51 protein-coding genes and 2 pseudogenes (2 of these 53 cut by a window edge) are annotated in these 56,063 nt (G+C 70.4%); 19 read left to right on the forward strand and 34 right to left on the reverse strand.

Features of this window, described 5'->3' with window-relative positions; genetic code table 11:
• On the forward strand, positions 1-14 hold the 3' end of the coding sequence (locus RPX00_RS29865; RefSeq protein ID WP_406630348.1) for a TetR/AcrR family transcriptional regulator. Its footprint begins 622 nt before the window's first position; the window shows 14 of its 636 coding nt (coding positions 623-636); its start codon lies off the left edge, out of view; the stop codon is at positions 12-14.
• Positions 11-1,138 carry a mandelate racemase/muconate lactonizing enzyme family protein gene (locus tag RPX00_RS29870; RefSeq protein ID WP_406630349.1) on the forward strand — a complete coding sequence of 376 codons (1,128 nt, stop codon included), beginning with the start codon at positions 11-13 and terminating at the stop codon, positions 1,136-1,138. The genes RPX00_RS29865 and RPX00_RS29870 overlap by 4 nt, the downstream gene beginning before the upstream one ends.
• A gap of 42 nt (positions 1,139-1,180) precedes the next feature.
• Here the strand turns inward: RPX00_RS29870 and RPX00_RS29875 are convergent, their stop codons facing one another.
• The 3 genes from RPX00_RS29875 to RPX00_RS29885 form a co-directional block, all read right to left on the reverse strand.
• Positions 1,181-2,353, reverse strand: a complete 1,173-nt coding sequence (locus RPX00_RS29875; protein WP_406630350.1) for a glycoside hydrolase family 64 protein — start codon at positions 2,351-2,353, stop codon at positions 1,181-1,183.
• A gap of 197 nt (positions 2,354-2,550) precedes the next feature.
• Entirely contained in the window at positions 2,551-3,069 is a 519-nt protein-coding gene (locus tag RPX00_RS29880; protein ID WP_406630351.1) for a lytic polysaccharide monooxygenase auxiliary activity family 9 protein, read from the reverse strand.
• A gap of 765 nt (positions 3,070-3,834) precedes the next feature.
• Positions 3,835-4,026: a hypothetical protein gene (locus tag RPX00_RS29885; protein WP_406630352.1), complete on the reverse strand. Its 192-nt coding sequence runs from the start codon at positions 4,024-4,026 to the stop codon at positions 3,835-3,837.
• Between the two features lie 217 nt (positions 4,027-4,243).
• Here RPX00_RS29885 and RPX00_RS29890 point away from each other — a divergent pair, with 217 nt between their 5' ends.
• Positions 4,244-4,477: a hypothetical protein gene (locus RPX00_RS29890; protein ID WP_406630353.1), complete on the forward strand. Its 234-nt coding sequence runs from the start codon at positions 4,244-4,246 to the stop codon at positions 4,475-4,477.
• On the opposite strand, the gene RPX00_RS29895 is transcribed toward RPX00_RS29890, so the two are convergent.
• A complete protein-coding gene (locus RPX00_RS29895) occupies positions 4,455-5,024 on the reverse strand; it encodes a CGNR zinc finger domain-containing protein (RefSeq protein ID WP_406630354.1) in 570 nt (189 codons plus the stop codon). The two genes, RPX00_RS29890 and RPX00_RS29895, sit on opposite strands and share 23 nt — an antisense overlap.
• Positions 5,025-5,193: 169 nt before the next feature.
• Between RPX00_RS29895 and RPX00_RS29900 the strand changes: the two genes are divergently transcribed.
• Entirely contained in the window at positions 5,194-5,619 is a 426-nt protein-coding gene (locus RPX00_RS29900) for an Ohr family peroxiredoxin (protein ID WP_406630355.1), read from the forward strand.
• A gap of 22 nt (positions 5,620-5,641) precedes the next feature.
• On the opposite strand, the gene RPX00_RS29905 is transcribed toward RPX00_RS29900, so the two are convergent.
• Positions 5,642-6,049, reverse strand: coding sequence for a LysR family transcriptional regulator substrate-binding protein (locus RPX00_RS29905; protein WP_406630356.1), 408 nt, complete (start codon positions 6,047-6,049; stop codon positions 5,642-5,644).
• Positions 6,050-6,126: 77 nt separating this feature from the next.
• Positions 6,127-6,579: pseudogene (locus RPX00_RS29910) on the reverse strand (LysR family transcriptional regulator); the annotation flags it as partial.
• An 82-nt stretch (positions 6,580-6,661) separates the two neighbouring features.
• Between RPX00_RS29910 and RPX00_RS29915 the strand changes: the two are divergent.
• On the forward strand, positions 6,662-7,846 hold the full coding sequence (locus RPX00_RS29915) for an MFS transporter (RefSeq protein ID WP_406630357.1): 1,185 nt from the start codon (positions 6,662-6,664) through the stop codon (positions 7,844-7,846).
• A gap of 21 nt (positions 7,847-7,867) precedes the next feature.
• The gene (locus RPX00_RS29920) at positions 7,868-8,290 is read left to right on the forward strand and encodes a PPOX class F420-dependent oxidoreductase (protein ID WP_406630358.1); all 423 of its coding nucleotides are present in this window, start codon (positions 7,868-7,870) and stop codon (positions 8,288-8,290) included.
• Between the two features lie 11 nt (positions 8,291-8,301).
• On the opposite strand, the gene RPX00_RS29925 is transcribed toward RPX00_RS29920, so the two are convergent.
• From RPX00_RS29925 to hpnC, 9 genes are all read right to left on the reverse strand, one after another.
• Positions 8,302-10,080 (reverse strand): hypothetical protein, encoded by a 1,779-nt coding sequence (locus RPX00_RS29925; RefSeq protein ID WP_406630359.1) that lies wholly within the window; start codon positions 10,078-10,080, stop codon positions 8,302-8,304.
• Between the two features lie 13 nt (positions 10,081-10,093).
• The gene (locus tag RPX00_RS29930) at positions 10,094-11,119 is read right to left on the reverse strand and encodes a phenylalanine--tRNA ligase subunit alpha (protein WP_406630360.1); all 1,026 of its coding nucleotides are present in this window, start codon (positions 11,117-11,119) and stop codon (positions 10,094-10,096) included.
• 234 nt (positions 11,120-11,353) lie between these two features.
• On the reverse strand, positions 11,354-12,355 hold the full coding sequence (gene hpnH / locus RPX00_RS29935) for an adenosyl-hopene transferase HpnH (RefSeq protein WP_406630361.1): 1,002 nt from the start codon (positions 12,353-12,355) through the stop codon (positions 11,354-11,356).
• A 3-nt stretch (positions 12,356-12,358) separates the two neighbouring features.
• Positions 12,359-13,822, reverse strand: coding sequence for a 4-hydroxy-3-methylbut-2-enyl diphosphate reductase (gene ispH, locus RPX00_RS29940; RefSeq protein WP_406630362.1), 1,464 nt, complete (start codon positions 13,820-13,822; stop codon positions 12,359-12,361).
• Positions 13,819-15,726: a squalene--hopene cyclase gene (shc, locus tag RPX00_RS29945; RefSeq protein WP_406630363.1), complete on the reverse strand. Its 1,908-nt coding sequence runs from the start codon at positions 15,724-15,726 to the stop codon at positions 13,819-13,821. The genes ispH and shc overlap by 4 nt, the downstream gene beginning before the upstream one ends.
• Positions 15,726-16,766 carry a polyprenyl synthetase family protein gene (locus tag RPX00_RS29950; RefSeq protein ID WP_406630364.1) on the reverse strand — a complete coding sequence of 347 codons (1,041 nt, stop codon included), beginning with the start codon at positions 16,764-16,766 and terminating at the stop codon, positions 15,726-15,728. Before RPX00_RS29950 ends, shc begins: the two co-directional genes overlap by 1 nt.
• Positions 16,763-18,100, reverse strand: coding sequence for a hydroxysqualene dehydroxylase HpnE (gene hpnE / locus RPX00_RS29955; RefSeq protein WP_406630365.1), 1,338 nt, complete (start codon positions 18,098-18,100; stop codon positions 16,763-16,765). Before hpnE ends, RPX00_RS29950 begins: the two co-directional genes overlap by 4 nt.
• Positions 18,097-18,957, reverse strand: coding sequence for a presqualene diphosphate synthase HpnD (gene hpnD, locus RPX00_RS29960; protein ID WP_406643140.1), 861 nt, complete (start codon positions 18,955-18,957; stop codon positions 18,097-18,099). The genes hpnE and hpnD overlap by 4 nt, the downstream gene beginning before the upstream one ends.
• A gap of 5 nt (positions 18,958-18,962) precedes the next feature.
• Positions 18,963-19,829, reverse strand: a complete 867-nt coding sequence (gene hpnC / locus RPX00_RS29965) for a squalene synthase HpnC (RefSeq protein ID WP_406630366.1) — start codon at positions 19,827-19,829, stop codon at positions 18,963-18,965.
• 151 nt (positions 19,830-19,980) lie between these two features.
• Here hpnC and RPX00_RS29970 point away from each other — a divergent pair, with 151 nt between their 5' ends.
• Complete coding sequence (locus RPX00_RS29970; protein WP_406630367.1) at positions 19,981-21,177, forward strand: PucR family transcriptional regulator; 1,197 nt, start codon at positions 19,981-19,983, stop codon at positions 21,175-21,177.
• A gap of 96 nt (positions 21,178-21,273) precedes the next feature.
• Here the strand turns inward: RPX00_RS29970 and RPX00_RS29975 are convergent, their stop codons facing one another.
• On the reverse strand, positions 21,274-22,023 hold the full coding sequence (locus tag RPX00_RS29975; protein ID WP_406630368.1) for an SDR family NAD(P)-dependent oxidoreductase: 750 nt from the start codon (positions 22,021-22,023) through the stop codon (positions 21,274-21,276).
• The gene (locus RPX00_RS29980; RefSeq protein WP_406630369.1) at positions 22,023-22,688 is read right to left on the reverse strand and encodes a VC0807 family protein; all 666 of its coding nucleotides are present in this window, start codon (positions 22,686-22,688) and stop codon (positions 22,023-22,025) included. The genes RPX00_RS29975 and RPX00_RS29980 overlap by 1 nt, the downstream gene beginning before the upstream one ends.
• 98 nt (positions 22,689-22,786) lie before the next feature.
• Between RPX00_RS29980 and RPX00_RS29985 the strand changes: the two genes are divergently transcribed.
• Positions 22,787-23,761, forward strand: coding sequence for a DMT family transporter (locus RPX00_RS29985; RefSeq protein WP_406630370.1), 975 nt, complete (start codon positions 22,787-22,789; stop codon positions 23,759-23,761).
• Between the two features lie 19 nt (positions 23,762-23,780).
• Positions 23,781-26,609: an MGDG synthase family glycosyltransferase gene (locus RPX00_RS29990; protein WP_406630371.1), complete on the forward strand. Its 2,829-nt coding sequence runs from the start codon at positions 23,781-23,783 to the stop codon at positions 26,607-26,609.
• A gap of 123 nt (positions 26,610-26,732) precedes the next feature.
• On the opposite strand, the pseudogene RPX00_RS29995 reads toward RPX00_RS29990, so the two are convergent.
• The 3 genes and pseudogenes from RPX00_RS29995 to RPX00_RS30005 form a co-directional block, all read right to left on the reverse strand.
• Positions 26,733-27,341: pseudogene (locus RPX00_RS29995) on the reverse strand (DUF427 domain-containing protein); the annotation flags it as partial.
• A gap of 3 nt (positions 27,342-27,344) precedes the next feature.
• Positions 27,345-27,842 (reverse strand): peptide-methionine (S)-S-oxide reductase MsrA, encoded by a 498-nt coding sequence (gene msrA / locus RPX00_RS30000; protein ID WP_406643141.1) that lies wholly within the window; start codon positions 27,840-27,842, stop codon positions 27,345-27,347.
• 79 nt (positions 27,843-27,921) lie between these two features.
• Positions 27,922-28,827, reverse strand: a complete 906-nt coding sequence (locus RPX00_RS30005; RefSeq protein WP_406630372.1) for a LysR family transcriptional regulator — start codon at positions 28,825-28,827, stop codon at positions 27,922-27,924.
• Between the two features lie 108 nt (positions 28,828-28,935).
• Between RPX00_RS30005 and RPX00_RS30010 the strand changes: the two genes are divergently transcribed.
• Positions 28,936-30,159: an MFS transporter gene (locus RPX00_RS30010; protein WP_406630373.1), complete on the forward strand. Its 1,224-nt coding sequence runs from the start codon at positions 28,936-28,938 to the stop codon at positions 30,157-30,159.
• A gap of 122 nt (positions 30,160-30,281) precedes the next feature.
• On the opposite strand, the gene RPX00_RS30015 is transcribed toward RPX00_RS30010, so the two are convergent.
• Both RPX00_RS30015 and RPX00_RS30020 read right to left on the reverse strand, forming a co-directional pair.
• Positions 30,282-31,088 carry an ABC transporter ATP-binding protein gene (locus tag RPX00_RS30015; RefSeq protein ID WP_406630374.1) on the reverse strand — a complete coding sequence of 269 codons (807 nt, stop codon included), beginning with the start codon at positions 31,086-31,088 and terminating at the stop codon, positions 30,282-30,284.
• A complete protein-coding gene (locus tag RPX00_RS30020; protein ID WP_406630375.1) occupies positions 31,085-31,756 on the reverse strand; it encodes a FadR/GntR family transcriptional regulator in 672 nt (223 codons plus the stop codon). The genes RPX00_RS30015 and RPX00_RS30020 overlap by 4 nt, the downstream gene beginning before the upstream one ends.
• Positions 31,757-31,940: 184 nt before the next feature.
• Here RPX00_RS30020 and RPX00_RS30025 point away from each other — a divergent pair, with 184 nt between their 5' ends.
• The gene (locus RPX00_RS30025) at positions 31,941-33,527 is read left to right on the forward strand and encodes a choice-of-anchor A family protein (protein WP_406630376.1); all 1,587 of its coding nucleotides are present in this window, start codon (positions 31,941-31,943) and stop codon (positions 33,525-33,527) included.
• A 61-nt stretch (positions 33,528-33,588) separates the two neighbouring features.
• Here the strand turns inward: RPX00_RS30025 and RPX00_RS30030 are convergent, their stop codons facing one another.
• On the reverse strand, positions 33,589-34,785 hold the full coding sequence (locus RPX00_RS30030) for an FAD-dependent oxidoreductase (protein ID WP_406630377.1): 1,197 nt from the start codon (positions 34,783-34,785) through the stop codon (positions 33,589-33,591).
• 83 nt (positions 34,786-34,868) lie between these two features.
• A complete protein-coding gene (locus tag RPX00_RS30035) occupies positions 34,869-35,477 on the reverse strand; it encodes a TetR/AcrR family transcriptional regulator C-terminal domain-containing protein (RefSeq protein WP_406630378.1) in 609 nt (202 codons plus the stop codon).
• Positions 35,478-35,536: 59 nt separating this feature from the next.
• Between RPX00_RS30035 and RPX00_RS30040 the strand changes: the two genes are divergently transcribed.
• A complete protein-coding gene (locus tag RPX00_RS30040; protein WP_406630380.1) occupies positions 35,537-36,952 on the forward strand; it encodes an FAD-dependent monooxygenase in 1,416 nt (471 codons plus the stop codon).
• On the opposite strand, the gene RPX00_RS30045 is transcribed toward RPX00_RS30040, so the two are convergent.
• Genes RPX00_RS30045 through RPX00_RS30055 form a run of 3 tightly spaced genes read right to left on the reverse strand, consistent with a single transcriptional unit; the run spans position 36,949 to position 40,922 of the window.
• Positions 36,949-39,045, reverse strand: a complete 2,097-nt coding sequence (locus RPX00_RS30045) for an iron ABC transporter permease (protein ID WP_406630382.1) — start codon at positions 39,043-39,045, stop codon at positions 36,949-36,951. The genes RPX00_RS30040 and RPX00_RS30045 overlap by 4 nt on opposite strands.
• A gap of 4 nt (positions 39,046-39,049) precedes the next feature.
• A complete protein-coding gene (locus RPX00_RS30050; protein ID WP_406630384.1) occupies positions 39,050-40,060 on the reverse strand; it encodes an ABC transporter substrate-binding protein in 1,011 nt (336 codons plus the stop codon).
• A gap of 31 nt (positions 40,061-40,091) precedes the next feature.
• On the reverse strand, positions 40,092-40,922 hold the full coding sequence (locus RPX00_RS30055) for an ABC transporter ATP-binding protein (RefSeq protein ID WP_406630386.1): 831 nt from the start codon (positions 40,920-40,922) through the stop codon (positions 40,092-40,094).
• A gap of 188 nt (positions 40,923-41,110) precedes the next feature.
• On the opposite strand from RPX00_RS30055, the gene RPX00_RS30060 reads away from it, so the two are divergent.
• Complete coding sequence (locus tag RPX00_RS30060; protein WP_406630388.1) at positions 41,111-42,460, forward strand: aminotransferase class I/II-fold pyridoxal phosphate-dependent enzyme; 1,350 nt, start codon at positions 41,111-41,113, stop codon at positions 42,458-42,460.
• Positions 42,460-43,167 carry a GNAT family N-acetyltransferase gene (locus RPX00_RS30065; RefSeq protein ID WP_406630390.1) on the forward strand — a complete coding sequence of 236 codons (708 nt, stop codon included), beginning with the start codon at positions 42,460-42,462 and terminating at the stop codon, positions 43,165-43,167. Before RPX00_RS30060 ends, RPX00_RS30065 begins: the two co-directional genes overlap by 1 nt.
• Before the next feature lie 182 nt (positions 43,168-43,349).
• Here RPX00_RS30065 and RPX00_RS30070 read toward each other — a convergent pair whose 3' ends face one another.
• From RPX00_RS30070 to RPX00_RS30085, 4 genes are all read right to left on the reverse strand, one after another.
• On the reverse strand, positions 43,350-44,339 hold the full coding sequence (locus RPX00_RS30070) for a transporter substrate-binding domain-containing protein (RefSeq protein ID WP_406630392.1): 990 nt from the start codon (positions 44,337-44,339) through the stop codon (positions 43,350-43,352).
• Complete coding sequence (locus RPX00_RS30075; RefSeq protein ID WP_406630394.1) at positions 44,336-45,115, reverse strand: amino acid ABC transporter ATP-binding protein; 780 nt, start codon at positions 45,113-45,115, stop codon at positions 44,336-44,338. Before RPX00_RS30075 ends, RPX00_RS30070 begins: the two co-directional genes overlap by 4 nt.
• The gene (locus tag RPX00_RS30080) at positions 45,112-46,086 is read right to left on the reverse strand and encodes an amino acid ABC transporter permease (RefSeq protein ID WP_406630396.1); all 975 of its coding nucleotides are present in this window, start codon (positions 46,084-46,086) and stop codon (positions 45,112-45,114) included. Before RPX00_RS30080 ends, RPX00_RS30075 begins: the two co-directional genes overlap by 4 nt.
• 151 nt (positions 46,087-46,237) lie before the next feature.
• Positions 46,238-47,473 (reverse strand): FAD-binding protein, encoded by a 1,236-nt coding sequence (locus RPX00_RS30085; protein WP_406630398.1) that lies wholly within the window; start codon positions 47,471-47,473, stop codon positions 46,238-46,240.
• A gap of 65 nt (positions 47,474-47,538) precedes the next feature.
• On the opposite strand from RPX00_RS30085, the gene RPX00_RS30090 reads away from it, so the two are divergent.
• The 5 genes from RPX00_RS30090 to RPX00_RS30110 all read left to right on the forward strand — a co-directional run bounded on the left by RPX00_RS30090 (position 47,539) and on the right by RPX00_RS30110 (position 52,630).
• A complete protein-coding gene (locus RPX00_RS30090; protein WP_406630399.1) occupies positions 47,539-48,396 on the forward strand; it encodes an NAD(+)/NADH kinase in 858 nt (285 codons plus the stop codon).
• Between the two features lie 150 nt (positions 48,397-48,546).
• The gene (locus RPX00_RS30095; RefSeq protein ID WP_406630401.1) at positions 48,547-49,200 is read left to right on the forward strand and encodes a hypothetical protein; all 654 of its coding nucleotides are present in this window, start codon (positions 48,547-48,549) and stop codon (positions 49,198-49,200) included.
• Between the two features lie 108 nt (positions 49,201-49,308).
• The gene (locus RPX00_RS30100; protein ID WP_406630403.1) at positions 49,309-50,622 is read left to right on the forward strand and encodes a M14 family zinc carboxypeptidase; all 1,314 of its coding nucleotides are present in this window, start codon (positions 49,309-49,311) and stop codon (positions 50,620-50,622) included.
• 194 nt (positions 50,623-50,816) lie between these two features.
• Positions 50,817-52,175: an MFS transporter gene (locus RPX00_RS30105; protein WP_406630405.1), complete on the forward strand. Its 1,359-nt coding sequence runs from the start codon at positions 50,817-50,819 to the stop codon at positions 52,173-52,175.
• Entirely contained in the window at positions 52,172-52,630 is a 459-nt protein-coding gene (locus RPX00_RS30110) for a MarR family winged helix-turn-helix transcriptional regulator (protein ID WP_406630407.1), read from the forward strand. The genes RPX00_RS30105 and RPX00_RS30110 overlap by 4 nt, the downstream gene beginning before the upstream one ends.
• Positions 52,631-52,661: 31 nt before the next feature.
• Here the strand turns inward: RPX00_RS30110 and RPX00_RS30115 are convergent, their stop codons facing one another.
• The 3 genes in view from RPX00_RS30115 to RPX00_RS30125 are tightly spaced (at most 31 nt apart) and all read right to left on the reverse strand, a layout consistent with a single transcriptional unit that may run on beyond the window.
• Complete coding sequence (locus tag RPX00_RS30115; protein ID WP_406630409.1) at positions 52,662-53,510, reverse strand: LLM class flavin-dependent oxidoreductase; 849 nt, start codon at positions 53,508-53,510, stop codon at positions 52,662-52,664.
• A gap of 31 nt (positions 53,511-53,541) precedes the next feature.
• On the reverse strand, positions 53,542-55,140 hold the full coding sequence (locus RPX00_RS30120; RefSeq protein ID WP_406630410.1) for an amidohydrolase: 1,599 nt from the start codon (positions 55,138-55,140) through the stop codon (positions 53,542-53,544).
• Positions 55,140-56,063, reverse strand: partial view of a purine-cytosine permease family protein gene (locus RPX00_RS30125; RefSeq protein WP_406630412.1) — the 3' portion only. The gene runs 528 nt beyond the window's last position; 924 of the gene's 1,452 nt are visible here — the last part of the coding sequence; its start codon lies off the right edge, out of view — the gene reads right to left on this strand; the stop codon is at positions 55,140-55,142. Before RPX00_RS30125 ends, RPX00_RS30120 begins: the two co-directional genes overlap by 1 nt.

Here is a 56,063-nt window from a genome sequence, read left to right on the forward strand (position 1 = left end):
TGACGCGGGCGTGAAGATCACCGAGGTCGACGTGTGGGTCGTGAATCTGCCGTTGACGAATCCGTTCACCAGTTCGTTCGAGACCAAGACCGGCGAGACTCGCACCGTGGTGCGGCTGCGCACGGACACCGGGGCCGAGGGCTGGGGCGAGACGATGTGGGGCCGCCCGGTCGCGGAGCTGACCCGGAAACTGGGCGCGGACATGATCGGGACCAGCCCGTTCGCGCTCGAAGCCTTTCACCGCCGCCAGCACATGGTGCCGTTTTTCCACGGCTATCTGGGTTACGCCGCGCTGGCCGGGCTGGACGTGGCGTGCTGGGATTTGATCGGCCGGGTCACCGGGCAGTCGGTTACCGATCTGCTGGGCGGGCCGGTGCGGACCGAAGTGCCGATTACCGCGTTGATTACGCGTGCGGACGCGCCTGGTGCGGAAGGCGCGGAACTCGCGCAGGGGCTGGCCGAGCATGCGGCGAGAGTGGTTGCCGAGGGCGGTTTTTCGGCGATGAAGCTGAAAGGCACCCGGGATGTCCGCGGTGATGTCCGGATTCTCCGGGAGCTGCGGAGCGCGCTGCCGGACGTCGAGTTGCGAGTGGATCCCAATGCGGCGTGGTCGGTGCCGGATTCGATTCGGGCCGGGATCGCGTTGGAGGAACTGGACCTCGAGTATCTCGAAGACCCGTGCGCGGGTATCGAGGGAATGAGCCAGGTGCGCGCGAAGGTGCGGATTCCGTTGTGCACCAACATGTGCGTGGTCCGGTTCGAGGAGTTCGCCCCGGCGGTGCGGCTCGGTGCGGTCGACGTGATCCACGGTGACGTCTACAAATGGGGCGGTATTGCGGCGACGAAGGCACTCGCCGCGCACTGCGAGACTTTCGGGCTCGGGATGAATCTGCACAGCGGCGGCGAACTCGGCATTGCTACTGCCGCGCATCTCGCGGTGGTGGCGAGCACGCCGGTGCTTTCGCGCGCGATTGACAGCATGTATTACCTGCACGCGGACGACATTGTGGCACCGCTGGAGCTTTCCGGCGGCCGGTTGCAGGTGCCGGCCGGGCCGGGGCTCGGGGTGGAAGTGGACGAGGAGAAGTTGGCGTTCTACGCGGCGAAGAACGAGCGGGAAGGCGATCTCACCGGGTGAAGATGCCGGCGGTCCACAAAGGACCGCGGCATCGTCTTCGGCTCAGCGTAAGGCGTTTACCGTGATGGTGAGCGTGTCCGGGTCGCCAGCCTGTACCGCGCCGCTGAAATCGGGGCCGGGGGAGACGTCGTCGTACGGGAACGCGTAACCCCGGTTGTCCGGAAGTTTGCTGTGGATGATCCGCGCGTAGTGGTTGGTTTCCGCGTTCTGATAGAACTTCGCGGGATCCTCGCCGGTCGGCTGTTTCGGATTGTCACGCAGGGTGGTGCGGTTCAGCGCCGCTGCCAGCCGGGGAATGATCGCCTTGCGCGCGTCGCTGTCGCCTTGTTTGATCGCGAACGGCCCGCTGTCGCAGCTCCACACGTCCGGCGTCGCGGGCTTGTCGAACCGTTCGCCGTTGTTGAAGGCGAGTACGCCGTCCGCGCCGACCTTGCCGGTGAACGACCCAAGGCCGGGGACTTGGGTGTCGACGGTGAGCGTCTCGCTGGAGTATTTCTTCCACGCCTCATCGATGTAGCCGTCGAGGTATCCGCCGAATTGGTCGGCACGGTAGTGCGCGGACAGCGCGCGCAACGGCTTCCCGTCGCTGCCGGTTTCGATGAGGGAGCCCCATTTGCCGCCCTGGGCGTTGAGCGCGTCGCAGATCGGGTCGAGCGAGCGGGCGGGCAGGCCGGGCACCGTCTGGTCGCCGGAACCGGTCGTGGTCAGGTGCAGGCCGATCGGGATCGCGACGAAATCGACGTAGCTGATGTTGGCGAACAGCACGTCGTTGTTGAAGGTGAATTCGCAGAACGACCAGTTCTTGCCGTAATTCGGGTCGTCGGCGTTGAGGAAGCTGGGGTGCACGAGCGCCGGGCCCTGGTTGACGAAGAAATCGAGCTTGCTGTCGAGGGCGACATAGATCCGGGCCGCGTACATTTTCGGGACGGTGACCTGGGAAAGCGACTTCAGCGGGATCGCGCAGTCCTCGGCGAGCGGGGTGTGGTCGCTGCCCGGGGAAGGAGGATAGTAAGGCGTGCCGTCGGCTTTCAGGACGATGAGCCGGTTGTCGAGCGTAGTGCCGGTGATGTACGCGTACGCCTGTCCCGCGCCGGATTGGTCGACGAAGGCGACCTTCGCGGTGTCCGGGGTGGTCGCGGAGGCGAACGCGGAGTTCCAGAGTGGAAATGTCGCGGCCGCCGCGGATGCGCCGAGGAAAGCCCGCCGGGAAATCAAGGAAAACCGCCTCCTGGAGTCGTGCCCTTTCCGGTGACCGGCACGCTAGTCACGGCCCGGAGACGGGGTCAACGAATGCGCGGGAAACTGGCTGGTTTTGTCATTCCCGAAAGACCGGGAAAAAGGCCCCGGACGCGCACTGAGGCACGGGCCGCCGCCACGGCCCGTGCCTCAGTGTCTGATGTGGACTGTCCGGGTCAGCCGACCTGCAGGTCGACGCAGGCGTAGAAGGCGTTCGCGGTGTCCGCGATGTTCCAGACGGCGAGCACCGTCTGCCTTCCGGTGTGCCCCTTGAGGTCCACGTTGTGGGAGACCGTCGACGGCGGCTGCTGGCCGTTGCCGTTCACCGTGGCGATCTTCTCGTTGCCGATCCAGTACTCGTAATTGGAAGTGCGGTGCCGGGCGGTGAACGTCCAGGTGAACTGCACCGAGGAACCGGTGGGCGTGACCTTCCAGCCCTTGTTGTTGTCGTTCAGCTCGGCGAACTGCGCGTTGCCGCCGTTGCAGCTGTGCAGCCCCTTCGGCCCTTCGACGCTCTGCGGCTCGTACTTGATCTGGCCGCAGGACACGACCCCCTTCGCGCACTGGGCCTGCCGGCTCGCCGGCGCGTTCACGTACCCGTGCGCGCTGGCGATGCCCGCGGGGCTGATCAGCACGAGCACCGGGGCGATCGCCGTGCCGACGGCGGCGGCGACGAGTTTCCGGTTCGCTTTCATGGGCTGCTCCTTCGGGGAATGCTCGTTTCCTTTCGCGGGTACGACAAAGCGACGCACCGGCTTTCCGGGAGCCGGCCCGCGAAAGGTGCGGAGCGAAGGGGGTGGGCTTCTTGGTCTAGACCATACGCCCGGAGCGCGGAGAAGGTCAACAGCTGGCAAAGAAAGGGAGACAGGGGGTGATCCGTCAACGTTGTCAGGCAAGGTGTTTGTCTCGTGTGGCGCTTGCCCGAGGGGTGTTCCGGCATTGCGCTGGACGGGTGGCTTCCCCCGAATTATGGCCACGCAGCGTGATTCCGTCCGGTCTGGACTCTCTATTGTGGACAGTGCGAAGGTGCGTGAGCGCAGGCAAAGCGGCGCGGCGGGGCGGTCTGGTGCAGCGATTCTGCCCGGCTTTCGGAATCACCGACTTCCGGCGGGTTGAACGGAATCGACGACCAATGGTGCACTGGAAGGTTTAGGTGTTCGCGCGAGCTGAACCGGTTCCGTATTCGCGGGCGGCAGCCCCTGTCGTTTCGGCGATAGGGGTTGCCGCCGCTCGGGAAGGAGAGTCAGCGCCGGGCCTCGATCGCCAGGTCGCCCCGGGTCGCGGTCCGTGCCGAGCTGGATCGCGCTGGCCTCGGTGGGCCGGGCCCGTTGCTCCTCGGCCGACTGTGCGCAGAGGTTGTCTTCCGGCTGGTCAGGCGTACGCGCTCCGACGGTCGGCGGGGTTCCGCAGCGTCCTCCGTCGGGACGTCGGGTGTACTTGCCGGTGGCGATCCCGCCGGGTCAGCGGCGAGTAGGGGACCACGCCCTGGCCCAGCTCGCGGGCCTGGGAGCAGGTCGCGTTTCCCGGTGCGCTCGACCTGGAGCGCGCAGGTCGGCGATGGCCTGCGTCCGCGAGATCTGCCAGGCGGGGGCGTTGGAGATCGCGACGTAGTGGATTTCGCCCTGGCGGACGAGGCCGTCCATGCCGAGCATGCGCTCGGCGGTGGCGCGCGCTGTCCTCGGCGACGCCTCAGCCCCAGAAGGTCGCCGTGGCGAGCGCCAGCGGCCCCGGTGCGGCCCAGCATGTGTCGAGGGCGAGCGGCATCGTGCGGCTGGAACGGGCCCGCGGGCTGCGTCCGTCGGCGGGCGTGGTGGAGGCGCTGGCCGGAGCCTTGCGCCTGAGCCTGAGCGGGCGCGGACCGGGAAACTGTTGTCCGGCAAGGGATCGCGGGCGACGCATCCCGACGACGCCGCGTCGAGCGACCTCGTCGAGGAATTCCTTGTCCAGGACGAGGATTTTCGCGCGCTGGTGGCCGGAGAGCTGACAGTGCGGTTCGAAACGCTCGCGCTGATCGAGAACCCGGACCAGCGGGTGCTGATCTACCGCGGCGGACGACGAAAGCCGGGCGGCGCTGGACCGGTTATTCGCCTCGTGAGGGAGTGAGCGGCGGGTTCCCCCGTTGCCGCGCTCGGTACGCCGCCGCTTTCATTTTGTTTCCGCAGGTCGCCATCGCGCACCATTCGCGTCGTGATCCGCGCGAATGGTCCAGGTAGACCTGGGTGCATTCCGGCCGTCCGCATTCCTTCAGCAGATCCGCGTCCGGCCCGCCCAGAATTGTCACCGCTATCCGCGCCACCGTCGACAACGCTTGCGCGGCCGTCGCGTGCACGTGCCGCCCGGTGCGGCTCAGTTGCGGGACCGCGTCGGGCTGCGCGGCCGCCTCGTTGACTAGCGTCAGCGCCTCCTGGTCGTACTCTTCGTCGGCGAGCCGGGCCGCGACCAGCGCGTAGATCGCTTCCCGGACCGCGATCGCCCCGGCCAGGTCGTCGGCGGTGCTGCCCGGATCGGCGTCGGTGACCCCCGACTCCCGGAACCAGGCGTCCAGGCTGCGCGGCGAACCCAGCATCTCGGCCGGCTCGTCGTTGCGGCGGGCGCGCAGCGTGCCGACGAAGTCCAGTGCCGGGTTCCCGCAGGGGAAGGCGTGCTCCATGCGCACCAGTCTGACAGGTGATGAATCGCTGCGCAAGGAACTCTAACCAGTCTAGGGGGTTATGAGTAGCGGGTCACAGTGATGCGTAACCGTCTTGACTGGTGACGAATAAGCGTGCGAAGGTTTCCTGGTCGCTCAGCGGCTTCTGAAACCCTGGAGAGGAAAAAACATGTCTGAAACCACCTACACCGCCGTCGTCACCACCACCGGCGAGGGCCGCAACGGCGGACGTGCGGTTTCGTCCGACGGCGCGCTCGACCTGAACTTCGCCATCCCGAAGGAGCTGGGCGGCAACGGCGGCGCGACCAACCCGGAGCAGCTGCTCGCGGCCGGCTGGTCGTCGTGTTTCATGGGCGCGGTCCGGATCGCCGCGGCGCAGCGGAAAGTGAAGCTGGAAGACCTGGCGGTGGTCGCTGATGTGACGCTTCACCACGACGACGCGAACTTCTGGCTCAGCGCCGCGCTGCACCTGGAGCTGACCGGGATCGATCAGGAGACCGCCGACGCGCTGGCCGCGGCCGCGCACCAGACCTGCCCGTATTCGAAGGCGCTGGGCGGCAGCATCGAGGTCACGGTGGACGCGACGGTCGCGTGACCGAGGTTGTCCGCCCGGCGGGTCAATGCCGGGCGGACGGGGCCTGCCGGGCCAGTTCGCGCGCGACCTCGACGGCGATCTCGACGGTGCGCGCCGCCAGCGGGGACTGGCCGGGCCGTCCGGGCGGCCAGTGCAGGTAAATCGCCCGCGCGGGGGCCGGATCGAGTTCGTGCACCTGCAGGTCCGGCCAGCCTTCCGGGCCGTGGATCGCGCCGCAGTCACGGCAGACGACCTGGTGGATCGCCATCCAGGGCAGCACGGCGAGTCCCATTCCGGCGCGCACCATCGACAGGATCGTTTCGTTCCCGGCGGAGCGGAACACGATGCGCGGCCGGGCGCCCGCGTCCGCCAGCGACTGTTCCAATCGGGGCTGATCGCAGGTCGGCGGCCAGGCCACCATCGCCTTGCCGTCGAGGTCCCGCGCGGGCACCGGGCCGGGCGGCAGGTCGCCCGGGGCGCCACCGCGAGGTAAGGGTCCTCCATCAGCAGGACGTGGTCCGCGTCGTCGGCGATCAGCCCGTCGTAGAACAGCAGGTCGAGGTCGCCGAGCCGGGCGTCGTCCGGTTCCGCTTCGGAGAGCCGGATTTCGCAGCGGGGGTGTTCTTCGCGGAGACGGCGCAGCACGGTCGGCAGGATCGCGTGCGAAACGCTCTGCAGGGTGCCGACGTCGATGCGGCCGTCTCCGGCCTTGAACCGGTCGACGGCCCGGCTCAGCGCTTCGGCTTTCGCCAGCACCTCCCGGCCGTGTTTGAGCACCACCGCGCCGAGCGGCGTTATCCGCACCGGCCGCGGGCCGCCCGGCCGGTCGAAAACTGAGCCGCCGAGCGCGCGCTCCAGGGCTGCGATGTGCTGGCTGACGCTCGACTGCGTGTAGCCGAGCCGGTTCGCCGCGCGGGAGAACGTGCCCTCCTCGGCGATCGCGATCATCGTCGTCAGCTGCCGCAGGTCGAGGTCGGCCATGGGCTATGTATAGCAGATCACGATGGATATGATCGTGAACAATCGCTTTTATTAATCTCTCGGCGCTCTTAGCGTCGAAGCCATGACAGTCGCAACGACATCCCTCAGCGAGAGAACCCGTCTGCCGGCCCTCGCCTGGGCCCTTGGCGCGTGCCACCTCGTCGCCCGTGCCGGTTCGTTCGTGCAGCCGATGCTGGTGCTGTACCTGACGCAGGAACAGCGGCTGACCCCGACGGCGGCGGGCGCGATCGTCGCCGCGGTCGGCATCGGCGACTTCGGGTCGCAGTTGCTGGGCGGCTGGCTCGGGGACCGGATCGGGCGGCGGAGGACGATGCTCCTGGGGTTCCTCGGCACCTCGATCGCCTTGGCTGCCTTGGGAACGGCCGCCACGACGCCGGTCATCTGGGCCGCCGCGCTCGGCTACGGCCTCGCCGCCGGGCTCTTCCGGCCGGCGGGATCGGCGGCGGTCGCGGATCTTCCGGCAGAACAGCGGACGCGGGCGTACAGCCTGCTTTACTGGGCCGCGAACCTCGGATACGCCGTCGCCGCAACGGTTGCCGGGGTGCTGGCGAGCCGCGGTTACGGCCTGCTGTTCTGGCTGAACGCGGTCGCGATGCTGGCTGCGGCGCTGATCGTGGTGGCCGCGGTGCCGGAGACCCGTTCGACCTCGAGTCGTTCTCGACGCGCGTTGCTGCCAGTCTTGCTCGCCGATCGCCTGATGATCACCATGACAGTGATTCACGTCGGGTGCTTCACGTTGCTGATGCAGGCGTTCGCGACTCTGCCGCTGCTGATGACCGCGCAGCATCTCGATGCCGCCACGTACGGTGCTGTGTTGGCGCTCAACGGGTTTGCCATCGTCATCCTGCAACCGCTGGGTGTGGCAGTGCTGGCTCATCGCGACCGGGGGACGGTGCTCGCCGTTTCGATGTTGCTGGCGGGCTTGGGCGGCGGTCTGGCTGCCGTGAGTCAGAGCACCGCTGGCTTCGCCGTCGCGATTCTGGTGCTCAGTCTGGGGCAGATCGGACTCGCGGTCCAGTTCGGGGCCACGTTCGCCGCTCTTGCGCCGCCCGATCTGCGCAGCAGGTACATGGGGGTCGCGTCCAGCGCGTGGAGTCTCGGTGCCGTTCTCGGCCCGATGCTCGGTACGGCGCTGCTGGAACAGGCCGGCCGGATATGGCTCGGCGTCGTGGCCCTCGCCGCCGGTCTTCTGCTTTTCGCCGCACAGCAAGCCGTCGCAGGGTCCCTGCGCGGACGTCAGAGTTAATCACCGGAAAGGACAACACCGATGACGACCATGACCGAGAGCGAATGGCGCACCTTCCTCACCGAGGAAACCCGGCTCGCGCACCTCGCGCTCACCCGCGCCGACGGACGCCCGCATGTCACCCCGATCTGCTTCCTCCTCGACGGGGACGAACTCGCGTTCGCCTTGTCTCCGGGGAGCGTGAAGGGCAAAAGCCTGGCGCGGGACGGGCGAGTGGCGGTGTGCGTGAGCGATGAGCGGCAGCCGTATGGGTTCGTGACCGTTGAGGGGGAGGCGCGGGTTTCTGCTGATCCTGAGGAGGTCAAGCTCGTGGGGGTGGGGATCGCGGAGCGGTACTATCCCGATCAGTCCGCTGTGGACGTTGCGGAATCGTTTGTGCAGGGCGGGTTTTCCGCGGTGCGGATCAGGATCGCAAAGGTCATCGCTTGGTCCGGGCTCGGCTGACCGCTCGTGTCTCATCGCAGCCGCGCCCCGGCCCGCTCGAGTGCTGCCAGCACTTCGGAGCGGGCCGCGGCTATCTCGCCGGTCGTCAATGTGGCGGAGTGCGGGCGGAGGGTGACCCGCAAGGTGAGCGACCGGTGCTCGGGAGGGATCGGCGAACCCCGGTACTCGCCGACATAAGCCACCCGCCGCACCAGGGGATGGGCCTGTGCCGCGGCGTCGGCGACCTGGGTCCACGGGACGGTGTCGGCCGCGAGGACGGACAGGTCGAAGTCCGATTCCGGCAGGTCGCCGACCGGGTCGTAGCGGTTTTCCCGGGACGGGTGCGTGCGCAGTGCGTCGAGGTCCAGTTCGACGCACGCGACCGCGCCCCGGTCGATGCCCGCGGTTCGGAGGATCGACGGCCGGACCAGGGCTAGTGCGCCGACGGGGCGGCCGTCGGCGTGGATTGCCAGGCGGGCCGACTCGTCGGTCCAGGCCGGGCCGGGGGTGCCGGACAGGTCCAGTGCGGTGAGGTGGCAGTGGCGGCGGAGCAGTTCGGCCAGTCCTTTGGCTCGGCGGAACAGGGCGACCCCATCCGGTCCGGCCAGCAGGATTCCGGCGGAGGTGCGTTCGGCCGCGGCGAAGACGGTGCCGACTTCGAAGAGACTGAACTCGTTGTAGTAGCGCAGGTTCGCGGCCGAGGCTTCGAGCAGGTTCGGGATCAGCGAAGGGCGCAGCTGGGCGCGGTCCGGGGCTGGCGGGTGGTCGATCGCGAGGGTGGCGTCGAGTCCGCACGCGGTCAGCAGGTGGTCGGCGGACCACGGGTAGGTCAGTACTTCGGTGACGCCGCCGCGCGCGGCCAGTGTCTCGCGGACCTGGCGGGCCAGCGGGAGCCGGTTCGGTCGCGGGGCTAGCTCGACGACGGGGCGTCGTGCGGGAAGCGTGTCGAAGCCGTGGATCCTTGCCAGCTCCTCGACGATGTCTACCGGCAGCGAGAGGTCGCCGGTCGAACGCCATGACGGAGCGACGACTCGCAGCAGGTCGTCGGTGATCTCGGCGGTGCAGCCGAGGGCGCGGAGGGTGTGGAGGATTTCGGCTTCGGGCAGGCGGAGGCCGATCCGGCGTTCGATCTCTGCCAAACCCACCTCGATTTCGGCGCAGTGGGTGGCGGCGAGGACGATGTCTTCCTGGCCGATCGCCACGGCTGACGGGTCGGCTTCGGTCAGGAGGTGGAGGAACAGGTCGGCGGCTTGGTCGGCGCGTTGGGTGTCGAGGCCTTTCTCCTGGCGGACTGAGGCTTCGGTCCGGGCGCTGCGGCGGGCTTGGCTCGGGATGAGCGTCGGTATTTCCAGCACGAGCGAGCTATCCGCAGGGTGGACGTCGCTTGGCTGGCCGACTGCGTACATCACGTAGGCGCTCAGGCTCCCACTCGGTTCGCCGATGCGGCGGAGGCGGTCGCGGACGAAAGCGGGGGAACTATCCACTGTGTACTGGATCGCCAGGATGCGTTGGTGCCATTCAGGATCTGCCGAGCGAATGAGGCCGGTCGTGCGAGGCGGTCGGGGGACACGGGGGAGCGGAGTCAGCGGGAGTCCATAGAGGACGGAGAACTCGCGGGCGATTCCGTAGTGTCCCCACAGGTCGGGGCGGTTGGTGAGGGATTTGTTGTCGATCTCGAAGACGACGTCGCCCTCGACCTTGTCGTAGCCCTCGACTTCGACGGTCTTCAAGGTCAGGTCGTGGGCGAGCCGGTCGGGGGAATAGCGGGGCAGGGGCACGTAGTCGGTCAGCCATTCCAGGGAGATCTTCACCGCAGCGGGCCTTTCAGGCGAATTGGGAGAGGAAGCGGAGGTCGGCGCTGTGCATGAGCCGGACGTCGCCGATGCCGTAGCGCATCATCGCCAGCCGGTCCAAGCCGACGTTCAGATAGCAGCCGGACCAGCGCGCCGGGTCGAGCCCGGCCCCGCGCAGCACGTGCGGATGCGGGCTGCCGCCGGGCATCAGTTCGAGCCAGCCGGTCCGTCCGCAGGTGCGGCAGCCGCGTCCGGCGCACACCCGGCAGGCCATGTCGATCTCGAAACCTGGCTCCACGAACGGGAAATACCCGGCGCGCATGCGTGTTCGCACCGGTTCGCCGAAGACCGTGCCGAGGATCGTGTCGACGAGGAACCGCGCGGTCGCGAGCGGGACGGCCTCGTCCACCACCAGCACCTCGTACTGGAAGAAGGCCCGTTCGTGCCGGGCGTCGGTGCTTTCGTTGCGGTAGACCCGGCCGGGGTAGGCGATCCGGACCGGCGGTTCGTGCGTGCTCAGGTGCCGGACGCTCGCGCCGGTCAGATGCGGGCGCAGGCAACGGCCGTCGGCGAGCCAGTAGGTGTCCATGCTTTCGCGCGCCGGATGGTCGGCGGGGAAGTTGAGCCGGTCGAATTCCATTTCCGCGGAACTGATTTCCGGGCCTTCGACGATCTCGAAGTTGAGTGCGCGGAAGGCGTCGTCGAGGTCGTACCTGAGCTGCGTGACCGGATGCAGCCCGGCGGTGGGCGGCGGGAGGCCCGGGACGGTCGGGTCGAGCGGGTGCTCCAGTGCGGGCTCGGTGATGAGCTTCTGGTCGAGGAGGGCGGTAATGCGTTGGTGTGCTTCGGAAAGCGCGATGCCGAGCTGCTTGCGGGAGGCTGGGGCGTAGCGGCCGAGTTCGCGGCGTACGGCGGCGAGTGGGCTGGACTTGCCGAGTGCGGAACGTCGTACCGCGGCGATGGCGGCCGGACTGTTCGCCTGGGCTAGCTCGGAGAGCGCGGCCTCGGTCAGCGCGGCGATGCGGCGCAGCGTCGAGGCTGGTTCAAGGGGGTCCACGGGTTCCTCGCTTCGGATCGTGAAGTACGGGACTTCACCCCCGGGCAGCGAGGGGAAACGCGGTGGTCAGCGGGCGGAACCCGGCGCGCACGCGCAGCCCCCGGGCACTCCCCGGGGGCGAAGAAATCGCTGCGTACGCATGCGGCCATCATGGCACGCCCGTCGCGCGAGGCGCAAACCCCTTGTGGCGTGGCCGTGAGGGGAACCCCGAAGGTCCCCCTCACGGCCAGCGGGTCAGTGGCCGACGGCGGCCCGGACGGATTCCTTCAGCGAGCCGAGCGTCGCGATCACCGCGGTGGGTTCGTAGCCGCAGTGCGCCATGCAGTTGGAGCAGCGCGGGTCCTTGCCGCGGCCGAAGTTCTCCCATTCGGTGGTTTCGATGAGTTCCTTGTACGTCTTCGCGTAGCCGTCGTCGAGCAGGTAGCACGGGCGCTGCCAGCCGAGCAGCGAATACGACGGGATGCCCCACGGCGTGCATTCCAGGTCGCGTTTGCCCTCGAGGAAATCGAGGAACACCGGGGAATGGTTGAGCCGCCAGCGTTTCCGGTTGCCGCCGCCGAACGCCTTGGCGAACAGTTCCCGGGTCTGCTGCACGCCGAGCCAGTGGTCCTGGTCCGGCGCCTTTTCGTAGGCGTATCCCGGCGAGATCTGCATGTTGTCGACGCCGAGGTCGTTGAGGTAGTCGAGGACGTCGATGACGTCCTGCGGGGTGTCCCCGGTGAAGAACGTCGTGTTCGTCATCACCCGGAAACCCTTTTCCTTGGCGAGCTTGATCGCGTCGACCGCCGCCTGGAAACCGCCCTCCTTGCGGACCGACGCGTCGTGCCGTTCTTCAAGGCCGTCGATGTGCACCATCCACGCGAAATTGCGGTGCGGCTTGAATTTGTGGATGTGCTTGGGCAGCAGCAGCGCGTTGGTGCACAGGAAAATGATCTTGTTGCGGTCGAGCAACTGCCGGGTGATCTCGTCGATCTGCGGGTGCATCAGCGGTTCGCCGCCCGCGATCGACACCATCGGCGCGCCGCTTTCCTCGATCGCCCCGACCGCCTGCTCCACCGGCATCCGCTGTTTCAGCAGGGTGTGCGGCTGCGCGATCTTGCCGCAGCCGCCGCATTTGAGATTGCACGCGAACAGCGGTTCCAGCTCGACCAGGAGCGGGAATTTCTCCTTGCGCAGCAGCTTCTGCTTCATGAGATAACCGCCCAGCCGAAGAGACTGGCGCAACGGCATGGCCATCGCTCAGAGCACCTCCCGAGGTAGGGTGAACGTCATTTCTTCTTCCGTCAGCGTGTTTTCCGCGACGCTGACCGGTCCCAGTCCGCGCAGCGCCCCGACCGTTTCGGCCACCAGATGCGGCGGAGCCGACGCCCCGGCGGTGAGCCCGATCCGCCCGGCCCCGGCGAGCCGGCGCAGGTCGACGTCGGCGCACCCGTCCACCAGCACCGCGGGCGTGCCCTCGCGTTCGGACACCTCCACGAGCCGGCGCGAGTTGGACGAGTTCCCGGAGCCCACCACCAGCACCAGATCCACTTCGCGGGCGATCGCGCGCAGCGCCCGCTGCCGGTTGGTGGTGGCGTAACAGATGTCGTCCTTGCGCGGCGCGGAAAGCCCGGGGAAGCGTTCGCGCAGCACGGACGCGATTTCCTCGGCCTCGTCGAGCGCCAGCGTGGTCTGCATGGTGTACGCGGTCCGCGACGGGTCGCGTACGGTTACCGCTCGGGCGGCCGCGACGTCGCCGACGACCACGACATTGTCGGGCGCTTCTCCGACAGTGCCTTCGACTTCCTCGTGCTCGGCGTGTCCAATGAGGAACACCGTCTCGCCGCGATTGGTGTAGCGACGGACTTCGTTGTGCACCTTGGTGACCAACGGGCAAGTCGCGTCCACTACGGACAGTCCGCGCTCAGCGGCCGCGCGCCGGACCGCCGGGGAGACGCCGTGCGCGGCGAACACCAGCGTCGCGCCTTCCGGTACTTCCTCCACCTCGTCCACGAACACCGCGCCGAGACCCTGCAACCGGTGCACGACATGGGTGTTGTGGACGATCTGACGTCGCACGTACACTGGCGCGCCGTGCTTCTCCAAGGCGCGCTCGACGATCTCGATCGCCCGCTCCACCCCGGCACAGAACGATCGCGGGCTAGCCAGCACCACCGCGCGTGGACGCACTGCCTCTGCCCACGCAGTGATCGCGGGAGCGGCCCGGCGCAGGCTCCGCAGTCCGGCGAGTCCATTCGAGACAGTCGAAGGGTGAAGCAGCGGTTCGCCGACAGTGTCCACAATGGCCCTCACGACCGCGAACGGTTCGCCGTCCGAAGCAAGCCACGCGGATTCCATGTCGACCGCCAACGCGCCACTGGACGCCAGTGCGGCCCGTTCTCGTTCCCGCACCACGTGCGAACTGCCGACCACCGGTCCGAGATGGACAGTGAGCCCCAGCCGCCGCAACGCGCCGGCCAGCAACGGTGCCGACGGAACCGGTACCACGCCGGAAGGACCGCGCACCTCGGTCGCGACGACGATGTCGCCCGGCCGTACGGAGGGAGTGAGCCCGCCGCCGAGCCCCGCCACGATCCGCGGGCCGGGCGGGAGCCGGGCCGCAGCGGCGGCGGCCCGGCGAGGCCCGAGTCCGGTGTGGACCGTTCGCGGACCGCGCACCGCGGCCTGCTCGATCCACAACGGAGTGCAGACGATCGGCATCATGAGCTGCCCCGCACGTACCGGCCGAGTGCGGACAACGGGAACACCACGCGGTACAGGTGATACGACAGGTAGAAGTCGCCGGGGAACCCGGTTCCGGTGTGCTTGTCCTCGTCCCAGCCGCCGTCCGGACGCTGCCGTGCGCACAGCCACTCGACTCCCCGGGTGACCACTTCGGACTCCCGTTCCCCGGCGGCGAGCAGCGCCAGCAGCGCCCACGCGGTCTGCGACGGCGTCGAATCACCGCGCCCGGCCCACGCCGGATCGTCGTACGACCGCAGGTCCTCGCCCCAGCCGCCGTCGTCGTTCTGGTGCTCGGCCAGCCACTTCACCGCACGCCGGATCCGCGGCGAAGTCCCGGGAATTCCGGCGGCCACCAACGCGGGCACCACCGCGCCCGTGCCGTACACGTAGTTCGCGCCCCAGCGGCCGAACCACGAGCCGTCGTCCTCCTGGTTGTCCAGCAGCCACTGCACCCCGCGACGGCATTCGCGGGTTTCGGTTTTCCCTTCCGCCGCCAGCATTTCGACCACGTGCGCGGTCACGTCCGCCGACGGCGGGTCGATCACCGCGCCGAAGTCGCAGAACGGCAGGCGGTTGACCAGCTCCTGCGTGTTGTCCGCGTCGAACGCGCCCCAGCCGCCGTCGCTGGACTGCATGCCCTCCAGCCACGCGACGCTCCGGTCGACCGCCTCGCGGATCCGCAGGTGGTCCGGTTTGCCCATCCGCCGCAGCGCGAGCACCACCTCGGCGGTGTCGTCGGTGTCCGGATAGCCGTCGTTGGCGAACTCGAACGCGAACCCGCCCGGTGCCAGCGAAGGCCGCCGCACCGCCCAGTCGCCGGGCACCCGGATTTCCTCGCCCAGCATCCAATCCGCGGCCCGCACCAGGGTTTCGTCGCCGGGGGAGACGCCCGCGTCGAGCAGCGCGGTCATCGCCAAGGCGGTGTCCCACACCGGCGACTGGCAGGCTTCGAGCCGCCGTACCCAGCCCTGGTCGGTCTTCTCGCGGATGGTGAAGCCGTCCAGCCCGGCGATCCCGGCCTTGAGCGCGGGATGGTCGAGCGGGTAGCCGAGCAGGTGCAGCGCGAGGATCGAGTACACCCACGGCGGCTGGATCCCGCCCCACGAACCGTCGGCCTCCTGCCGGGCCAGGATCCACTCCGCGGCCTGCTTCATGGCGAGCTTGCGCACTGGGTTGAGCGGCAGCTTCGCGTACGCGTGCAGCGCGGTGTCGAGATTCTGGAACACGCCGTCCCACGTCCACGGCGTCCGCGTTTTCCTCGGCTGCTTGCCGGTGCGCAGCTCGGCGACGTCGAACGGCAGCTTCCGCACCGGCCGCAGGGTGCCGACGATGGTCAGCGGCACCACGGTCTGCCGGGCCCAGCAGGCGAAGTCGTACACGTTGAGCGGGAACCACGACGGCAGGAAGATCAGCTCCGGCGGCAGGCTCGGCAGGTCGTCCCACGACCATTGGCCGACCATCGCGAGCCAGATCCGGGTGAACACCCGGGTCGCCTCGATCCCGCCGTGCTCGCGGATGTACTCGGCGGCGGTGGCCAGCCACGGCGCGTCCGCCGGGTCGCCCGCCAGCCGGAGCGCGACCCACGCCTCGACCGTGGTGGACAGGTCGGCCGGGCCGTCCGGGAAGTTCGCCCAGGTGCCGTCCGCGCGCTGCTGCGAACGGATCCAGCGCGCGGACTCCTCGGCGATCTGCGGCGTGAGAATGCCGAGGAAGTGCCGGAGCAGCAGGTCTTCCGCGTCCATCGTGACGTTGGTGGCGAGTTCGCCCTTCCACCAGCCGGCTCGGTCCTGTTCGCGGCGCAGGAACTCGACGGCCGAGGCGACCGTGTCGGCGGCGGAGCGGGTGGTGGCGGGCGCGGAGGCCCGGGGGACGGTCTGGGTCATCACGCTTCCCTTCCGGCGATGAAACGGGCGATCGACACGAGATCGGCGCGCGGACCGGGCAGAATCGCGGCCAGCGCCTCTTCGGCCGTGGCGACGTGCCGCGCCGCTTCGGCGGTGGCCCACGCGCGACCGCCCGCGTCGTCCACCAGCGCGGCGATCCGCGCGAGGTCGGCGTCGTCGTCCCCGGCGAGCCATTCGGCCAGCCGGCGGCCCGCCGCGCCGCCGTTCGTGGTCGCGTAGGTGATCGGCAGCGACTTCTTGCGCGCCCGCAGGTCGGAGTACACCGATTTCCCGGTGACCGCCGGATCTCCCCAGATGCCGAGCACGTCGTCGACGAGCTGGAACGCCAGGCCGATCTCCTCGCCGAACAGGGCCAGCGCGTCGACCACCTCGGCGGACGCGCCGGCGAGCACCGCCCCGATCGCGGCGCTGCCCGACAGCAGCGCCCCGGTCTTCCCAGCGGCCATCGTCACGCATTCGGCGAGCGTGACGTCGTCGCGCTGCTCGAAGGCGACGTCCAGGAACTGGCCATGGATGAGCCGCCGCGTGGTCTCGGTGAGCAGCCGTCCGGCCGCGACCGCGTGCGGGGAACCGCTGTCCAGCACCACTTCCTGCGCGAGCGCGAGCATCGCGTCCCCGGTCAGGATCGCGCTCGCGGACCCCCACAGCGCCCACACCGTCGGCCGGTGCCTGCGCTCGGTGTCGCCGTCCATCAGGTCGTCGTGGACGAGCGAGAAGTTGTGCACCAGTTCCACCGCGACCGCGCCGGGAATGCCTGCCTCCACCGGCGCGCCCGCGGCCTGCGCGGACACCACGGCCAGCGCGGACCGCACGGCCTTGCCGCCGTTTCCCCGCACCGGCGCGCCGTTCGGGTCGGTCCAGCCGAGGTGATAGGCGCTGATCGCGCGGCTGTCGTCGTCCAGCCGGTCGACGGCGGCGCGCAACGCTGGCTGCACGACGTCGCGGGCTCTGCCGAGCACCGGCGGCGCCGCTGGACGAACGGACGTGGCCTTCTCGGCGGAAAATACCTCGGTCGTCATGCTCCGACTCCCTCCCTCTTACCGTTGTGCTGAAGGAGGGCGGCGGCCGCGGCCGCACCGCTGCGCGCGGCGCCCTCCATCGTCGCGGGCCATCCGGTGGCGGTCCACGCGCCCGCCAGGTACAGCCCGGGCAGGGCGGTACGCGCGGGCGGGCGCAGCGAGGCGGTGCCGGGGCCGGGCCGGAACGTCGCGTGCCGCTCTCGGGTGACGAAAAAGTCGAGCACCTTCGCGCCGCGCGCCTCGGGAAGCAGCGACAGCAGTTCCGGCAGCAGTCGTTCGCGCAGTTTCGCGGTGGGCAGGTCGATCTGCGCGTCCGCCGCGGACAACGACATCGCGAGGTACTGCCCGGAGTCCAAACCGGACTGTTCTGTCCGGTCGAACACCCACTGCACCGGGGTCCGCACGCCCGCGACGAACGGTACGTCGAGCACCTTCCGGTCGAGCACCACGTGCACGTTCACGATCGGCGAGCTGCCGAGCCCGCCGGACCAGCCCGGCGGCATCCGGATCGCCCCGGCGGGCGCGAGCTGTTCGGTCACCGGCGGCGGGGTCGCGAGCACGACCTGGCTGAACGTTTCCTCGCCGCGATCCGTCACGACCCGCCAGCCTTCGCTGATCTCGCGCACCTTCGTGCCGACCCGGACGTCAGCCCCGGCCTCGAGCAGCCGTTCGCGCGCGGGGTCGCCGTGCAGTTCCCGCAGCGGCACCAGCGACCATCCGATGTCCGCGGCGGCCGGATCGGTGAGCAGGCCCTCCTGGAACACTGTCGCGGCGAGACTGAGCGACGCGTCGTCGGCGGTCGCGTTGAGCGTGGCCACCCCGACCAGATCCCACAGCGCCTCGATCGCCGCCGCGCTCTGCCCGTGCCGGCGCAGCCATTCCCCGAAGGACTGCCGATCGGTGCGGTCCGCCTTCGGGTCCACCCGGCGCAACGCGAGCGCGGCCATCGCGAACCGGGCCCGGTCGAGCGGGCGCAGCGGGTCGTACCGCAGCAGCGAACCGGCGAGATGCAGCGGCGCGGGCAGATCGCCGCGCCGCAGCCAGGTCGGCTCGGGCGCGCCCGGCAGCCGGATCGGAATCTCCAGCCGCGGCTGCAGTGTCACCCGGTCGGCGACGCCGAGCCGGTCCAGCAGCGCGCGATAAGCGGTGCAGCAGCGGAGGAACACGTGCTGTCCATTGTCGACCCGCAGCTCGCCGCGAGTGAAGGAATGGGTGAGCCCGCCCAGATACGGCCGCGCCTCGAACAGCGTCACCGGCCGCCCGGCGTCGGCGCAGGCGAGCGCGGCGGCGATGCCCGCGAGCCCGCCGCCGACCACCGCGACCGGGGCGCTCATCGGCCGATCCCGGTCAGCGCCCGGAACGCCACCACCGCCTTTTCCCGGCCGGACAACGAAAGCCGCCGGTCGAACACGCGCGCGGGCTGCTCGTCGATCCGGTCCAGCAGGGTGCGGTAGATGCCCGACATCGCGGTGCAGCAGGCGGCGCTGCGACCGTCCAAAGAGGGCACGAGGCGAAGGCCGCGGGAGTACCAGTCGCGCGCCCGCGCGGCGCTGTCGTGGATCAGCGCGGTGAGCCCGCCGTCGGGGTCGGCCAGCCTCCCGTCCGGGCCGACGGACAGTTCGACGCCGAACCGGTCGAGGTCCTCCTTGGGCAGGTACACCCGGCCGTTGAGCAGGTCCTCGCGGATGTCGCGGAGGATATTGGTCTGCTGCAAGGCGATTCCCAGCTCGTCGGCGTACACCGGCGCGTTCGGCTCCGGCCTGCTGCCGAACACGCCGAGGCACAGCCGCCCGACCGAACCCGCGACACAGCGGCAGTACTCGACCAGTTCCTCGAACCGCACGTACTCGCGGCCGGTCACGTCCATCTCGACGCCGTCGAGCAGTTCCTCGAACGCGCCGAGCGGAATCGGGTACCGGCGCGCGGCATCGGCGACCGCGACGTACACCGGATCCGTGGTCGCGGACAGGTCGCCGAGCGATTTCCGCACCCCGGCGAGCCCCTGCAGCTTCGTCTCGGCGGACGCTTCGGTGTCGTCGCCGATGTCGTCGATGATCCTGGCCAGCGCGTACACCGCGCACAGCGCCGCGCGTTTGTCCGGCGGCAGCAACCGGATTCCGTAGTAGAAGTTACGGGCTTGTTTCTTGGTGACCTCCGCGCAGTGCGCGTAGGCCTCGTCCACTGTGCCCATCGCCGTCATCCGGACCGCCTCCTCGTGCCGACTTGCAGCCACCCCAGCCAACTCAGCAGCCCGGTCCGGCTGGGCCGGACCGGTGCGGACAGCACGTCGCCGCCGCTCGCGTGCAGCGCGTCCACCGTCGCGAGCCCGCCGGCGAGGAAGCCGCTCACCGCGAACCGCCCCCAGCCCGACAGGTGCCCGAGCAAAGCCGCGCCGCCGCCAAGCAAGGCGGCGGCGCGGCCGGTTTCCCAGCGCATCAGCGCTTTCATCCGGGGCGACGCGTGCGCGGCGCCCAGTTCCTCCTCGGCGACGCCGAACTCGGCGAGATCCTCCTGCGGCAGGTACACCCGCCCGTTGCGGTAGTCCTCGCCGACGTCCTGCCAGTGCTCCACCAATTGCAGCCCGGTGCAGATCCGGTCGGACAGCTCGGCGGCCGCCGGATCGGTCACGCCGAGCAGGTCGAGCACGATGCGCCCGACCGGGTCCGCGGACAGCTGGCAGTACGCCAGCAAATCCGCGAAAGCCGGATAGCGGCGCACCTCCTGGTCCTGGAGATTCGCTTGGACCAGCCGCTGGAACGGTTCCTCGGTCAGCCGTCCGGCGCGGATCGCCGGAAGCAGCCCGCGCACCGCCGGATCGGCGGGTTCGCCATTCCCGAACGCGGCGGACAGTTCGGCGGAGAAAGCCTTGAGCAGCGCGACCCGGTCGCCCGCGGCCTCGTCGCCCAGATCGTCCACAGTGCGCGCGACGGAATAGACCGCGACCAGGTCGGCGCGCAGCTGTTCCGGCAGCACCCGCAGGGCCACCGGGAAGTTTTCCGCGCGCCGTTTCGCTCGCAGGCCGGACGCATCCGGAGCGTGACGGACAGCCGACGTCGATCTCATCCCCGCCAGTGTCGCGCCCCCGGACGGGCGGCTTCTGCCGCCGGAAGACGAATTTCGCTGGCTTCGACTTGGCACGAGAGGCCAAAGTGGGGACAGGATGTCCCGAGGCGACCCGATGACCGCTGCCTGCGACGGAAGGACTCCCGGACACATGGGACCAGATCAGGTGACCCGGCTTGACGAACTGGAGACGGTGGTGACCCGCCGGCTGCCCGCCATGCTCAACGAGGTCCGCGACCAGCTCGCGGACGAGCACCCCGACTACGCGGAGTTCCTCACCGAGGAACTGGCCGACCTCGTCACCGCCAGCGCGGGGTTCGTCCGCAGGCTCATCGACATGGCCGCCGAGCCCGACGAACGGCTGCCGGAACTGGGGTCCGGCGTGGAACAGGCGGTGTTCGAGGAAATCGGGCGCAGCCAGTACCAGCAGGGCAGACGGGTGACCAGCCTGCTGTCGGCCTACCGGGTGGGCGCGCGCGTGGCGTGGCGGCACGTTTCCGAGGCCGCGCTGGACCTCGACGTGCCCGCCGAACTGTTCGCCTCGCTCGCCACCACGGTATTCGCTTTGGTAGACCAGCTTTCGGAGTCGTCGCTGCGCGGATACCTGCAGGAGCAGTCCGACGCGGTGCGCGCGCGGGAACGGCTGCGCGACGAACTGACCGCGCTGCTGCTGTCCGACCGCGCGGACAAGGCCGCGGTGCGCGCGGCCGCGCTGCGCGCGGACTGGCGGCTGCCGAAGCACGCCGCGGTGGTGCTGGTCGAGGACGACAACGAGCTGGGCCGGGAACTGGTGTTCCGCCTCGAAGACAGCTGCCTGCGGCTGCGCCGTCCGGGGGTGGTCGTGGCGATCGTGCCGGACCCGGGCGGTCCCGGGCGGCGCGCGTGGCTGGCCCGCGCGCTGCGCGGCGGCGGCGCGGTGGTGGGCGCGACGGTGCCGCTGGACCGGCTCCCGGCCAGCCTGCGTATCGCCGAAGTGACCGCGCGATTGCGCCGGGACCATTTGCTCAGCGACGATCCGGTGTTCGCCGACGAGCATCTCGACGCGATCATCGTGCACCGCGACGACCGGCTGCTCGACGTCCTGCGAAGACAAGCCCTCGCCCCGCTCGACGAGCTGAACGAGTCCTCGCGGGAACGGCTGTCCACCACGCTCACGTCGTGGCTGCTGCATCTGGGGGACCGCAAGGCCGTCGCGGAGGATCTGCACATCCACCCGCAGACGGTGTCCTACCGGCTGGGCCGGCTGCACGACCTGTTCGGGCCGTCGCTGGACGACCCGTCCGTACGGGCGACGCTGGTGCTGGCGCTGGCCTGGGGGCCGCCCGGGGAAGCGGACGAGATCGCCTGATGGGGGAATTTCCCTGATGCGGCAGCACGTTGGACATGCTTGGGTCTCGTGAGCGGCACTGCCGTGAACGAGGAACGCGGGGAGGAGGTGTGCGTGTCAGCTTTCGGCGCCGAACCGCGTCGCCAGCACGCGGTACAGGCCGGGCATCGCGCCGCGCAGCGCCACGGGGAACCGCAGCCAGCGCGGCACGTAGTAGTCGCCCGGACGCGCGGCGGCGCGCACCACGGCGGCGGCCACGCGTTCGGCGCTCACCGGCCGGGGCGTGCCGCGGGTGTAGGGACGGCCGCGGCGCTCGAAGAATTCTGTGCGCACCACACCAGGAACTACGATTCCGACGGTAATTCCGGTGCCGTGCAACTCGAATCGGAGGCTGTCGGCGAAGGCGTCCACACCGGACTTCGTCGCGGCGTACACCGCTTCGCCGGCCACGCCGGTGCGTCCGGCGATCGACGAGACGAACACGATCTGCCCGCGGCCGCGCTCCAGCATCGAAGGCAGCAGCGCGCGGGTCAGGTCGAGCGGCGCGGCGAGGTTGACGTCCACCAGATGCCGCAGCTTGTCCCCGGACAGTTCGGGCAGCGGACCGGCCCAGCCGAGGCCGGCGTTGTTGACGAGGAGATCCACCGATCCGGTGATCTTCAGCGCGCGCTCGGCGAGATCCGCCGCGGCGCCGGGGTGCGCGAGGTCGGCGGCGAGCGCGGTGCCGCCGGTTTCCCCGGCGAGGGCGGCGAGCCGGTCCTCGTCGCGGCCGTGCAGCAGCACCTGGACGCCGGAGCGGGCGAGCCGCCGCGCGGTGGCGGCCCCGATGCCGGACGACGCGCCGGTGACGAGCGCGGTGCGGGCCATCAGGCGGCGGGCAGCGCGGCCGGGCGGTGGCCCATGCGCAGCGTGATCCCCGCCGAACGCAGCGAACGGCGGAACCACCACAGCGAACCGGCGATGGCCAGCCCGATCACCGAGTACGAGCCCGCGGTGCTCACCATCAGGAAATTGCCGACCGTTTCCCGCGCGAGCAGCAGCAGCGTCACGCCGCCGTTCACCGCGAACACGAGCCCCCACAGCACCGACACGCGCTGGAAGAACCGGCGCATTCCGGGGTGCCCGGACAGCGTTTCCGGGAATGCGCAGAAATCGCCCGCCAGCCGCGCGAGCAGCGGTTTGTTGAACGGCGCGGACGCCAGGAACAGGCTGGCGACGAGGAAATTCTGTAAAGTCGGCTGGAGGAAGTACAGGAACGCGCTGCCGGTGGCCAGTCCCAGCACGGTGCGCGCGACCAGCAGCGCCGTGGTCAGCAGCAGCACCGCGGGGATCTTCTTGCGCAGCGCCAGCCGGGCGCCCAGCACGGCGACCGACCAGCAGAGCGCGGCGATCACCCCGCTGTCGAAGCTCACCAGGGTCAGCAGGAGATAGAAGAGGCCGGCCGGGACCAGCGCGGACTCCAGCAGGTGCCGGCCCCCGCCCACCACGAGGTTGCGGAACGAGGGGAGGTCGATCGTATGGGGGTGTCGCATGCGGGTTCTGCTGCCTCCGGTGCCAACCGGGCGACTCGGCCTCGGACAAGGCTTGAGCATAAGCACGGCGGATGGGGACGGTGTGAGGTGAAGAGTCCGTGACAGTTACGGGGATGTCGCTGGTGGTGGCTGTCCCCGCCGCCGTGGCCGGCGCGGCGTGCATGGGACTCGCGAGCGCAGCGCAGGCCAGGGCGACCAAAGAGGTGGAAACCGGCAAACCGCTCGACCTGACGCTCTTCAAGCGGCTCGTCGGACGCCCATTGTGGCTCATCGGCATCGCGGCGACCATCCTGGGTCTCGTCCTGCAGCTCGTCGCGCTCGCGTTCGGGCCGTTGCTGCTGGTCCAGCCGCTGCTCGTGACGTCGCTCATGTTCGCCGGGCTCGCCTCGGCGCGGCTGGAACGCCGCCGCCCGGACCGCACGATGAGCCTCGGCGGGCTGCTGTGCGTCGCCGGGCTCGCCGCGTTCCTCGTCGTCGCCCGGCCGAGCGGCAACGGCGAGACGCTCGTCAGCGGCGGCGACCTGCTGCCGCTCGGCATCGCGCTCGCCGTGCTCACCCTGGCCTCGCTTGTTGTTGCCGCGTCAACGAATTCCGGATCTTGGCGGGTGCTCGGGCTCGCGGTCGCCACCGGCGTGCTGTATGGCCTCACCGCCGGGCTGATGAAGGTGGTCGCGGGCCAGTTCCGCTCCGGGATCGACGAGCCGTTCCGGCACTGGACGCTCTACCTGGTGTGCGTCGTCGGCCCGCTCGGGTTCCTGCTGAGCCAGAACACGTTCCAGCAGGGCCGGTTCCTCACGCCCGCGCTCGCCGTGATCACCGCGCTCGATCCGCTGGTCGGGGTTGCGATCGGGCTGTCGTGGATGGGCGAATCGGCCGACGGGCGGCCGCTCGCGCTGTTCGGCGAGGCGCTGGCCGGGCTGGTGATCGTGGTCGGCATCGCGCTGATGTCCACCCGCGCGTCGCATTTGTCGGCGGAATCGGAGGCCGCGCCGGCGAACGAGGAAACCGAACCGGGCGAACGGCCCGATTCGGACCCCGACGACGGATACGGCCTCGCCGGGACCGCTTGTTAGCGAAAAGGGGGCAGCGTTGGTGCGCGTGCTGATCGTGTCCGCGAACATGGGCCAGGGGCACAATGCCACGGGACGTGCGCTCGAGGACGCGGTGCGGGAGCGCTGGCCGGACGCGACCGTTTCGTGGCTGAACGCCCTGGAACGGCTCGGACCCGGTTTCGAGGGGCTTTTCCAGCGAATTTATGTCGCCAATGTGGAAAGCGTGCCGTGGCTGTACGAGTTCTTCTACGGCGCGATCTGGCGGATGCCGTGGTTCGCCGCCGCGTCCCGGTGGTTCACCGCGGCGTGGTGCGGCAGGCGGCTCGCGAAACCGGTCGCCGAGTTCGCGCCGGACCTGGTGCTGTCGACGTATCCGATGGGCACCGCCGGGCTGGCGTGGCTGCGCCGCAAGGGAAAACTCGCCGTGCCGCTCGGTGCGTGGGTTTCCGACTTCGCGCCGCATCCGTTCTGGGTTTACGGCGCTGCCGACCTCACCATGGTGATGCACGACGTCGCGGTCGAACCCGCGCTGCGCTCGTCGCCGTCCGCGCACGTCGGGGTATCCGCGCCGCCGGTGCGCGCGGTGTTCCGCCCGGGGGACCAGCCGGCGGCGCGCCAGGAACTGGACCTGCCGCCGGACGCGTTCGTGCCGCTGGTTTCGTGCGGGTCGCTGGGTTTCGGCGAGATCGAGACCACCGTGCGCGAGCTGCTGGCCGCGGATCCGGCGGTCGTGCCGATCGCGATCTGCGGGCGCAACGAGGCGGCGGCCGCCCGGCTGCGCGCGCTCGGCGAACCGCGGCTGCACGTCGTCGGCTGGACCGACCGGCCCGAGCTGTACACGCAGGCGGCGGACGTTGTGGTGACGAACGCGGGCGGGGCGACCTCGCTGGAGGCGCTGGCGTGCGGCCGCCCGGTGCTGATGCACCGCCCGATCGCCGCGCACGGCAAGGCCAACGCCCGCCTGATGGCCGCCGCCGGCCTCGCCCTGGTGTCCACAAAGGACGGAGAGCTGGCCGAGGCGGTGCGCGGGCTGCTGGCCGAACCGGACCGGCTCAAGAAACTGGCCGAAGCGGTCGCCCGGCATTGCGAAACCGCGACCCCGCTCGGGAGCGCGCTGGCCTCGCTCGCTTCCGAGCCGCTGAACCCGCCGACGCAGCGGCTCCGCCCGGAGGACGCGCTGTTCGTGCACGTGGCCACTCCCGAAGTCCCGCAGCAGGTCGGAGCGGTGCTGCTGTTCGACCCGAAGGCGGACGGCGCGCCGGTCACCCACGCCGACGCGGAGCACCTGCTGGCCGCGACGCCCGGGCTGCGCACGCGGTTGCTGCCGGGCAGCAGGCTCTGGCGGGCACGCTGGCAGGAGGACCCGGGCCGGACGTCGGCGGACGTGCTGACGTCGGTGCGGGTCGGCCCGGACGCCCCGCTGGACGCGGCGTTGACCCGGGAGATGGACGCGTTTTTCTCGGAACCGGTGTCGCCGGAGCATCCGGTGCGCGCGCGGCTGGTGACGGGAATCGAGGGGGAGCAGGGGGCGCTGCTGATCGCGCTGCACCATGCGGCTAGTGACGGGATCGCGGTGATCAGCGCGCTGGTGGGGCAGGCTCGGGGGAAGGAGCCGCTGGTTCCGGCGGCGGTGCCTCGGCGGAGGGGGTGGTGGAGTCGCCCCAATGCCACATTGGGTGCGTCTGGCGCACCGAACGCCACATTGGGTGCGTCGGATGCACCGAACGCCGCTTTGGGTGCGCAGGATGCACCCAATGCCACATTGGGGCGCCACGGGTCGCGGCCCAGGCGGAGGGCGGGGCTTGCCGGGCTGGTGGCGCCGGCGCGCGAGGTGCTCGCTCGTGTGGCGGGCCCGGTGTGGCACGGACTTGAACAGTCGACGGAATCGGCCGGTGGTTCCGGCACTGCCGCCCAGCCCTTGCGCTCGAAGCCCAGCTCCGGCGGCAGCAGTCGTCTGGTCAGCGGGGGCTGGAAGCTCGGCCGCGCCGGTGTGTTGTGGTCTAGCACCGAGCGTCCGGAGTCCGGTTCAGGTGCCAAAACCCGCGCCGCTGATCTCGCCCGTGCCGTCTGGCCTCGGGCGGGTGCCGCTCGCGGGTCTGCCCCCGCCGGGTCCGAGCGTCCGAAGCCCAGTTCAAGCGCCAAAACCGGTGCCGCCGATCTGGCTCGTGGCATCTGGACCCTCGCCCGGGCCGGTGCCGCCCCCCGAGTGCGCTGGGACAAGCGCATCGACGGCCCGCAGCGGCATTTCGCGCGTGCTCATCTCTCCGCTCCCGAGGTCCGGGCCGCCGCGCGGCGGGCCGGGGTGCCGACTACCAATCTCGTTCTCGCGCTCGTCGCCGAGGCCTTGCACCGCGAACTCGGCGGCACCGCGCCGGATCAGCTGCGGGTGCTGATCCCGATGTCGGTCCGCGACACCGGGACCTTCCGCCAGCTCGGCAACCACACCGGCGCGGCCTCGGTCGACCTGCCGACCGCCGCGATGTCGCTGCCCGAGCGGGTGCGCGAGACCGACCGGATGCTGTCGGAGCAGGTCGGCCGCGGTGCGCCGCGCGCGGGGAACGCGGTCGTGCGCGTGCTCGGGGTTCTCCCGCCGGTGTTGCACCGCCGGGCGGCCAAACTCGTCTACCGCGGCACGTGGTTCAGCGTCATCGCTTCGGTGCTCCCCGGCGCGCGGTCGCCGGTGGTGCTCAACGGCGCGCTCGTGCGCACGGTGTACCCGGTGTTGTCGCTCGCTCCTGGAGTCCCAGTGGCGGTCGGCATCATGACGTGGGCGGACCGGTTCACCGTCTGCATCACCGTGCCCGCCGGACAAGGGGAGCGCGGGGACCGGCTGGCGGAGGCGGTCGTGGAGGCGTTCGGGCGGTTGTGAGCTACTTCGAGAAGTGCGTCCGCGGACGGGGAGAAGTTCGCCGTCTACTTCGATGTCCACCATCTCGTTGTAGAACGCCACCAGTCCGGCGATCGGCTGGACTGCCGCGGCCGGATAGGCGTACGTCCACGCGAGATGCTCGTGCAGGACGTCGCCGACGCGGACGGACCAGTAGCCGGACGTCTCGCCCTTGTACGGACAGGCGGTGACCATGCCGGGCTCGGCGACCAGGTGCGTGAAGTCGACTTCGGTGCGGTTGAAGTAATACCGCGTCGGGAGGCCGGTTTCGAACAGCAGCACCGGCGAGGACGATTCCGCCAAGGTGACGCCGTCCAGCCGCACGCGGACGTGCCGGGTCGAGCGCAGGGCGTCCACCCGCGTGTACGGGCTGCGCGGGTGGACGAAAACCTGTTCGTCCTCTTCGTACCAAGCGTCCAAGGCGTCCCAGGCGAATCGGATGTGTCCGGATAGGACTTCGTCGGATATCCAAGCGGCAGCAGGCTTTTCGACCTCGCCGACCCGCAGCGAGTACCGCCCGTCGGGCTCCGGTGCCAGGACATCGGGGAGCACGTCGGCGATCGGGAAATAGAACTGCGGATAGTACGGCCATTCCCAGACGTACTTGGCCCGCGTGCTGTCCACAATGGTCTTCCCGGCGAGCACGCCGCGCACTCGCCGGGGGACCGGTTCGACGTGTCCGGTGTGGACTGCTGCCGCTGGATAATCGGTCATCGGTCAGCCGCGCTTCGGGAGTTTCCAGCCGGGGCGCGGGAAGTGGCAGGTGTAGCCGTGCGGGTAGCGCTGGAGGTAGTCCTGGTGCTCCGGCTCGGCTTCCCAGAAATCGCCGGCCGCGGTGACCTCAGTGACGACCTTGCCGGGCCAGAGGCCGGAGGCGTCGACGTCGGCGATGGTGTCTTCAGCGATCTGCTTTTGCTCGTCGGTGGTGTAGAAGATCGCGGAGCGGTAGCTGGTGCCGATGTCGTTGCCCTGGCGGTTCTTCGTGCTGGGGTCGTGGACCTGGAAGAAGAATTCCAGCAGCGTGCGGAAGTCGGTTTGGGCGGGGTCGTAGGTGACCTCGATGGTTTCGGCGTGGGTGCCGTGGTTGCGGTAGGTGGCGTTGGGGACGTCGCCGCCGCTGTAGCCGACGCGGGTGGCGGTGACGCCGGGCTGGTGGCGGAACAGCTCCTCCATGCCCCAGAAACATCCGCCGGCCAGGATCGCTTTTTCCGTCATTTCCTTCTCTCCCATCGGGGAATCCGTGTACAGGATGACGCTGGCGCGCCGGTCGCTATTCCGGTCGCCCGGTGCCCGGTCAGAACTCCGTAATATCTCCCTCCGCCGCGGCCGCGACGAACAGGTCGAGCAGCGTCCGCAAGGCCTGCGACGGCGGCCGCTTGGCGGAGACGACGACGGAGAGTGGCCAGATCAGCGAGGTGTCGGCGAGGGGGACCACCCGCGCGCCCGGGATGTCCAGCCGCGCGGTGCCGGGCAGGACCGCGACGCCGAGTCCGGCGGCGACGTAACGCGGCACCGTCCGCAGGTCGGCGACCTCGGCGGTCACCCGGCGGGACAGCCCGAGCGACGCGAACTCGCGGTCCACCGCCAGCCGGTTCCCGAAGCCGCGCGGGCAGTCGACGAACAGCTCGCCGTCCAGTTCCGGCAGCGTGACCGACTCGCGGCGGGCGAGCGGATGGCTGTCCGGGAGCACGGCGTAGTACGGCACGCTGGCCAGTTGCGTCGCGTCGAGGCCGCCCAGTTCCGTCCGGGAAAGGCCGAGCAGCGCGACGTCGAGGCGGCCGTGGCGGACGTCGCCGGCGAGGCCGGACGAACCGGTGAGCGACACCGTCAGATGCAGGTCGACCAGCGGGTGCCTGCGGTGGAACGCGCCGAGCAGCACCGGCAGGTCGAAGGCGTTCATGCTGGTCAGCGTGCCGATCCGGAGGCTCCCGCGCAGGCCGGCGGACGCCTGCTGCACCACCTCGCGGGCCCGCTCCACCGATTCCAGCGCGGCTTTCGCCTCGGGCAGGAAGAGCGCGCCCGCGGTCGACAGCGCGACCCGCCGGGTGGACCGGTCGAACAGCGTCGTGCCGAGGTCGGTCTCCAGCGCGCGGATCGTCGCCGAGACCGTGGACTGAGTGGCGAACAGCCGCTGCGCTGCCCGCGTGAAGCTCAGCTCCTCGGCGACCGCCACGAAGAACTCCAGCTGCCGCGTCTCCATGCCGCCAATTATCGCGTACCACGATAACTATGACCAAGACTTTTCGTTGGACTTGATGAGTGGAGCCGGGGATCGTGTGAGGGGCAGGTTCCCGTCCGGAAGGTCGACATGGTCACCACAGTTCCGCCCGCTCTCTCCGCCCCGGCCGGCTGGCGCGTCAGCCACGGCTGGGGTTTCCGGGTCATCGCGTTCGCGTTCGCCGCGTGCCTCGCGTTCTCCACCGTGCCCACCCCGCTGTACGCGCTTTACCAGCAGCGGGACGGGTTTCCGACGTTCCTGGTCACCGTCATCTTCGCGGCTTACGCGGTCGGCGTGATGGCCAGCCTCTACTTCGCCGGGCACGTCAGCGACTGGCTCGGCCGCCGCCGCGTGATCCTCGCTTCGACACTCGCCGAGGCGCTGTCCGCAGTCCTGTTTCTGCTCTGGCCCGAGGTCCCCGGCCTGCTGATCGCGCGCTTCGTGTGCGGCGTGGGCATCGGCGCGCTCACCGCGACCGCCACCGCGCACCTGTCGGAGCTGCGGGCGGTGACCCGTCCGGAGGAGGACCTCGGCCGCTCCGGCCTGATCGCCACCGTGGTGAACATGGGCGGCCTCGGACTCGGCCCGGTGGTCGGCGGGGTCTTCGCGCAGTACATCGACAGCCCGCTGACCAGCACGTTCGTCGTGTTCCTGGTCGTGCTGCTGATCGCCGCGTTCGCGGTGTGCCTCGTGCCGGAGACTGTCGAACGGCGCGAGGAGCGTCCGGCGTATCGGCCGCAGCGGGTGTCGCTGCCCGCCGGGGCGCGGCCGGCGTTCGTCGGCGCGGCGATCGGGGTGTTCGCCGCGTTCGCGATCACCGGACTGTTCATGTCGCTCGCCCCGACGCTGCTTGCCGAAGGACTGCACGAGCACAACCGGATGCTCGCCGGAGTCACCGCGGGCTCGATGCTGGGCGCGTCGGCGGTGGCGCAGGTGGTGTTCGCGCGGATGGCGTCGCGGGCACAGCTGCGGCTGGGGTTTGTGTTGATGCCGGTCGGGCTGGCGGTGCTTTCGGTCGCCGCGCTGCTGCCTTCGCTGGCGCTGTTCCTCGTCGGCTCGGTGATCGCCGGGAGCGGGATGGGACTCGGCTTCCGCGCGGCGGTCGGGACGGTGGCGGCGCTGGCCGACCCGCTGTCCCGCGGCGAAGTGCTGGCGGGGATCTTCCTCGCCGCCTACGCCGGGCTGGTGGTGCCGGTGCTGCTGGTGGGCATGACGCTGCTGTGGGTGCCGAGCCCGCTCGCGCTGGTCGGGTTCTCCGCGGCGGAGATGGTGCTGCTGGCGTTCTCCGCGTGGCGGGTGCTGCGGACTGCTTGAGCGGCTTCGACCGTCCGGCTGCCGCTGCCGAGCCAGAGTCGCCGGAAGTCCGTGAAGGACTCCTTGAGGGAACCAGATTCCCTCAAGGAGTCCTTCACGGACGACGGAGAGCCGCGCCCGGGTCAGGCGACCTCGGTGGTCCGGGTGCGGGCGGCGCGGGCGCTCCACCGCCCGTCGTGCCGGTCCACCCGGATCGGGTGGCCGAACGCCCGGCTGATGCTCGCGGTCGTGACGGCGTGCTCGATCGGCCCGGAGGACACCGCGGAACCGTCCGCGATCACCAGCGCGTGCGTGGTCGTCTCCGGCAGTTCCTCGAGGTGGTGGGTGACCACGATGGAGGCGAGCCGGGGATGGGTCCGGGTGAGCAGGTCGATCGTTTCGAGCAGCTGCTCGCGGGCCGCGACGTCCAGGCCGGTGGACGGTTCGTCGAGCAGCAGCAGCCGGGGATCGCTGATCAGCGCGCGGGCGATCAGGGCGCGGCCGCGTTCGCCCTGGGACAGAGTCGGCCAGCGTTCGCCGGCTTTGCCGTCCAGGCCCAGCAAAGCGACGAGTTCGTCGGCCTGCGTGAGCTGTGCTGGGGTGGGCTGCCAGCGCGGGGGAGTGTCGATGGTCCCGGTGACGCCGGTCAGCACGACCTCCCGGATGGTGAGCGGCGAACGCAGCGGATGCCGCGGGTCGACGTGCCCGATGCGGCGGCGCAGCGCCTGCAGTTCGACCCGGCCGAGCATCCCGCCCAGCACCTCGACAGTGCCGGTGGTCGGATGCGTGACGGCGCCGCAGAAGCCGAGGATCGTGCTCTTGCCGGCGCCGTTCGGGCCGAGCAGCGCCCAGTGTTCGCCCGCCCGCACCGTCAGGTTCACGCCGTGCAGGATTTCCTTGCCCTGCCTACGGAACACGACGTCGGTCAGCCGCAGCACGACCTCGCTCACGAAAGTGCCTCCTTCAAGGCGGTCAGGTGCGCCCGGCTCAGTTCCGCGGCGGCGGACGCGTCTTTGTCCGCGATCGCGTCGACGAGCGCCAGATGCGCGGCTTGGTCTTCTTCGGGGGCGGTGATCGGCCGGGCGCGCAGCATGTCCGTCATCGCGCGGTGGATGCGCGGGACGAAACTGTCGAACAGTTCGATCAGCACGTCGTTGTGCGCGGCGACGAGCACCGTGCGGTGGAAGGCGGTGTCGGTGTCCACCAGGAACTCGACGTCCGGGTCGCCGGTCGCGCGGGCGGCGAGGGCACGGCGGATCGCGCGCAGGTCGGTCGGCGTCCGCCGGTGCGCGGCGAGGGCGGCGGCCTCCGCTTCGATGGCGATGCGCGCTTCGATCACCGCGCCGATGGTCGCGCGGCGCAGCACCGCGTCCCAATCCTCGGCGACGTCCAGCGCGGTCACGAATACCCCGGAGCCCTGGCGGGAATCGAGCACGCCTTTGCCCGCCAGTTCGCGGATCGCTTCGCGCAATGTCGAACGGCCGACGCCCAGCTGCGCGGCCAAAGTCGTTTCCCCGGGCAATTTGTGGCCGAGCGGCCATTCGCCGCCGCGAATGCGCCCGAGAAGGACTTCGGCGGCCTGCGCGGCGAGCGGATGCCGTTGCACGAGAGGGGACATCGGGGCGGCTTTCTGGTCGGGCGGACGGGAGCGATGCTACTGCGGGACATTCGCGGAACGGGCCGTCGAGTGTGGAGCGTCACTAGTCTACTTGTCTGAGGAGCGCGGTATTTTCTGACCCGTTCGGGTGGGTTACGGTGTTTCGCATACCCCATTCGGGCCGCGCCGGGTAAGGATCGGCCGCATGCGTGCCAGGAAATTGGCCGTCGTCGGCGGGGCGATCGCCGCGGCGGTGTGTGCAGTGGCGTTCGTGGCCGGACCGGGCGCGAGCGCCGCTCCGTTGCCGGGCGGGCTGGGGCCGTGCGTCGGCGATGCCTGCCCGGGCGGCAAGTACCCGCCGGTCAACAACGGGTCGTTCGCGGGGCGGGACAACGGCATCAACGTCTTCGCCGGCGGCGATTTCCTCGTGCGCGAAGCCGCGGCCGAGGCCGAGGGCCGGGTCGTCGTGCTCGGCGGCTTCGACATGAACAAACGGCCCGGCGTCTCCTCGGTCTACAACGTCGGCGAAGCGGGCGTCGGCTCGCGCGTGCCGCCGCCGGACGGCGCGGACTACCTCACCACCGGCAAGGACGTCACCGTCGCGCCGAACCAGCGGCTGCTCGCGGAGGGCGGCGTCGTGCGGTACGCCGGCACCGCCACCGGGACCGTGGTCGGCACGCTGAAGCAGGACCCGAACGCGGCGGACCCGTACAAGCAGCTCCGGCCGCAGCTGCAGGAGGCCAGCACCTGCTACGGCAAGGCATCGGCGACCGGGACGGCGAAGAACGAGGGCTACCGCACGCTGTTCACCGGCGACGGGAAGTCCGCGCTGCAGGTGTTCAATGTGGACTTCGACCTCACCGGCCCCGGCGGCGGCATGCAGGGCATCGAGTTCGCCGGCATCCCGGCGGGCGCGACGGTCCTGGTGAACCTCGTCGGCGGCAACCGGGTGATCAACACCTACACCGGCGACCTCGCCGACCAGGATCCGATCAACCAGCTCCGCGAGAAGCTGCTGTGGAACTTCCCGGACGCGTCGAAGGTGAAGATCGCCGGGCAGGCGCAGTTCCAGGGCAGCGTGCTGGTCGGCAACCCGGCCAGCGACACGACGGTCACCGCGTCGGGCACGAACGGCCGGTTCTTCACCGCGGGCAACCTGCTGCACACGTCCGACGGCGCGGCGGGCGGGCAGGAGTTCCACGCCTACCCGTTCACCGGCGACCTGCCGGACTGCGCCGCCCCGACGACCACGCCCACGACGCCGACCAGCACGACGTCCACCTCGAGCACGACTTCCAGCACCACGTCGTCCAGCACGACCAGCTCCACCACGACGTCCAGCACCACGACGTCCAGCACCACGACGGAGCCGACCAGCTCGACCAGCACCACGACGTCGAGCACGGAGCCCTCGGCCACGGAGCCGACCACGACGAGTTCCTCCACGACGTCGACCACGACGACCGAGCCGACGAGCACCACCTCGTCCAGTACGACGTCGTCTAGCACTACGTCGAGCAGCAGTTCGGCGACATCCTCGAGTTCGCAGCCCACGTCCTCGGCGAGCAGCACGAGCCCGACGACGTCCAGCTCGTCGTCGGAGGCCCCGGCCCCGATCACGACCACGAGCGACAACTCCGGCGGCGTGGCTCCGGGCGCCGGTCCTTCGGACGAGGGCCCGCTCGCCTCGACCGGCGCGGACATCCGCGGCTACCTGATCGGCGGCGGTGCGCTCCTGCTCATCGGCGGCGCGCTGGTGGCGGCTGTGGCAGTTCGCCGCAAGCGCTCCTGACCAACGCCGTGAAGGACTCCTTGAGGGAATCAGATTCCCTCAAGGAGTCCTTCACGGACAGTCAGGCGGGGGTGCGGGAGGCGCGGTATTCGGCGGCCCGCGCTTCGTAGGCGCGGAGTTCCTCTTCCCGGTCCGGCGGCTCGTGCTGGCCGCCGTCCGGCTGGTCGGCGAAGAAGCCCCGCAGGGCCTCGTTCGAGTCGGCGGCGAGGTGCCCGGTGCGGGCGAACATGGCCGTCTCGTAGCGGGTCAGCGCGGCTTCGACGGTCGGTTCCTCGTGCAGCGCGTGCGCCAGCTCGGCACCGTCGAGCAGGGCCAGGTTCGCGCCGTGACCGCCGAACGGGGCCATCGCGTGCGCGGCGTCGCCGAGGACGGTGATGCCGGGGACCCGTTCCCAGGTCAGGGGAGCGGGCAGGGCGGTGAACGCGCGTGCTACGTAGTCGCCGTCGTTGTCGGTCAGCAGCGGGCGCATGGCCGGGGCCCAGCCGTGGAACTCGCGGAGCAGGAATTCCCGCACCGACTCGCGGTCAGTCAGGTCGACGCCCGCCTGGGCGGCCCAGTCTTCTTCAGCGCGGAACGCCACGTAGCCGCGGATGATTCCGTTGCTGTTGCGCTGCACGATCATCGCGCGGCCCGCGCCGTCGGCGGCGAACAGCTGGCCGGTGCCGACCAAAGCCGCGATGCCGGGGTGCCGGTTCTCGACGTCGTCGAATCGGACGTCCAGAAAGGACACTCCGAGGTAGTCCGGCGTCGCGTCAGTGAGGCGGCGGCGGACCTTCGACCAGGTGCCGTCCGCGCCGATCACGACGTCGGCGTCCACTGTGGAGCCATTGGCGAAGTGCAAGCGGTGGACGCCGTTTTCGGTCGTCAGGTCAGTGAGTTTGTGTCCCCAGTGGACGGTGCCGGGGGCGAGCTGCTCGTACAGCATGGTGCGCAGCTGGCCGCGGTCGATCTCCGGGGCGGACGCCTCGCCGTCGGCGGGGACGAATTCCTTCAGCAGGGTGCCGTGGTGGTCGCGCCGGGTCATGGCTTGGCCTTCGGCGCGGGCCAGTTCGTGGAAGGCGGGCAGCAGCCCGGCGTCTTCCAGCGCGATCTGCCCGCTGTCGGCGTGCAGGTCGAGCGTGCCGCCGGGATCGCGTGAATCCACGGCGGTGTCGGCGTCGTACACGGTCGCGGCAATGCCGTGGCCGTGCAGGACGTGGGCGGCGAGCAGCCCGCCGGGGCCGCCGCCGACGATCGCGATGCGCGGTGTCTCTTTCATGGTTTTCCCCTCTCGTGCCGGTGGTCTGCGTCCAGCATAAGTGGCACCATGCAAAAAGTGCAACCGTACAACTTAGTGAGTCATTACACTGGGCGCTTCGCCGCCAGTCCGGCGAGCACGATCCCGAGCGCGTAGGCGAAGCTGTCGGCGACGGTGCTCCCGGCCGCCTGCCGTTCCCGCATTCCCTGCGCCATCAGCGGAAACGGGATGCTCGCGATGGCCGCTTCCTCGTCGTCGGGCCAGGTCTGGTCCTCGACGGCGCGGCCGAGGACGAAGTGGACGAACACCCCGGTGCACCGGGTCGCGTCGGCGAGCGGGAACCCGGCGCGGTGCAGCACGTCCACCGCTCGCTCGGCGAACTCGCCCAGCGAGCGGGCGATCCGGAGGTCGGCGCCGAGGGTGATGCGGGCGCCGTCCCGGTGGCCGAGGAGTGCGGTGTGCAGGGCAGTGCCCGCTTGTTCCAGCCATGACAGCCACGGGGTGTCCAGTGGCGGGAGGTCGTCCAGGACGGGGGCCACGAGCGCGTCGGCGAGGTGGTCGAGCAGGGCCCGTTTGCTGCTGAAATGCCAGTACAGCGCGGGTGCCTTGACGCCGAGTTCGGTGGCGAGGCGGCGCACGGTCAGCTTGTCGAGGCCGTCGGCGTCGACGAGGGCGAGCGCGATCCGGACCGCGGCGGGGATTTCGATCGGCAACGCGGTTGCCTCCTTAACTAGTTCAGGGCAGTCTAGTCTTTAACAAGTTAAGGAGAGTCATGGACGCGGACGCAGTGATCGTCGGAGCGGGGCCGGTCGGCCTGTTCCTCGCCGCCGAACTCCGGCTCGGCGGCATCCGGCCGCTGGTGGTGGAGCGGCTCGCGGAGCCCTCCGCGGAACGCAAGGCGCGCGGCATCGGCGTGCTCGCGACGGAGGCGCTGACCCGGCGCGGTCTCGGGCCGCAGCTGGCCGAGGCGCACGAGGCGGGCGAACGGGACTTCGCCCGCGACCACGGCAGCCCGCTCGGCCATTTCGCGAACATCCACAAGCTCCTCCCGGACGGCGAACGCCCGCGTACGCACATCTGGCAGCCGGAGCTGGAACGGCTGCTCGCGAAGCACGCGGACGCGCTCGGCGTTCCGGTGCGGCGGGCGCATCGGGTGACCGCGATCGAGTCCGCTGTGGACGGTGTGACGGCGATTGTCGAGACACCGCAAGGGGAACAGCGGATCAGTGCGGCATACCTGGTGGGCTGCGACGGCGGCCGGGGAAAGGTGCGGAGTCTCGCCGGGTTTGGGTTTCCGGGCACGCCGCCGTTGTTGCGGACGCTCGCGGGTCAGGTCCGGTTTGCTGGGCCGGTGCCGCCCGCTGGACGGTATCCCGACGGGACGTTCATGCACGGCGGAAGCATGGCTGGCGTCACCGAGCTGGCCCGCGACGGCGAACCCGACGGTCCGGTCGCTCCGGCGGAACTGGCGGCGGCGATCCGGCGGGTGACCGGCGAGGAGGTCGTCGTGACGGAGGTGCGCGAGTCCCGCCGGTTCACCGACCAAGCGCGCCAGGCCGACGACTACCGGCGCGGCCGGGTCCTGCTGGCGGGCGACGCCGCGCACGTGCACTCGCCGAGCGGCGGGCAGGGGCTCAACCTCGGCCTGCTGGACGCGGCGAACCTCGGCTGGAAGCTGGCCGCGGTCGTGCGCGGGGACCTGCCGGAAGCGGTGCTGGACAGCTACTTCCGCGAACGCGGACCGGCCGGCGCGGCGGTGCTGCGCAATACGCGGGCGCAGTCGGCGTTGCTCGCGCCGGGGCCGCATGTCGACGCGTTAAGGGAGATTGTCGCGGAGCTGATGGATCTTCCGCAGGCGAACCGGTACTTCTCGGAGCTGCTGTCCGGTGTGGACCAGCGGTACGAATTCCCTTATCCGGCTGAGGAACCGGTCGGGCTGCACAGTCCCGATCGGTCCCTTGTGGACGATGACGGCCGGGTCACCCGGCTGTCGGACCACACTCGCGACGGGCAGGGCGTGCTGGTGCTCGATCCGGAGAACCGCGATCTCGCCGCGCTGGCGCCAAAGCGGGTCGAGGCGGTGCCGGTGACGAACACCGAATCGTTCTTGCTGCGTCCAGACGGAGTCATTGCCTGGGCGGGCGGAAAAGCGGACCTGAAAACGGCGCTGGATACCTGGTTCGGCTAGGAGCTGGCGCGGCTGCGCCACAACAGCCAGCCGAAGTACGGCGCCCCGATCAGCGCGGTCACCAGACCGGCCGCGATCTGGGTCGGGGCGAGCACGGTGCGGCCCAGCGTGTCGGCGACGCACACCAGCACCGCTCCCAGCGCGGCCGCCACCGGCAGCGACCGAGCGTGCCGCGAACCCACCAGCGCTCGCGCGGCGTGCGGGGCCACGAGCCCGACGAAACCGAGCGCGCCGACCGCGCACGCGGCAGCGGCGGTGAGCACCGCGGCGAGTGCGGCGAACGCGAGGCGGGACCGGTCCAGCGGGACGCCGAGCACGCGCGGCACGTCCTCGTCGAGCGAGACGAGATCGAGCGTCCGCGCGCTGGACAGGGCGATCGGCAGCGCGATGACCAGGCACAACAGCACCGGCAGGACCTGGCTGAACTCGCGGCCGTAGGTGGATCCGGCGAGCCAGGTGAGGGCCAGATGCGCGTTCCACGGCGAGGTGAGCACCACGACGAGCGTCGTGATCGCCTGCGCGCCCGCACTGACGCCGATGCCGACCAGCACCAGCCGGTCCGACGACAGTCCGCGGCCGGTCGAACCGCGTCCGGCGGCGAGCCAGTGCACGAGGGCGAACGTCGCGAACGCGGCGACGGTCGCCGCGCCCATCATCGGCCAGACCCCGATGCCGGGCACCAGCAGTACGACGCTGATCGCGCCGACGCTCGCGCCGGGTGTCACGCCGAGCAGGCTCGGTTCGGCCAGCGGGTTGCGGCAGATCGCCTGCACCAGCGCGCCCGCGACGGCCAGCGCCGCCCCGCCGAGCAGTGCGGCGAGCATCCGCGGCCAGCGCAGGTCGAGCGCGAACGACACCTCGGTGCCGGACACCCCGCGCAGCCAGTTCATGAGGTCGCCGAGCAGCACGATCCGGTCGCCGAGCAGGAGCGCGGCGATGACCGCGCCGACGAGGGCGACCGCCAGCACGACGCCGGTCCCGGCCACCCAGCGGCGGGACCGGACCGTGCCGTGCGTCCCGCGTGCGGACGGCGTGCCGGAGGGCTGCCGCCGGGCGAGCCAGACCAGGACGGCCGCGCCCGCGAGAGTCGTCACGACGCCGGTCGGCACCGAAACCGCCTTGTCCGCGGGGACGAGAGCGCGCAACAGGACGTCGGCGGCGACCACGACCAGTGCACCGGTCAGCCCGGAAAGCGGCAGCAGCAGCGGATGTTTGCCGAGCCCGGGCACCCGGTTGGCCAGCAGCCGCGCGATCACCGGCGCGCACAGGCCGACGAAGCCGATCGGCCCGGCGACGGTGACCGCGACCGCCGAAAGCAGCACCGCCACGACGACGGCCAGCGTGCGCGTGCGGCGGACGTCGATGCCCAGCACGCGCGCGTGGTCGTCGCCGAGGCCGAGCACGTCGAGCCGGTGCGCGAGCAGCAGCGTGGCCAGGATGCCGATCGCGATCACCGGCGCGGCAAGGGAAACCTGGCGGAGTCCGGATTGGACAGTCGTGCCGCTGCCCCAGCCGTACAGGCCGGCGGTCCGCTCCTGGAACAACATCAGCAGCACCGACGTGAGCGCGGTCAGCGCCAGCGCGATCGCGGACCCGGCGAGCACGAGCCGGGCTGCTCCGCCGCTGCTGCTGCGGGCGACGAGCAACACCAGCCCGGCCGCCGCGAGACCGCCGACGAAGGCGACGATTCCGTTGACATAGAAGGGAAGTGAGATCCCGAAGGCGGCCACGCCGACCACTGAGACGTACGCGCCGGCGTTCACCGCGAGCGTGTCCGGCGAGGTGAGCGGGTTCCGCGCCACGGACTGCAGCACGCAGCCCGCGAAGCCGAGCGCCAGCCCCACCAGCAGCGCCGCGGCCAGCCGGGGGAGACGGCTGGCCACGAGCACCGCCACCGCCTGGCTCCGCGCGTCGTCGTCCGTGCCGGGGAAAACGGCGCGCAGGAGTTCGCCGAGCCCGACGTGCGAAGTGCCTTGCAGCAGATGCACGGCGGACAGCACGACCAGTGCGACGATCCCGGTAAGGAAGACAACGGACGCGGTGCGCCTCGGTGTGCGCGAGGCGAGCGGCCGGGCGGGGGCGGTGGTCGTCATCGGATCAGCGCGTCAGCGCGGCGATGAGCGCGTCCACGTAGGCGATCGCCGACCTCGGGCCGCCGAACATCCAGATGCCGTCCGGGATCCGCTTCAGCTTCGCGGCCTTGACGAACGGCAGCTGCTTCCACACCGCGTTGCCCGCGAGATCCTGGGTGAAGACGTCGGATTCGGCGGCGTTGGCCGCGTACACGAACGTCGTGGCCGGGTCGGTGATCTTGGTCAGGCCTTCGACGTCGGTGGGCGCGAGGCCGTAAACCTTGTCGCCTGCCTCGGTCCACTGGTTGGCGGCGCCGAGCTGGTCGGCGACGCTGCCGAGGAACGAGCCCTTCGTGTACATCCGGACGGTCACCGTGCCGGAGGTGGTGTAGCCGTCGGCCATGACGAACTTGGCCCCGGACTTGCCCGCGTCGGCCAGCTTCTTCTTGCCGTCGGCGACCTTGGCGTCGAACTCGCCGAGCAGTGCGCGGCCCTTCTCCTGCGTTCCGGTCGCCTCGGACAGCGTCGTCACGGTCTTGCGCAGGTAGCCGATCGGGTCGGCCGAATCGGAGCCGCGCAGCGTGAGCACCTTCGTCTGTTTGGAGAGCTGCGCGATGACGTTCTCCGGCAGATCCGTGGTGGTGACCACGAGATCCGGGTGCAGCGCGGCGATCGCGTCGAGGCTCGGCTCGCCCCGGGTGCCGACGTCCGGAGTGGACGCGGCGAGCGGCATCACCTTGTCGTAGGTGTTGTATCCCTTGACGTCCGCCGCGCCGATCGGCTTCACGCCCAGCGCCAGCAGGTTCTCGGTGAGGCCCCATTCTAGCGACACGATCTTGGCCGCGGGCGCGGGCAGGTCGACCTTGCCGCGTTCGTCGGTCAGGTGGACCGGGCCCGCCTGCTTCGCGGCGGCGGCTCCGCCCTGGTCCGCGGGGGCTTCGGTGGTGCCGCACGCGGCGAGCGCGAACGTGGCGAGCACGGCCGCCGCGGTCTTCAGGAACGGCCTGCGGGCAGGCCGGGAGAACACACTGGACACGGGGGTTTTCCTTCGGACTAGAGGGACAAGGTCAAGCTGAGCGGACCGGCCGCGGCCGGGAGGTGTGCCGTCCGACCGGGCGCGTGCGGACGTGCCCCTCGTCGTCGACGTGGACGTCGATGCGCAGGCCGTAGACGTCGCTGAGCGCCTCCGCGGTCAGCACGTCGGCCGGGCGGCCGGTGGCGCGCACGGCGCCCCGGCACAGCAGCACCACCTCGTCGGCGACGGCGGCGGCCTGGTCGAGGTCGTGCAGCACCACGCCGACCGCGACGCCGTGTTCGTCGGCGAGGTCGCGGACCAGATCGAGCGTTTCGATCTGGTAGCGCAGGTCGAGGAAGGTGGTCGGCTCGTCGAGCAGGACGACGCCGGTGTCCTGGGCGAAGCAGGTGGCCAGCCAGACGCGCTGCAGTTCGCCGCCGGACAGCTCGTCGACCGGGCGCTCGGCCATGCCGTCCACGCCGGTGTGCCGCATGGCCCGTTCGACCAGTTCCGGTCCCTCGGGGTCGCCGGAGCCGAAGCGGCCGCGGTAGGGATGGCGGCCGTAAGACACGACGTCGCGCACGCGCACGCCGCCGGGCGTGGGGCGCGACTGGGTCAGCAGCGTGACGTGCCGGGCGAACTCCTTGGGGGACAACGCGAGCGCGTCCTGTCCGGCGAGAGTGACGTCGCCGGCGGCGAGCGGATGCAGCCTGGCGAGCGAACGGAGCAGCGTCGACTTGCCGGAACCGTTGGGGCCGACGAGGACGGTGACCGCGCCCGCGCGCAGGACGATCTCGGCGTCCTGGACCACTGGCTTTCCGCCGTAGCCGAGCGAGAGCCCGGTGCCGGCGAGCGCCGGTGCTTCCGGCCAGGAGTGACTCATGAAGGTTAGCCTAACCTGATCGAGTGAAATTCCGAAACCGGCCGGACCGGCGGTGTCGGACGTCACGGGCGTTTTGTACCGGCCGGGTCCGCCAGGATGTGAAACGCCTTTCCCGCGTGCCGTTGCCGCTCTAGCTTCTGATCGGGTCAGAGGTTTTCGGATTTCCGGGTGACGAGGGGAGCCGGTGCGTGGCCACGGGCGAACTCGCGACGACGACGCTGCCGGTCGGGGCAGGCTGGCTCGGGTCCCGCATCGGCGAGCGCACCGCGCGGGGCGTGGCCGGCACGGTGTCCGGCCTGATCCGCGACGGGGAGGTGCCGCCCGGCACGCGGCTGCCGACGGTGCGCGCGCTGGCCGCCGAGCTTTCGGTCAGCCCCACGACGATCGCCGAGGCGTGGTCGCAGCTGCGGGCCGCCGGGCTGATCGGCACCGGGCGCCGCCGCGGCACGATAGTGCTGGAACCGCCTTCGAGCCCGCCGCCGGAGCGCGCGTTTTCCGGCTGGCAGACGGTCGATCTGGAACACGGCCTGCCGGACCCGGGACTGCTGCCGCCGCTGGAGGACGCCGTCGCGGCCGGAGTCCACACCGAACGGTTCGGCGGTCCGGTCAAGAACTCGATCACCCCGCAACTGCGCGCCGCGGTGAAGCCGACGTGGCCGTTCGCCGCCGAAGCGTGGACGGTGGCGGCCGGCGGGCAGGACGGGATGCTGCTGGCCTGCCAGGCGGTCGCGCGTCCGGGCGACGTGATCGCGCTCGAAGCGCCGACCGCGCCGTGGCTGCGCGAACTGCTGCGCCGGTCCCGGATCCACGTGGTGCCGGTGCGCTGCGACGAGAACGGGCCGCTGCCGTCGTCGCTCGCGGCGGCTTTGGAGCATCGCCCGGTCGCGTTCGTGTACCAGCCGCGCGCGCAGATTCCGCTCGGCCATTCGGTTCCGGCGGAGCGGCTCGCGGAACTCGCCGACGTACTGTCCGAAGAGGATATCGCGGTGATCGAGGACGACGATTTCGGCCCGCTGGCGTCGGCTCCGTCGCTGAGCCTCGGCGCGCGGCTGCCCGGACGCGTCCTGCTGGTGCGGTCTTATTGCACCGCCTTCGGGCTCGAACTGCGCAGTTGCGTGATCGGCGGTTCGACGGTGCTGGTGGAGCGGGTGCGGCAGCAGCGCGGGCCGGGATCGGTGTGGTCGAGCCGGATTCTTCAGGACGCGCAGGCGTTTCTGCTGACCGATCCGGGCAGCGGCGAATTGCTGAACCGGGCCCGGCACCGGTACGCGCACCGCCGGGCGGCGTTGACGGAAGCGTTGCGGGAGCACGGGATTTCGGTGCGGGCGCGGGACGGGCTGACGTTGTGGGTGCCGGTTCCGGAGGAATCGCGGACGCTCATGACCCTGGCGGCGAACGGGGTATCCGCCGGGTCGGGCACTCGCGCGGGCAATCCGGGAACGCCGCACATCCGGGTGGCGACGGGACAGCTGCCGGACGATCCGGCGCTGGTGGCCGATCTGGCGCGGATGATCGCCCGGGCTTCGCGGCGGGCTTGATGTCTGTTGTGGACTGTTCCATTTTGGACAATGCGGCGTGGGCTTCGCTGACCGGTCCGCACGCCGTGTTCGCGGAGCGGGTGGGGCAGGCGGTGCGGTACCCGGTCGACGTTTCGGTCTTTCTCGCGGTGCCCGACGAACCGGATGAACGCGTGTGGGACGACATCGCCGCACTCGCCGGACCGGGCGCGGTGGTGCCGCTGCTGCCGCAGGCGGGGCCGCCTCCGCCGGAGTGGGAGATCCTGGAGAAGCTGGGCGGGGTCCAGCTGGTGGACGACGGGGTCGAGGCCGCGCCGCTGCCGGAGGCGGTCCGGCTGACTCTCGCTGACGTGCCGGAGATGCTGGACCTGGTCGCCCGCACGAAGCCCGGCCCGTTCCTGCCGCGCACGGTCCTGCTGGGCACGTATCTCGGCATCCGGCACGAGGGCGCGCTGATCGCGATGGCGGGGGAGCGGCTGCATCCGCCGGGATGGACGGAGATCAGCGCGGTGTGCACGGACCCGGCGTACCGGGACCGCGGCCTGGCCGGACGGCTGGTGCGCGCGGTGGCGGCGGGGATCCGGGAGCGGGGCGAGACGCCGTTCATGCACGCGGCGGCTCGGAATGTGAACGCGATCCGGCGGTATGAGGGGATGGGATTCCGGGTGCGGCGGCGGAATGCGTTCGGACAGGTGCGTATTCCGCGTGATTGGCGGGCGGCGGCTTGAAGCAGGGGGTCGTGAGTGTTGATGCCGGTTCTAACCGGGATAAACACTCACGAGGGGCTGGTGTTGGCTTCACCATGCCGTGCTGCGTCACCCCGCCCCGCCCCGCGCGGCGGGTCTGTGTCGTGGCTGGCTTCGTGAGTGGTAGCACCGGTTCTAACCGGCGCCACCACTCACGACGGTGTTCAGGAATCGCTCAGCGGGAGGCCCGGCGGGTTGACGTCCGCCTTCTTCACCGCTTCATTGTCCAGACCGTACGCGGCCAGCCATTTGGCGTACTGGCCGTGCTGGATCAGGTAGTCGATCGCGGCCGCCACTGGCTTCACGAGGCCGTTGTCCTTTTTGGTCGTCGCGGCGATCAGGCCCTGCAGTTGGGCGCCGGCTCCGGAGTACGTGCCCGCGCTGCGGGTCGGGTTCGGGGTTTTCGCGGTCTGCGCGGCGTGGTAGGCGATGCTCGGGTTGGGGGCGAAGTACGCGTCGATCCGGCCGGACGCCAGTGCCAGGTACGTGCTGTTCTTGTCGGCGAAATTGCGCACGTCTAGTTTCTTGCCTTCGGCGTTCAGTTTGCGCTGCCATTCCCGGAGGATCTTCTCCTGGTTGGTCCCGCTGTCGACGGCGACGGTTTTCCCTGCCAGCACTTCGTAATTCCCGGCGAAGGTCCACGCGTTCGCGCGGTTCGTCTCGAAGCCGAGGTTGTCCTCGCGGTAGGCGGCGAAGTCGAAGCCCTGCTGTTTGCGCTGTTCGGTCACGGTGATGTTGGAGAATCCCGTGTCGAACTGGCCGCTTTGCAGCCGGACGAACAGGTTCTGCCAGGACGCGTTCTGCACGTCCGGTTCCAGCCCGAGCACCGCGGCGACGAGGCGGCCGAGGTCGGGTTCGGCTCCGGTGAGGGTGCGCTGGTCGGTGCCGACGTAAGCCAGCGGCGGGAATCCGGACGGCAGCGCGCCGACGCCGATCACCAGTTTGCCCCGGTCGAGGATCTTCTTCGGCAGCTGGGCGCGGATCTCGGCGACGGCGGGCACGGTCAGCGAAACCGGGTGCGCGTCCGCGGTGTTCGCCGCGACCTCGACGGTCTGTGAACCGTTCACACCGGTCGACGCCTGAGTGCTGCCGCCGCACGCGCCGGCGAGGAGGGCGACCGCGGCGAGGACGGGCAGGATCGTGCGGGTTTTCATGCGTTCTCCGAGGTTTCGAGACGGGCGACCTTCCCGAGGAAGGCTCGGGTCCGGTCGTGGCGGGGACGGTCCAGGACGGCTGCGGGCGGTCCCTCTTCGACGACGCGGCCGTCATCGAGGAACACGACGTGGTCGGCGATCTCGCGAGCGAAGCCGATCTCGTGCGTGACCACGATCATCGTCGTGCCGGAGTGCGCCAGTTCGCGGATCACTGCCAGCACTTCGCCGACCAGTTCCGGGTCGAGCGCGGATGTCGGTTCGTCCAGCAGGATCAGCCGCGGTTCTAGGGCGAGCGCCCTGGCGATGGCGACGCGCTGTTGCTGACCGCCGGACAGCTGCCGCGGATACGCCCCGGCTTTGTCCGCGAGACCTACGCGGTCGAGCAGTTCTTTCGCGCGCGTCTCGGCGTCGGCGCGAGGAAGCCGTTGCGTGACGATCGGCGCTTCCACGATGTTATCGAGGATCGTGAGATGCGGGAACAGGTTGAAATTCTGGAACACGAACCCGATCCGGGACCGTTGCCGCAGAATGGCGCGTTCGCTGAGTTCCTTGAACCGGTCGCCGTGCACGCGAACGCCGATCAGTTCGCCGTCGATGCTGACGTAGCCGCTGTCAAGGCGTTCCAGATGGTTGATCGTCCGTAACAAAGTCGATTTGCCGGAACCGGACGGCCCGAGCACGACAGTCACTTGTCCGCCGGGCGCGGTGAGATCGATGCCGTCCAGGACGCGGATCCCGTCGTAGGTCTTGACCGCGCTGCGGACCTGAACGCTCACCGGGCCACCCCCAGCGCGCGAAGCCGGGCGCGGAACCGTTGGAACGGCGTCGGCGGGACGGTGCGGAGTGCGCCGCGAGAGAAGAAACGTTCGACGTAATACTGGATCACGGACAGGATGCTGGTGAGGATGATGTACCAGACCGTTCCGACCAGCAGCAGCGGAATGATCTGCCCGCTGTTGGTGCTGGCCTGGGTTTCCACCACGCCGAACAGCTCCAGCAGCGACGTGATGTAGACGACCGAAGTGCCCTTGAGCAGGCCGATCAGCTGGTTCGCGTAAGCGGGCACGATCGCGCGGGTGGCCTGCGGCAGGATGATCCGCCGGTACTGCCGGGAGCGCGGCAGCCCGAGCGCGGCCGCCGCTTCGAGCTGGCCCTGGTCCACCGAAAGCACACCGGCCCGCACGATCTCCGCGGCATACGCTGCCTCGTTCAAGCTCAGGCCGAGCACTGCGACGACGAAGAAACTGAGCACGTCGGTGGCGCTGAAACTCAGGAACGAGGGACCGAACGGGATGCCGAGGCTCAGCGTGCTGTACAGCGCGGTCACGTTGGCGAGGAACAGCAGCAGCACGATCAGCGGAATCGAGCGGAAAATCCACACATACGCCCACGAAACCGCTTGGAGGAGCGGATTTTTCGACAGCCGCAGCAACGCCAGCACGATGCCGCCGACCAGCCCGAACACCGCGGCGAGGCCGGTCAGCTCAAGGGTGAGCAGCAGCCCATCGAGGATCACCGGACGGAAGAACCAATAGCCGAAAACGTCCCACTGGAACACCGGATTCGTGATCAGGGCATGCGCCAACTGGGCGAGCAGCACGAGCACGACGGCCGCGGCGACCCACCGGCCAGGACGGCGCAACGGGGCGACTTTCTTCGCGGCCAGTTCGCGCAACCGCGCTTCGCCGGGCGGCTCGGGACCTGCGGACGGCGACGGCACGGCGCGCAGCGTCGGAGGAGAACTCACAGTGGCTCCTGGGGATCGCGGAGAGGGCGATCGCCACTGTGACCCGCTGGGTTCCCGGCTGTCGAGCGTCCTCTTGGGACTCCCACATGGTGAGCGCGGTGGTACGGAAGGAGGTTTTGTACCGGCTTTGTTACTGACTGTCTACTGTGGACTATTGGAGCAGGTGTCGGTCCAGGAACGGGTTCCGGAACTTCCCGGCCGGATCCAGCTCCGCCGCCAGCCGGCGGAACTGTCGCACCCCGTCGTGGTCCAGGTCCAAAGCCGCGCCGTGGAACAGTTTTCCCCAGTGGGCGCGGACGCCGAATGGGGCCAGCTTCTCCTCGATCAGCGGCAGCACCGCTTCCACTTCCGGCTGTCGCTGCTGCCAGGTGAAATGCACCGCCACCCGGTCTCCGCCATACGCTGGGCTCAGCCAATGCTCGTCGGCTGCGACGGTGCGGATTTCCGACACCACCAGCAGCGGGGCGATCCGGTCGCCGATGCCGCGCAACGCCTCGAAGGCCGCTGTGGCGTGGGCGCGGGGCACGAAGTATTCGCTCTGCAATTCCGTTCCGACGCTGGGCGCGAATTCCAGCCGGAAATGCGGCAGCCGGTCGTGCCACGGTCCGGGAACGCCGCCTTGCACCGTGGTGTTTTCCGCCGAAATGCCCGCTGCGTGGGCGGGATGCCGGGGGCCGTCGGCGGGGCGTGCACCGAACAGCGAATCGGGGATCTCGGCTGGTACGCGGTTCTTGAGCAGGACTTGGTCGATCGCGTCGCGCGCCCAGTTCGTGAACATGCTGACGCTGTAGCCCGCCGCTTGGATTTCGTCGAAGTGTTCCAATGCGGCGGACCAGGGGAGGGCGTCGAAAACGTCTTGGCGCACCTCGAAAGTGGGCTCTAGATCGAGAGTGAGCCGGGTGAGGACGCCGAGTGCGCCGACGTTTACCACCACTCCGGGGAATTCCGCGTCGGCGCGGGAAAAGGTGCGCAAGGAGCCGTCGGCGGTGAGGAGTTCGACCGCGGACACCGCGGAGGCCAGGCCGGGCAGCCGCTGGCCGGAGCCGTGGGTGCCGGTCGCGACGCTGCCGGCGACGGTGATGTGGGGGAGTGACGCCAGGTTGGCCAGGGCGTATCCGGCCTCGTGCACCTGCGCGACCACGTCGCCGTAGCGGGTCGCGCCGCCGATGGTGAGGCTCGCGGCGTTGATTTCCGGCGCGATGCCGAGGGCGGAGAGGTCGAGCTGGACGCCGCCGGGGCTGTCGGCGACGGTGTTGAAGCTGTGCCTGCTGCCGAGGGCTTTCACCCGGGCCGCGCCGGCGACGAGGTCCTGCGCTTCGGAAAGGGTGCGCGGGGCGAGGATCTCGCGTGCGCGGTAGGTGAGATTGCCAGCCCAGTTTTCGATCACGGACGCCGAGCCTAACCGGCCCCGGCGCGGCAGACTGGGGACAGGCTGAAGCGAGGAGACCCGACATGCATTCCGCTGGACTCGTGCTGCACCCGCGCCGCGATTCGAAAGCCGCGGTGGACGCGGTGCTGGGTTGGGCCGCCGGGCGCGGGATCGAGATCCTCGGCATCGTGGACGAGATCGCCAGGGTCGACTGCTCGGCGACCGGGGTCCAGCCCGCTGAACTGGGCAAACGGTCGGATCTGGTGGTCAGTCTCGGCGGCGACGGCACCATGCTGCGCGCGATGCGGCTCGCCGACGGGCAGCACGCGCCGGTGCTCGGCGTCAACCTCGGGAAGCTCGGGTTCCTCGCCGAGGTCGACGTGCCGGACCTGCCGCGCGCGTTGTCTGCCATCGACCGTGAAGAATTCACAGTCGAGCCCCGGCTGGCTGTGGACGCGCGGTTCGGCGGCCGGATCGAGACCGCGTTCAACGACGTCGCGGTGGTGCGCGTGCCCGGCGACGGGAGCGCCGTGGTCGCGGTGCGGGTGAACGGCGAACAGTTCGTGAGCTACGCCGCGGACGCGGTCGTGGTGGCGACGCCGACCGGCTCCACCGCGTACAGCTTCTCCGCGGGCGGGCCGATCACGAGCCCGGCGGTGGAAGCGCTGCTGGTCACGCCCGCCGCGCCGCATTCGGCGTACAGCCGCGGCGTCGTGCTGTCGGTGCACGACACCGTGACGCTGGAGGTGCTGCCGTCGAGCGGGCGGCTCGCGGTGGAGGTCGACGGGCAGGTGGCGGGGTATGTCGGGCCCGGCGAAACGCTCGACCTGCACGCCCGGCCGGGGGCGGCCCGGGTGGTCCGGCTCGGCATGACGACGTTCTACCAGCGTGCCCGGCGGAAGCTGCGGCTCAGCGATTCGGCGGAGATTCCGCTGTCCTGACCACGCCGCCCGTTCGCCCGGTAATCGGGCGCTGACCTGCGGTGATCTCGTTCGGAGTGTGCCCGCTGTCACTTACCGGTGACATTGCCGTGTCCTATTCGTAATGTCGTGGCGGCTTTGCGGACCCGAACGAGGAGATGGTGGTGCGAGGTGTCCGGTAGACATCGGGACGGATCGAAATCGTGGCGGCTGCCGACCGCGGCGGGCGCGCTGGCCGTCGGCGCGCTGGCGGTGCCGGTGTGGCTGGCCGCCAGTTCGGTCGAACCGGAGCAGTACCCGGCCGCCGCCGCGCAAATGCACGCGTTCACCGCGCCGCGCGCGTCGAGCACCGTTCCGTCCACCACCTACACGCCGTCGCCGACGACGTCTTCGAGCGCCGCGCCGACAACGTCGTCGAGCGCGCCGACGAGCAAGACGACCACCACTTCGCAAACTCCCGCGGCGAAAGCGTGTTCGTCCACTTTGGCCGGAACGCAGCCCGCGGTGGCTCAGGTGGGCAACCATGTCAAGGAAAAGTTCGGCGTGGAGTCGGTCGGCGGCAGGGCCGGACGGTCCGGGGCGAGCGACCATCCGGCCGGTCTCGCGCTGGACTTCATGGTGGACACGAAGACCGGAAACGCCGTGGCTGCTTACGTTCTCGAGCACCAGGACGATTTCGGCGTGAAGTACGTGATCTGGCAGCAGCGCTACAACGACGGCGGCGGCTGGTCGGCGATGGAGGACCGCGGCGGCGAGACCGCGAACCACTACGACCACGTCCACGTTTCGTTCGAACGCGGCGCGAAGGTTTCGGTCACCTGCTGACACCCGACTTTCGGAGGTGGGCCGGATTCGTCCGGAAGAGCACACTGTGCGCTGCTCATTGGTCACCGTCCGCACGGGGTGGCCTTCCAAGCTGCGTGAGGAGCTTCGATGGCGGGCAAGTTCTCGATCCGGCTCACTCTCAGCGTCGCCGGAGTGCTGGCCGTTCTCGGCGGCGCCACGACCGCGACAGCCGCTGCCGCGCCGGACGATCCGGTTTCGTGGCGCGTACCCGCTACGCCCGCGCAGGCCGCTGACCTGGCCCGCGCCGGGTTCGACGTCGCCGAATCCGGGCAGGGTGTGGCGTACGTGGTCGGGGACCAGGCGGTCGCGCGGCACTTGCGTGATCGCGGCTATGCCCCGGAATTCTTCGACACTGTCTACAAAGGAGTGACGACGCGCGCCGCGGCCGACACGTACTACGGCGGCTACCGCACGGTCCCGGCGCATGAGGCCCATCTCGCGAAAGTGGCTGCGGCTCATCCGGATCTCGCGACCGAGTACACGATCGGCCAGTCGTGGCGCAAGACCCAGGGCAAGGGCGGCCACGACATCAACGCGATCTGCCTGACCAAGAAACAGGACGGCGACTGCGTGCTGTCCACGAAATCGCCGAAGCCGAAATTCGTGCTGATGGCCCAGATCCACGCGCGGGAGATCGCGACCGGCGAACTCGCCTGGCGCTGGATCGACTACCTCGCCGACGGCTACGGCAAGGACGCGACCGCGACGTCCATTTTGGACTCCACCGAGGTGTGGGTGGTGCCGATCTCGAATCCGGACGGCGTGGACATCGTCGCCTCCGGCGGCAATTCGCCGAAACTGCAGCGCAAGAACGCGAACACCAGCCACGGCAATTGCGGCGGGACGCGGAGCGGCATCGACCTCAACCGCAACTCGACCTTCCGCTGGGGCGCGGATTCGAACTCGCCGTGCGCGGAGACCTATCAGGGACCGGACGCCGGTTCGGAACCGGAAGTCCAGGCGCTGGAAAAGCTGTTCCGCTCGATTTACCCCGAACAGCGCGGCAGCGGCGACAACGACCCGGCTCCCGACAATGCCCGCGGCACGATGATCACGTTGCACAGCTACGGCAACGACATCATCGTTCCGTGGGGCTTCACCTCCGACCCGGCGCCGAACAACGACGCGCTGCGCAAGCTCGGCGCGAGGTTCAGCGAGTCGAACGGGTATCTGGTGGGGACCAACACGGAGACCGTGGGCTATTCGACCAGCGGGACCACGGACGATTTCACCTACGGCGCGCTGGGAGCCGCGAGCTTCACCTTCGAGGTCGGCGGGCAGAGCGGCACGTGCGGCGGATTCCTGCCGCGGTACTCGTGCGTGGACAGCACGTTCTGGCCGAAGAACAAGGGCGCGCTGATCACGGCGGCCAAGTCGGCGGCGGCTCCGTATCAGCAGTAGGCAGCTGGCTTCCCCGAGTCGAGCCCGGTACGGCGACGGACCGGGCTCGACTCAGCTGTGTCCCCCGTAGTTAACTCGTCGGGCGACCTATCTCACCCCGTCATCCACGAGAACGTCACCTCAGCGGCTATGCGATATGTACGTACATCCCGTAGAGTAGTTCTGTAGCAGAACTAATCGAACGGGAGGCGGCAGTGACGATCGGCCTGGAGCGGGCTCGGCCGGCGGTGGTGCGGGATCATCCGAAGGCCGGGTGGTTCGCGGTCGGCGCGGTGTGTTTCGGGGCGTTCATGGGGCAGCTCGACGCCAGCATCGTCACGCTCACCTTTCCCGCGCTGCAGCGCGAGTACGGGGCTCCGCTGGCCGCCGTCGAGTGGGTGTCGCTGGCGTATCTGCTCGCGCTGGTCGGGTTGCTGGCCGCGGTCGGGCGGGTCGCCGACGCCGTGGGGCGGAAGCTCACCTACGTGCAGGGGTTCGGCGTGTTTACCGTCGCGTCGGTCGCCTGCGGGCTCGCGCCGTCGCTCGGGTGGCTGGTCGCGTTCCGGGCGGTGCAGGCGATCGGGGCGGCGATGTTGCAGGCCAACAGCGTCGCGCTGGTGGTGCGCAGCGTGCGCGAGGACCGGATGCGCTCCGCGCTCGGGGTGCAGGCGGCGGCGCAGGCGCTGGGGCTCGCGCTCGGGCCCGCGGTGGGCGGGCTGCTGGTCGACACCGTCGGCTGGCGGTGGGTCTTCCTGGTCAACGCGCCGGTCGGGCTCGCCGGGCTGATCGCCGGGCGGTACCTGCTGCCGCGCACTCGCGAGCGCACGCCGCTCGGCCGCTTCGACGGGGCGGGCGTCGCGTTGCTGGCAACCTCGTCGACCGCGTTGCTGCTGGTGATTTCCGGGGTCTCCGGGCTGGAGATGCCGGGATGGCTGCTGCTGGCGCTGGCCGGGGCAGCACTCGGCGCGGCGGTCGGGTTCGTGCTGCGGGAAAAGGCGGCGAGCAGCCCGTTGCTGCGGCTTTCGGTGCTGCGGCCGCCGGTGGTGTCGCTCGGGCTGGCCGGGGCGATGTGCGGGTACCTCGTGTTGTTCGGGCCGCTGACGTTGCTGCCGCAGGTGCTCGGCGCGGCCGGCGGGACCGGGCTCGTGCTGACCTGCCTGCCCGCGGGATTCGCGGTGGCGGCGCTGCTCGCCGACCGGGTGCTGCCGCGGCGGCTGGGCGCCCGCGGCCGGACGGTGCTGGGCGCGCTCGTCGCGGCGGCGGGGTGCGCGGGGCTGGGGCCGGTGTCCGCTCCGTGGGAGGCGGGCGTGTCGCTGGTGGTGGCCGGGCTCGGTCTGGGAGTGTTCATTCCAGCCAACAATTCGGCTGTCATGAGCGCGATCCCGGCGCGGATGTCGGCCACCGGAGGAGGACTGGTGAACATGGCGCGCGGACTGGGGACGGCGCTCGGCGTGGCGCTGGTGACGCTGTGCCTGCACACCGGCGGGGAGACGGCCGCGCTCGCGGTGCTGGCGGGAGCGGGCGTGCTGGCGGCGGCGACCGGGCTGGCGGCACGGCCGGAGACAGTACGGTGACCGCGCCGGAACCCGCGCTGGCCGACGTCGTCGCCCGGCTCCGGCGGGCCATGCGCCGGGCCGCGCGCACCGCCGACCCGGACAACACGCTGTCGGTCGCGCAGCTGGAATTGCTGTCCTGCCTGTTCGAAAACCCCGGCGCGCGGCCGAGCCGGATCGCGCAGCTGCTGAAGCTCGCGCCCAACTCGGTCACCACGATGGTCACCGGGCTGCGTTCGCGCGACCTGGTCACCCGCACCAGCGGCGGCGACGACCGGCGGACGGTGGCACTCGAACTCACCGACACCGGCCGGGCCGCGGTCGAGCGGTGGCAGGGGCACAACGCCGCGATCCTGGCCGCCGCGCTCGAAGGGGTGCATCCGGCGTGGCGGCATCTGATCGCGGCCGCGGTGCCCGCGCTGAACGAGCTGGTCGGGGCGATCGACGCGCTGGCGGAGTCGGGCCAGCCACACTGAGGTCGTTGTCCGGGAAGGACCTGAGGCGGGCTCAGAGCGCGGGCGGACCGGCTTCGACGCGGCGCAGCACCGGGTCCAGCTTGTCCTCTTCCGGGCTCCCGAACGGCAGGCTTTCCTCCCACCACGTGACGCCGGCCTCGGCGAACGGCGTGACGAGGCCGCCCGCCTGCGCCGGGTCGGCGGGGGTCGTGCCGCCGACCACCACGTCGAACGGCGCGTCGGTGTCGCGTTCGCTCCGGATGTAGGCGATCAGGTCCCGCACGTCGGCCAAGTCCGGCAAACCATCGGCTTCGAAGATCGGCACCACGCCGTCCCAGCGCGCCGCTCGGCGCATCGGGCGGCGGTTGGGCCAGCGCCCGGCGATCCAGACCGGCGGGCGCGGCCGCTGCACCGGCTCGGGCAGCAGCGTCACGTCGCGGACGGTGAAGTGCTTGCCGGAGAACGTGACCGGCTCGCCGGTCCAGAAGCGGGCGATCAGGTCGAGGCCCTCGTCGAGTTTCCCGGCGACGACCTTCGGGTCGGCCGGCTCGCCGAAGTCCGCGAACTCCGCTTCGAGCGGAGCGCCCAGCCCGGCGCCGAACACCACCCGGCCGCCGGAGAGGTGGTCCAAAGTGGACACCACGCGGGCGAGCTGCTGCGGGCGGCGGCGGGCGACGGGCGTGACCAGGGGACCGAGCCGGACGCGGCTGGTGGCGAGCGCGGCGGCGGCGAGCAGGAGCCACGGATCGCCGAACCGGCGGCCGGGGCGCTTGTCCAGCACCACGTGATCCCAGACGAACAGCCCGTCCCAGCCCGCCTCTTCCGCGGCGGCGGCGACCCGGGCCACCGTGCGCGGGTCCGCGAAATCGCCGAAGTTGGGGATGCAGACCGAAAAACGCATACCCCAACCCTGCCCAGGCCCGGAAGGCGCGTCAATCGGATTTGCCCGCCACGAACGTCTGGCGCACCCGTGCGCGCAGCAGCGCGTCCGGCGCTTCGGCGAACGGATCGACGTCCAGCACCGCGAAATCCGCGGCCAGGCCCGGTGCGAGCTGCCCGGTCAGCCCGTCCCACCGGCAGGCGTACGCCGCGTCGCGGGTGCCGTGCCCGAGGGCTTCGGCCAGCGGTAGGGCGTAGTCCGGCAGGTTGGGTTCGAGCTGCGGGTTCAGCGCGGACCGGCGGGTGGTCGCGATGTACATGTTCGGCAGCGGCGGATGCGGGGCGGTCGGGGCGTCGGAGCCGAACGCGAGGACGGCGCCGGCGGCGGTCATTTCCGGCCACGGGTACCCCCGCTGCACCCGGTCGTCGCCGAGCATCGCGCGCCAGTTCTCCTGGATCGCCGGGTCGGCGTGCACCGGTTGCATCGACGCGACCGCACCGAGCCGCGCCAATCGCCGCACGTTTTCCGGGGTCACCGTCTCCAGGTGTTCGAGCCGATGCCGCCGGTCGCGCGGGCCGTTGACCTCGATCGCGTGCTCCAGCGCCGACAGCGCGATGTCCGACGCTTCGTCGCCGATAGCGTGCATCGCGACCTGCAGGCCAGCCGCGTCCGCTGCCGCGACGACCGGGGACAGCGCTTCCAGCGGCCACAACGGCCCGGGATGGCTGCCGTCGGCGAACGGCTTTTTCATTGCCGCAGTACAGGTGTCGATGACTCCGTCGACCATCACCTTGATCCCGGCGACCCGAAGCCACGGCCCGGACAGCCGGGCGCTCAACTCGGCGGCGCGCTCGACCTGGCGGAGATCGTCCTCGGTGTTGCCGGTGCGTTCGATCAGCCAGTGCCCGGCGACGCGCATCGGGAGCCGCCCGCCTTCGAGGGCCCGTTCCAGCGCGGCGAGGTCGACCTCGTTGAGCGCCATGTCGACCGCGGTCGTGACGCCGTCCGCGCGGTATTGCGCGAAGGCGGACTTCAGGGCGCGGTCGCGGTCTGCGTCGCTGGTCTGTTCGTCGAGGAAATGCCGCATCAGTTGCAGGGCGGCGGTTTCGTAGAGCATGCCGTCCGGTTCGCCGGACGCGTCGCGGCCGATGCGCCCGTCGAGCGGGTCGGGGGTGTCGCGGTCGATGCCCAGTTCGCGCAGCGCGGCGCTGTTGACCCAAGCGGAGTGGACGTCGTTCGCGGCGAGGTAGACCGGACGGTCCGGCACGACCGCGTCGATCAGGTGACGGTCCGGGGCGCGGTCGCCGAGCGCGTCGAAAAGCCAGCTGCGGCCAAGGATCCGCGGTGCCGCCGGATCGTTCGCGGCGGCGCGGGCGAGCCGGTGCTGGATGTCCTCGGGGGAGGTGGCGGGGAACAGGTCCACCTGATCGAGTGCCTCGCCCATCGACACAAGATGGGTGTGCGCGTCGACGAAACCGGGCAGCACGAACGCACCCTCCAGATCGACTACCCGCGCGTCGATCCGGTCGGCTTCACTGGTGCTGCCTACGTATTCGATTGTTTCGCCGCGCACGACCATGGATTCCGCCCAGCCGGACGGGCTCGCGGTGAAGATCCGGCCGCCGCGGTAGTGCACTGGGGTCAGGTCCATCAAGAAAGCTCCTTGCGTTCGGGGGTCTGGGGGCGGCCGGCGAGCAGGTAGACGGCGGCGGCGATCAGCATTCCGGCGGGCAGCGACAGGTCGATCCCGCCGACCGCGCTCGCGGCGAATCCGGTGTACATGCCGGGAACGGACAGGCAGGAGGCCGAGGCGGCCGCGCCGAGGACGAGGGCGGCGATCCCGGGCCAGTGCACCCCGCCGACGTACCAGAACGGGCCGCCGCGGCGTTCGTCGGCGAGGGCGTGGCCGTCGTAGCGGTTGCGGCGCGCGAGGAGATCGGCCGCGTAGATCGCCATCATCGGGCCGAGCACGACGACCATCAGCTGCATCAGGTCGTTGACTGCCTTGAGGAAATCCGACACGAGCAAGGCGTACAGGGTGAGCAGGACTCCGGCCGTGCCGTCCAGCAGGACGCTGCGGGAGCGGCGGAGCCGGACGCCCATCGCCTGCAGCGCGAGGCCGGAGCTGTACACGGTCATCGCGTTGTTGGCGATCGCGCCGAGGATCACCGCGACCAGGAAGATCGGCGTGAACCACGGCGGCAGCACGGATTCCAGCGCGGACTGCGGGTCGCTCATGTCCAAAGTGGTCGCGGCGAACGCGCCGAGCGCGGTGAACACGATGCTCGGCAGGAAAGCCCCCGCGGCGGTCCAGGCGGCGACGGCGAACGGCTTCGTGTCACGCGGCAAGTACCGGGCGAAGTCCGCGCTGGTGTTGTAGGACAACGAAGCGGACGCGACCAGCGCGACGCCGCCGGTCAGCGCGGCCCACAGCGCGACTCCGTGCAGCGGCGTCGCGGGCTCGTAGCTCCACCTCGTGTGCGGGAGCAGGAATCCGCCCAGCACCAGGAAAACCGCGGCCGTCACGATGGCGAGCGGCAGGTAGAGCCGCACGATCACGGAGTGCCCGTAGAC

Origin of the sequence: Amycolatopsis sp. WGS_07, from assembly GCF_045278895.1 — a bacterium.
In the GTDB taxonomy this organism is placed as follows: Bacteria; Actinomycetota; Actinomycetes; order Mycobacteriales; family Pseudonocardiaceae; genus Amycolatopsis.

What these genes read in the sequence shown, in the direction of transcription:
- RPX00_RS29880 (WP_406630351.1), bottom strand. Translation starts at nt 3,069, where the DNA reads ATGAAAGCGAACCGGAAACTCGTCGCCGCCGCCGTCGGCACGGCGATC.
- RPX00_RS29885 (WP_406630352.1), bottom strand. Translation starts at nt 4,026, where the DNA reads ATGCTCGGCATGGACGGCCTCGTCCGCCAGGGCGAAATCCACTACGTC.
- RPX00_RS29895 (WP_406630354.1), bottom strand. Translation starts at nt 5,024, where the DNA reads ATGGAGCACGCCTTCCCCTGCGGGAACCCGGCACTGGACTTCGTCGGC.
- RPX00_RS29900 (WP_406630355.1), top strand. Translation starts at nt 5,194, where the DNA reads ATGTCTGAAACCACCTACACCGCCGTCGTCACCACCACCGGCGAGGGC.
- RPX00_RS29915 (WP_406630357.1), top strand. Translation starts at nt 6,662, where the DNA reads ATGACAGTCGCAACGACATCCCTCAGCGAGAGAACCCGTCTGCCGGCC.
- RPX00_RS29920 (WP_406630358.1), top strand. Translation starts at nt 7,868, where the DNA reads ATGACGACCATGACCGAGAGCGAATGGCGCACCTTCCTCACCGAGGAA.
- hpnH (WP_406630361.1), bottom strand. Translation starts at nt 12,355, where the DNA reads ATGGCCATGCCGTTGCGCCAGTCTCTTCGGCTGGGCGGTTATCTCATG.
- ispH (WP_406630362.1), bottom strand. Translation starts at nt 13,822, where the DNA reads ATGATGCCGATCGTCTGCACTCCGTTGTGGATCGAGCAGGCCGCGGTG.
- shc (WP_406630363.1), bottom strand. Translation starts at nt 15,726, where the DNA reads ATGACCCAGACCGTCCCCCGGGCCTCCGCGCCCGCCACCACCCGCTCC.
- RPX00_RS29950 (WP_406630364.1), bottom strand. Translation starts at nt 16,766, where the DNA reads ATGACGACCGAGGTATTTTCCGCCGAGAAGGCCACGTCCGTTCGTCCA.
- hpnE (WP_406630365.1), bottom strand. Translation starts at nt 18,100, where the DNA reads ATGAGCGCCCCGGTCGCGGTGGTCGGCGGCGGGCTCGCGGGCATCGCC.
- hpnD (WP_406643140.1), bottom strand. Translation starts at nt 18,957, where the DNA reads ATGGGCACAGTGGACGAGGCCTACGCGCACTGCGCGGAGGTCACCAAG.
- hpnC (WP_406630366.1), bottom strand. Translation starts at nt 19,829, where the DNA reads ATGAGATCGACGTCGGCTGTCCGTCACGCTCCGGATGCGTCCGGCCTG.
- RPX00_RS29970 (WP_406630367.1), top strand. Translation starts at nt 19,981, where the DNA reads ATGGGACCAGATCAGGTGACCCGGCTTGACGAACTGGAGACGGTGGTG.
- RPX00_RS29975 (WP_406630368.1), bottom strand. Translation starts at nt 22,023, where the DNA reads ATGGCCCGCACCGCGCTCGTCACCGGCGCGTCGTCCGGCATCGGGGCC.
- RPX00_RS29980 (WP_406630369.1), bottom strand. Translation starts at nt 22,688, where the DNA reads ATGCGACACCCCCATACGATCGACCTCCCCTCGTTCCGCAACCTCGTG.
- msrA (WP_406643141.1), bottom strand. Translation starts at nt 27,842, where the DNA reads ATGACGGAAAAAGCGATCCTGGCCGGCGGATGTTTCTGGGGCATGGAG.
- RPX00_RS30005 (WP_406630372.1), bottom strand. Translation starts at nt 28,827, where the DNA reads ATGGAGACGCGGCAGCTGGAGTTCTTCGTGGCGGTCGCCGAGGAGCTG.
- RPX00_RS30010 (WP_406630373.1), top strand. Translation starts at nt 28,936, where the DNA reads ATGGTCACCACAGTTCCGCCCGCTCTCTCCGCCCCGGCCGGCTGGCGC.
- RPX00_RS30020 (WP_406630375.1), bottom strand. Translation starts at nt 31,756, where the DNA reads ATGTCCCCTCTCGTGCAACGGCATCCGCTCGCCGCGCAGGCCGCCGAA.
- RPX00_RS30025 (WP_406630376.1), top strand. Translation starts at nt 31,941, where the DNA reads ATGCGTGCCAGGAAATTGGCCGTCGTCGGCGGGGCGATCGCCGCGGCG.
- RPX00_RS30030 (WP_406630377.1), bottom strand. Translation starts at nt 34,785, where the DNA reads ATGAAAGAGACACCGCGCATCGCGATCGTCGGCGGCGGCCCCGGCGGG.
- RPX00_RS30040 (WP_406630380.1), top strand. Translation starts at nt 35,537, where the DNA reads ATGGACGCGGACGCAGTGATCGTCGGAGCGGGGCCGGTCGGCCTGTTC.
- RPX00_RS30045 (WP_406630382.1), bottom strand. Translation starts at nt 39,045, where the DNA reads ATGACGACCACCGCCCCCGCCCGGCCGCTCGCCTCGCGCACACCGAGG.
- RPX00_RS30055 (WP_406630386.1), bottom strand. Translation starts at nt 40,922, where the DNA reads ATGAGTCACTCCTGGCCGGAAGCACCGGCGCTCGCCGGCACCGGGCTC.
- RPX00_RS30065 (WP_406630390.1), top strand. Translation starts at nt 42,460, where the DNA reads ATGTCTGTTGTGGACTGTTCCATTTTGGACAATGCGGCGTGGGCTTCG.
- RPX00_RS30070 (WP_406630392.1), bottom strand. Translation starts at nt 44,339, where the DNA reads ATGAAAACCCGCACGATCCTGCCCGTCCTCGCCGCGGTCGCCCTCCTC.
- RPX00_RS30090 (WP_406630399.1), top strand. Translation starts at nt 47,539, where the DNA reads ATGCATTCCGCTGGACTCGTGCTGCACCCGCGCCGCGATTCGAAAGCC.
- RPX00_RS30100 (WP_406630403.1), top strand. Translation starts at nt 49,309, where the DNA reads ATGGCGGGCAAGTTCTCGATCCGGCTCACTCTCAGCGTCGCCGGAGTG.
- RPX00_RS30115 (WP_406630409.1), bottom strand. Translation starts at nt 53,510, where the DNA reads ATGCGTTTTTCGGTCTGCATCCCCAACTTCGGCGATTTCGCGGACCCG.
- RPX00_RS30120 (WP_406630410.1), bottom strand. Translation starts at nt 55,140, where the DNA reads ATGGACCTGACCCCAGTGCACTACCGCGGCGGCCGGATCTTCACCGCG.